Here is a 57,671-nt window from a genome sequence, read left to right on the forward strand (position 1 = left end):
GTGCCGGCACGGGCCGCACGCTGGCGCTGCATGGCGCTGATGTGCTGAACGTCTGGCCACCCGGCGATTTCGAGAGCGATCTGCTCTATGCCACCGCCAACGTTGGCGTGCGCTCCGCGCTGCTCGACGTAGCCGACCGTGCCAATGGCGGCTTCGCGCGCATGCAGGCGTTGCTGGCCGGCGCCGACGTGTTCTATGCCAACCGGCGCCAGGGCTACCTGGAGCGCCGTGGCCTTTCAGCGCAGCAGGCGGCCGCCGCGCGGCCTGGCATCGTCCACGCGAGCATCAGCCTGCATGGCGAAACCGGGGCGTGGGCCGACCGGCCGGGTTTCGACCAGACGGCGGGCTGCGTGACTGGCGTGATGACGCTGGAAGGCTCACCCAGCGCGCCGAAGCTGCCCGTCATCCTGGTCGTCAATGACTACCTGGGCGCCTGGTTGCTGACGACGGGCATCGTGGCCGCGTTGATGCGCCGCGCGCGCGAGGGCGGCAGCTACCGGGTGCATGTGTCACTCACGCGGCTATCGCTGTGGCTCTACACGCTGGGCCTGTTCGACAAACGCTTCGCGCATGCCACCGCGAACAGCGGCGATGTCCATCGCTATCTGGACCCAGAGGTCTTTCAGGCCGAGACTTCCATGGGCCTTTATCAGGGCGTGACCGATCAGGTGCGCATGTCGCTTACTCCGGGCCAGTACCGCCAAGTGCTGGTGCCGCGTGGATCGTCACGCGCGGAGTGGCTGTCGAAGGGTTGAATCCGCGTGATGCGAGGGCGCCTCTTGCGCGCGGCGGTTATTCTTGCAGCACACCTCCGAGCCCGCAGCGCCAACGACCAGTCGCCCGCCCATGAACGACCGCATCCGAGAGCTCGACGTATTCCTGCGCGTGACCGAGGAAACCAGCTTTTCCGCGGCGGCGCGCAGCCTGGACTGCGACCCGTCGACCGTGAGCAAGCTGATCCAGCGGCTGGAAAACCGCCTGCGCGTGCGGCTGTTCCATCGCACGTCGCGTGTGCTCAAGCTCACGCGCGAGGGCGAGCAATTCCTGGAGGGCGCACACCGCGTGCTCGATGCGCTGGAGGAGGCCGAGAACGGTTTGCAGAACACAAAGACACAGGCCAGCGGCGTGCTGCGCTTCAATTCGACGCTGCTGCTGGCACAGCATCAACTCTCGCCCGTGATTCCGGAGTTCCTCGAGCGCCACCCCGCCATGCGCGTGGAGTTCATCCTCACGGCCAGCCCCATCGACCTGTTCGAGAACCATATCGACGTGTCCATCCGCAGCGGCGAGATTCCCGATTCCTCGCTCGTGGCCCGGCGCATTTCGACCACGCGCTGGACCTTGTGCGCGTCACCCAAGTACCTCGCCAAGGCCGGCATTCCCCTGACCCTCGAAGACCTTCAGCATCACAACTGCATGAATTTCCTGCCCGGCTCGGTGCGCAGCACCTGGACGCTGCACGACGGCAGCGAACCGGTGGCGCTGAGCGTGACGGGCAACATCGGCAGCAACTCGTCCGAACTGCTGCGGGCCTATGCCATCGCGGGCGTGGGCATCGTCAGCCTGTCGCAGGTGCATGTGGCGGCCGACCTTGCGGCGGGCCGTCTGGTTCCCGTGCTGGAAAAGTTCCAGGTGGCTTCGGAAGAACCCATCTACGTGGTCTATCCGAGCAAGCGCAACCTGAGCCCGCGCGTACGGGCGTTTCTCGATTTCCTGAACGAAAAGTTCGAGGCCGGCTGGGCCAGCCTCTGATCGTGCAGGGCGCGCAATGGCGCCGTGCCCCGGCCGGAGACTCAGCGGCCCTGGAACACCGCCGCGCGTTTCTCGAGAAAGGCCGCGACGCCCTCTGCCGCGTCTTCGGTTTCCATGCACACATTGAACGCCGCCGCTTCGCGCGCGAGCGCATCGCGCAGGCTGCCTTGCTGGCCGCGATAGAGCGAGCGCTTGGCCAGCTGGATCGCGATGGGCGGCCCGGCGGCGATGCGCGCAGCCAGCGCCATCACCGTGCTCATCAACGCTTCGGGGTCGACCACGCGCGAGACGATGCCCAGGCGCAGGGCCTCCTGGGCGTCAATCGTGTCACCCGTGAAGGCAAGCTCGCAGGCCCTGGCCATGCCGACCACGCGCGGCAACAGGTACGTGGCGCCGGTGTCGGGTGGCAACCCCCGCCTGACGAAGGCCTGCGCGAAGATCGCGTTGCTCGCGGCGATACGGATGTCTGCCGCCAGCGCCATGTTCATGCCCGCGCCTACCGCCGCGCCTTGGACGGCCGCGATCACCGGCTTGTCCGCCTCGTGGATGGCCAGCAGCATCTCGTCGCGCGCGGGGTTGATCTTCTCCTGCAAGGGGCGTGCGGCGCCGGGGCCGGCGTTCATTTCCTTCACGTCGCCGCCGGCGCAAAGGCGGCACCCGCGCCGGTCAACACGATGGCGCGCACCGCGTCGTCGCGGCCGGCCTCGCGCATGGCCGCGGCGATGTCCTGCTTGAGCGTGCCGCCGATGGCATTCATGCGGTGCGGGCGATTGAAGGTGAGGACAGCGACCTGGCCGTCGCGGGCGTAGAGCAAGCTCTCGTAGCCGGGATGGGTCATGCGGACCTCCTGCGATCGAAGCGTGAAATCCATGGTGTGTTCCGGCCTACTCGGGCTGGATGTTCTGCTCGCGGATGATCACGCTCCAGCGTGCGACGTCCTGCTTGACGTAGTCCATCACCTTGGCGGGATCGCTGCTCTCGGCGTCGACGCCGAGCAGATCGAAGTGCTTTCTCACCTCTTCGGATGCCACCGCCTTGACGACGGCCGCATGCAGTTGCTGCACCACGGCCGGCGGCGTGCCGGCCCGGGCGAGCAGCGCGAACCAGGAGTAAAGCGAATAGCCCGGCACGTACTTGCCGACCACGTCGGTCTTCGGGTCGTGCGGTGACGTGGTTTCGGAGGTCACGCCCACGAGCTTGATCCTGCCGGTGGCGATCTGGCCGCGCATGGCCTCGGTCGGTGTGGTCAGCAGCACCTGCACCTCGCCGGCGATCAAGGCGTTGAGCGTGGGCGCCTGTCCCTTGTAAGGCACGTGCGTCATCTTGATGCCGGCCTGCTCGATGAGCAGTTCGGTGCCGAGGTGCCCGAGCGAGCCCACGCCCGCACTGGCGTAGTTGGCCTTGCCCTGGGACTTGCGTGCCCAATCCAGGAAAGTGCTCATGTTGGTCGCGGGAACGGCGCCGGACACGGCCAGCACCATGGTCGACCTCGCCACCATGGAGATCGGCACGAAGTCCTTCACCGGATCGAAGCCCGCGTTCTTCTGCAGCAGCGGCGTGACGGCGCTGGGACCGTTGTTGCCGAGGAAGAGCGTGTAGCCGTCGGCGGGCGCGCGCAGCACCTGCTGGGCGCCCAAGGCACCGCCCACGCCGGGCACGTTGTCCACGATGATCGTGGCGCCGCCCAGGGCCTGCTGCAACGGGCCCTGCAGGATGCGGGCCATGGCGTCGGTGGGGCCGCCCGCAGCGTAGGGGATGACCAGGCGGATCGGCCTTTCGGGGAAGGCTGCCGAGGCTGCGAGGGGCAAGGCGAACGCAACGGCAAGGCTGCACTTGCGGATGATCGAGGGCATTTCTTGTCTCCGGTTCTCTGTGCGATGCGCGTTCATTCGGTGCCCAGTTCCTTGATGACGGGCGCGAAAACGCCGATCTCGCGCGCGATGCGCCCGCCATAGGCCTTGCCGTCCAGCGGCGAGGCTTCCATGCCCATCGTGTTCAGCTGAGCTCGTATCGCGGGATCGGCCAGGGCGGTGGTGAAGGCGCGGCCGATCTTCTCGGCAATGGCAGGTGGCGTGCGCGCCGGTGCGACGATGCCGGTGTAGACCACGGCATCGAAGCCGGGCAGTTGCGCGGCGATGGGCGCAACACCAGGCACGAGGGGGCTCGCTGTCGCCGTGGCAACGCCGAGTGCCTTGATGCGACCGGTCTTCACGTAGTCGTTCATCGGGCCCGAAAGGATGGTGAGGTGCACCTTCACTTCACCGGTCAGCAGCGCCGTCGTCGTCTGCGCGTTGCCCTGGTAGGGCACAGGCAGCATCTGGATGCCCGCCTGGCGCTGGAACAGCGACGTCGCCACGTCGCCGTAGGCGCCCTTGCCGACCACCGCATATTCGAGCTTGCCAGGATTGGCCTTGGCATAGTCGAGGAATTGACGCAGGTCATTGGCAGGGACCGATGGATGTACCAGCAGCACCGATGGCGCGCTCGAGAGGCCGGCCACGGGCACGAAACGCTTCTGCGGATCGATACCTGCGCTTTTCTGCACGAAGGGTGTGATCGAGATCACCCCGGTGTTCACCACCATCACGGTGTATCCGTCGGCGGGTGCGTCGGCAACGAGCCGGGCGCCGATCATGCCGGCGGCGCCGGGGCGGTTGTCGATGATCAGCGGCTGTCCGAGGCTGCGCGCCACGGGCTCCTGCAACAGGCGCAGCATCGCATCGGTCACGCCGCCGGCCGCAAAGGGCAGGACGACACGGATCGGCTTGTCGGGGAAGGGGGCCTGCGCGGTCGCGGAGGACGCCAGCGCCATCGCGCAGGCGCCGACGAGCAGCGCCGTCATCGAGGTGTTCATGGCAATTTGTCTCCAAGGTTCGTGGACCTGCTGTTCTTGTGTCTATCCGCCGAGCACGCCTGCGGCACGCAGCCGCGCGATGCCGGCCGCATCCTTTCCGAGCAGGTCGCCGAGAATTGCGGGTCCATCCTCGCCGAGTGCCGGCAGGTGTGCGCGCGGACCGGCGTTGCCCTGCTTCATCCGGAACGGTGTGCCCGCGACCAGGAAGGGCCCGGCACCGTCATCCATCTCGCACATCGTTCCGCGCTCCTTCACCACGGGCAACTGCATCGTCTCGCCGATGTTGAGATAGCGCGAGCACGGCACCTGGTGCGCGTCGAGGATGCGTTCGCATTCCTCTGCGGTGTGCAGCATCGCCCATTTGGCGAGCTCGGCCAGGAAGGCGTCCCAGTGCACCTGGCGACCGCGACCGGTCGCAAAGCGCACGTCCTCCAGCCATTCAGGGTGACCGGTGGCCTCGCACAACGCGATGAAGTTGTCCTGCGTGGTCGGCGCGACCACGAGGTGGCCGTCGCGCGCAGGGGTGGGCTTGTAGACGAAGTGCAATGGCTGCTCCGGGAACTGCGCCTCGCCGACTTCGCACACCAGCAGGCTCACCATCGAATCAAGCAGCGACAGGTCGACCAAGTCGCCCCGGCCGGTGCGCTGGCGTTGCACCAGCGCGGCCTGGATGCCGCCGAAGGCGAGTGAGCCTCCCAGCACGTCGGCCACGAAGATCCCGGTGTTGGGAGGGCGGCTCGCGTCGTCCTGGTAGCCACGCATGGCGTCATCGAAGCCCGAGAGCGCGTGCAGGGTGGGTGCATACGCGCCCTTGCCGTCGCCCGACTTGCCCTGGCCGAAGCCGGAGATCGAGCAATACACCAGGCGAGGGTTGATCTCGCTGAGGGTCTCATAGCCGAGGCCCAAACGCTTCATCACGCCGGGGCGGAAGTTCTCCACCACGACGTCGGCCTGCTTGACCAGTTCGTGCACGATCTCGCGCGCCTCGTCCGTCTTCAAATCGAGCACGATGCTGCGCTTGCCACAGTTGAGCGATGCGTAGTAGCTGCTGCGGCCGTCCCGAAATGGCGGGCGGCTGCGCGTGAGGTCGCCGTTCTTCGATTCGATCTTGATGACTTCGGCGCCGAGGTCGGCCATCAGTCGCGTGCAGTAGGGGCCCGACATCACGAAAGTGAAGTCGAGCACCCGGATGCCCGTGAGCGCACCGGGTGCGCCGGCTGGAACGGTTGCCATTGCGCGGCTCAGCGGAAGCCGAGGGCGCGGCGCGCGATGACCATGCGCTGGATCTGGTTGGTGCCTTCGTAGATCTGAAGCACCTTGGCGTCGCGCATCATGCGCTCCACGTGATTGCCGCGGATGTAGCCATGCCCGCCCAGGATCTGGACCGCGTCCGTCGTCACCTTCATGGCCGTGTCGGTGCAGAAGCATTTCACCATCGACGCCATCTCCGTCAGGCGTGTGTGCTGCCCTGCGTCGATGGCGCGGGTGCACTTGTAGAGCAGGGCTCGCGCCGCCTCGATCTGGATGTGCATGTCGGCAAGCATGAACTGCAGGCCCTGGAACTCGCCGATGGCGCGACCGAAGGCCTTGCGTTCCTTGGCATAGGCCACCGCGATGTCGAACGCGCCCTGTGCCACGCCGACCGCACTGGCCGCCACCGTAGGGCGATTCAGATCGAGGATGTGCATGCACGAAATGAAGCCGCGCCCTTCCTCGCCCATGCGGTTTTCCACTGGCACGCGGACGTTGTCGAAGAAGATGTCCGCATGCGGCGTGCCGCGCTGGCCCATCATCTTCTCGCTGCCGCCGAGCGTGATACCGGCCGATTTCATGTCGACGATGAAACAGCTGATGTTGTCCACGCCGCGCTTGCCCACGTCGCCGGTCTTCGCGAACAGCGTGATGTAGTCCGCCAGCGGCGCCATGGTGATGAAGCACTTCTGGCCGTTGACGACATAGTGATCGCCATCGCGCACGGCCGAGGTCTTCATCGCGCCGACATCGGAGCCCGCGTGCGGCTCGGTGATGGCCACCGAGCTCACCACGCCGCCGTTGGCCACCAGCGGCAGCCACTTCTTGCGCTGTTCATCGGTGCCGAAGTGCAGCAGCGGGAGCACGAAGGAGATGGTGTTCTGGTTGATGAGCTGTGCGCCAGTCATCGACACGCGGGCCACGAGTTCCTTGGCCATGCAGGTGGTGGTGAGGTCGAGGCCGGGGCCGCCGTATTCCTCGGGCACTCGGGCCTGCATGAGGCCCATTTCGCCGAACACCTTGATGAGATGGACGGGAAACTTTTCCTCTTCATCCATCTGCTGCGCGATGGGCGCGATTTCCTTGTCGACCACGCGTTGCAAACTGTCGAGCAGGGCTTCCTGCAATTCGGTGCGCTCTTCCATGATGTCTCCGTATCGTCGGTGGGGAAAGACAGGCAGCGAATGCGCCTGTCCGTTAGCCCCCATCGTGCGAGTCGGGCGGACCTTTGAAAAGAATCGCGACAGCACATCATCTGTGAACGAACGTCACGATTTAACTGGCGAGGGGCATCCTCGTCATGTCACTCGTCGTCGAGCATCCGACTGGCCTTGCTGTTGAGTGAACTCTCCGCGCGGAAGTACCCCATCACCGTGGCCACGCTGTGATGTCCCGTCATCGCCATCGTCTCCGGCAATGACATGGATTGCTTGCCTGCTTCCGTCACAAACCCAGCTCTCAACGAGTGCGCAGAAAACTTCCCCTCGACCCCCGCGAGCGCACAGCGCTGCTTCACGATGTCGCGCACCGCGGCGGGTGCGAGCGGCTCGCCCAGGTGCCCGCCTTTGCGGATGCGACGGAAGAGGGCGCCCTCCTTGACCCCTCTTTCCTTCAGTTCAGCAAGCCAGGCCTGCATGGCCACGGCGGCGCTCCCGACGAGGGGTTTCACGTCCTCCGGGCGCTCGATGCCCGACTGGTTGGTCTTCGAATGCGTGAGCGTGTAGATATAGGATTTCGCATCGACGCGGCGCAGGTTCTCCAGCGTCGCTGCGGCCACTTCGGAGCGGCGCCGCCCGCCGGTGGCCCACGCGAAGAGCAGCAGGGCGCGGTCGCGTTTTCCGCGCAGCGTCTCGTCGCAGGTGGCGAGCAATGCTTGCAGCGGGTCCTTGGTCAGTGCGCGCTGCTTGCGGGGACGGGCACCTCGTTGCGCATAGGCGCGCCTTGTGCGCCCCAGCAACTCGCGCACCAGCGCATCGCCACAGGGATTACCTTCCTTGGCCAGTTGGTGCGCCTTCGAAAGCACCGCCACGCGATGCACCAGCGTATTGAGCGCCGGCACCCCAAGCTTCCCCTTGTACCCGTTGTCCACCAGCGCCTGGTCGATCTCCGGCGGCAGTTCATGCACGAGTTTGGCTTTCGCGGTGGCAGTGGATTTCGGGCTCGCCGCCGTTGTCGCGTCCGTCGCGTTGCCGTTTGCGTCGAAAGGGTCGTTGGCATCCACATCGGGCTTGCGCGCGGCGTGGTCGACGATGAACTGGATCACGACGGGCACCGGCACCGGCAATTGAAGTGCCTGGCCGTAGCGAGCGGCGAACCAGGCGCACCAGTAGCGCATGGCCGAGGCGTATGAGGCGCGAGTGTTGGCCGATTCGCCTTCACGCAAGAGCGCGCGCGCCGCAGCCTCGGCCGTTTGCGTGAGACGCGCGGGTTCCAGGACTGGCGTCCATTCGGCGGCGTTCACGAGCGGGTGCGGATTCTGTGGGTCTCTAGAAATACCCATACATATGACATATGATTTGCTACATCATACACCAATAGGTCACGATAACTATCCCTTATCGTGGGTAAATATTCAAGGGAAGAGGGCGGTCGTCGCCAACCGGTTCAAGGGTCAAAAATGGCTGAGATTCAACAGTTTCGACGCGGGATTCAGGAAGAAGACGTGTTCAGGGCCGCGGATGCGCTCTTGGCCGAGGGGCTGCGGCCCACCATCGAGCGCGTGCGGCTCAAGATAGGGCGAGGGTCTCCGAATACTGTGAGCCCGATGCTGGAGCGATGGTTCGGGACTCTGGCGCAACGGATCGCCGGGGGAACAAATCCGGCAGCCAATCTGGCGGCCGGCAATGACGCGGACGGCGTGCCGGTCAGCGTTCGGAACGCGACACGACTCTTGTGGGAGACGGCGCGGCGCGAGGCAGACGATGTACAGCGCCAGGAAATGGAAAGCGCCCGGGCCGCCCTCGATGAAGCCGGCAATGTGCTGGCTGTTGGCCACGCCGACCTGGCGCAGAGAGAAGCTGCCTTTGAACAGGCCCGCGCAAGGTTGGATGCCGCACTGGCCTCCGCGCAGCAGGCGCGCGAGACGCTGGAGCGGCAACTGGCCGAACAGACGGCCGAGATCGCACGGCTGCGGGCCGCGTCTGAGCAGGAGATCGCGCGGCTCAACGCCCTCCTCCAGCAGTCTCATGCCAGCAAGGAACTGCTGCGGCAGGAGCACACGGAAGCGTTGGCCGAGCGGGACAAGGATGCCAAGGCGGAGCGGGAACGCCACGCCGCCCTGGAACGCCACTCACATGAGGAGGTCGATCGGGCGCGCCAGTCCGCGAAGCGGCTGGAAGCCGGGCTGGCCAGGGAACAGCAACAGCGCTTGCGCAGTGAGGAGGCCGCGGCGCAGACGCTGGAGGCCGGGCGCCGGATGCTGCGAGAGACGCAGCAGGCCGCCCAGCAAGTCGAGCGTGAGCTTCGCGAACAACTCACCTCCCAAGCGAGTCTGCTGGCGCAGGCCCAATCAGAAGGCTCGGCGCTTCAGCAGCGACTCGACGATGCTCTGCGGCAGGTCAGCGAAGAGAGGACATCGCATGAGGGCACCCGGGCGCTCTTGGCGGGCGCTTTAGCGGGCAGCGCCGGGCGCAAAACTGCTCCGCGTGGGGCCGGCGCTCGATTGAAAGCCAAGCGACTTCGGGGTTAGATCCTATCAATCGTTGCGCAATGGCTTTATCATTTCGCATCAAAAAAAACAGACATGGCAATGGCAACTCTTTCTATCGCTCAAATCGATGCCCAGATCAAAGGGCTTGAGGAGCAAATCGCGCAGTTGCGAGCGACCGCCGCGAAACAACGCGAGGAAGAAATCGGTGGTGTCGTTCAGGAGTTGCGGCGGAGGATCGCAGAATACGGCATATCCGCGAAGGAACTTGGTTTGACCGGCAAATCGTCGGTGCCGGGTCGTCGTATCGCTCCGGCGGGAGCGACTCCCAAGGGTCCCACTTATACGGGGCCGAAAGGCGAAAAATGGGTTGGTGGCTCGCGCGGGCGCAAGCCGCTTTGGCTCGCTGAGCAGTTGGCAAAAGTAGAGGTGCCATCCGAGTCCACGTAGACGCTTGACGCGGACCCCTGGATTTGCAGCGGTGGGTTCCGTCGGCGGCCCTCTTTCGCCTCGAAAGTCGCATCGCCAAGAGTGAAGCCACGCCAAGTGCAAAGCCGGGGCTGCCCGCGAACCATTAATCGTCAAGGTTGTCGATCCCCTACCGACCTCTCGCCGTATTTCAATGGATCAGAATTCGGCCCTCCGAAGGCCGAGATCCAGGTTCGAATCCTGGCGGCGGGACCATGTGGCAGTAGGTGTTGCCGGGCCGTTTTGTAGCCCCCGTTTAGGCAAAATGAGCTCGTTACCACCTTATTCAGCGAGTGCTGAAACAAAGTCCCTTCGGAATGGCAATTTTGAGTGCCTCAAATGTCAGCTGAAAGACGTAGCGATTGTATTCGAGGTATTCCGGATTGAACGAGACGCCCGTGATCGTGGCGATCGCCCGTGCGACAGCAGCCGAGCGGGATACTCCATGCCGGCAATGGATGACCATGCGTTTGCACTGCAACACCTGGCAGCTGACAAACTCCGCAATTTGTTCAGCCTGCTCTTTGGTGAACAGGCTCAACTCCGGGTTGGCACCGAGGAAGGTAATTGGATCTACGTCGTCGAACGTTAGCCGCAAGATTGCGTGCCAGTTGCTACTTATATTTGCTGGCTGACGCGTCGAGTCTGTGATGGAAATCAGCGAACACATCGCCGGGACACGCATGCTTTCTGCTTGGCGCTGGCTGACGAATAGAACTCGCTGAAGCTGGGTTCGCATAGCGGGCGAATATATTGAGACAAGGCGCGGATGAGAGTCTTACCGGATTTTCCCTCGTGACAATCGTCATTTTCGTGAGATTGATACACGGGCCCAGCTGCCGAGCGTACTTTATAATTTATTTTACTGAATTGCGTCCGCTCGCCGTTGAAGGGAACGGAGCAAGAGCGCATGACCGCCAGCCTCGAAGAGGTCGACGCTGTGAAACAACGCGAGACGCTTTGGTGTCTCGCACATCTCTAGCCTGACTGGAATGATGAACGCGGTGCCTTCAGGTCGATAATCGGCAGCGTCAAGAGCAATTTTTATCTCTTTGTGCACGAAACCTGCTCGATCGATGGCGTGTTTGGACAAACAAACGATCACCGCGTGAGATCCTTCGACGGCACGCTCAATCTCGAACGCCCAATTCTGGCCGCCCAGCAAATCCTCCTTGTCCAACCAAGGCTGGATACCTTGTTCACCCTTGAGTCTCCCGTAGAGCTCCCTGACTTTTTCCTCATCTTTCCGGCTGTAACAGAGGAATACCTTCAAACTGCGCCTTGCTATGGGCAAAGGCGGCGGCGCAGTAGGTCTTTTGGCATTCCTTCCAGCAGCGACCAGCGCGGCTTCCAGTCGAGCCCCCGACAAACAGTCTTCAAGGGATACAAAAAAGTCGGCTCTGGCGATCAAAGTTGTGCTGGTCACCAATCTGGGCGCGACCAAGATCAATACTGCTCCTTTTCGACCGATGGCTTCCGCAAGTACACTGATGTCAGAGTCGCCCGAGGCAAGGATGTAAACCCCTACGCTTGGACTTGTAAAGAGCAGCTCCTGGGTGTCTAAAGATATCTTAAGGTCGATACTGCTCTTGCCGCCCGTGTTTGCAACGGTTATCGCTTCAAAACTCTCGGAGGCGAAACTTTGCATAACCTTGTTGGGTTTTTTATGATATGTCGTTCCGTACGCCCTTGCAACGTTGACAGTGCCAATACCTTTCGCGAAGTCCTGCAAAGTCCGAGCCATCTGGACGGGCGATGCGCGCTGGGATACTGTGCCGCTTGCACCAATCCATATATTGTCTACATCGACAATTAGTGCGACATTTAGAGGCTCTGCATTTTTGTTAGCAGTAGTCATCGAATTCTCGCCGAGTTGAAAATATGAGGTTCATCGAAGACGTGTCCTGCGCAGCCGTTTATTGAGCGCACCCGCAACGTCACCATTTTGATCGATCGAGATTAATCCGGCAACAGAGCGGGACGGAAATCGAAATGCGAATGGCGTTCGGCTATAGCGCTGAGATCTGCATCATAATCTCAGCCGGTTAGGCGCGGGAAGGCGCCCGTACGGCGGGTGGTTTGCGCCCTGCTATTCGCCAGGTTTTCGTCTTGTGCTTCAACAGGCAAAAAGCGAGGTCGCTTGCGCGGCCCCTGGCGCATCGCAGGGCCTGCCCGCACTTCGGCAGCACGCAAATCAGTAAGGGATACTATCCGCGTGCAATTCGGGCGACCAATGGGCCCCACCCCCCTCGCTTGCTCTGGCGAGGGCTTGCCGCCGCCGCATTGTGGAGGCGTTCGCGGCGACGTGCGAACTCGACTTGCAGATGCCTGACGGTCGGGAGTGGCTGCTGATGCCGAAACTGAAGCAGCAGATGGTGGGCCGCCTCGCGGCACTGACCAGCATCAGTACGCAAGGCATCAACGAGATCCAGGTTCCTCTGCACTGGGAAGGACCAAGGACACACTTCTGCTACTGCGCGCGGTGCGTGTTCGTGAATCCCTTGGATGTCACCGCACCGATCTGGCGAAGAGAGTGGCTCGATTGGTTGGCGACAATTAGCTTGGCCGGCGTGTTGCCTCACGAAGGAATGTTACCCGGCCGCTTGTTGTCGTTAGGTCTTCTTTTCAATGTTTAGTTGAAGGCTGTGGGCATGTGGGCGAAGGCTGCGGCGGTGGGCAACGCAGCCGCGTAGCGCTGCGTTGTCCACGGTCGCAGCCGGTGCGCCGCAGGCGCATCGTCCACATGTCCATGGCCTGCCGGGCGCGAAGCGCCCGGCCCCCCTTGGCATCGCGTAAGGTGGTCGACTGCGTTCAGACTTCTGCCGCCACTGCATCGGCCTTGCGCAGACCGCCCAGGACCATTTCCGTGACGCGTGCGCTGCGCCAGGCCTTCACCCGGCGCTGCAGTGTCCGCAGTTGCGCCTTGCCGTCGTAGATCTCCGGAACCATCGCCACCAGTCGCGCCATCAAGGCCTTGGCCGCTATCGAGGGCTCCGCGATCAGCCAGCCTTCAATGACTGGCCACGCGTCGGCGAACGGGTCCGTGCGGGTGCGCCACCAGTGTTTGGCCTGTGGCTGCTTGCGATGCGTCGGACGCACTTCGCCCTGGGTCCACGCTGACGACAAGCCCTGAAGGAAGGTCGCAACATCGGACGTACTTCTCTGCTCCACTTCGCTCGGCACGCCATGCGCCGCGATCTCGCTCAATGTCTGCTGTGCGCTGCGGATTTCCTGCAGCAGGCGCACTGGGTCGAGTCGCTTGAATTGCGCCATCAGCTTCTTCTTGATCGCTGGATCGACACCGGCGTGGGCAAGTAGCCGGTCACACGGCGTCGCCGGCGCGAAGTAGACCTTGTGCACGCGAGCGCCGTCGCGCGTCTTGGACTTCAGCTTGAATGAAGGTTGGAAGAAGTTGATGTACAGCCGCGATGACTCGTACAGCCGCGCCAGGGCCTTCGTGGCTTCCCGACCGCTCAGGCGGCCATAGCCGACCAGCCGTCGAACGATGGCACCGTTCTTTTGCTCCACCCAGGCCTGGTCGTTCTTCTTGTAGGGACGCGATCGCGTCTGCTCAAGACCTCGGCCCTTGCAATAGTCGAACACGGCCTGGCTCATGAACGTGCTGTCGTTGTCCGAGTCGATGCCGAGCATCGCGAACGGCAGATCGGCCGTCACCTTCTCGAAGGCTTCGATCACCAGCATCTGATCGCGCATCCTCATCGCCACGCATTCCGTCCACCCACTGGCGATGTCGGTCAGCGTCAGGGTGTGAACGTAGTCACCGTCGGTCTTCGGGCCGCCGCAGTGTTCGACCATATCGATCTCGAGGAAGCCTGGCGCCGGGTCGCGCCAGTCTGCGAACGTGCGCACCGGAATGCTGCGCCTGATGGCCGCGCCCACCCCAGTGCGGCGCCTGCGCTTCCCGTCGATATGCAAACGCGCATCGGCCAGGACGCGATCAATGGTCGCGGCGCTGACCTGCAAGACCTTGGTCTTGACTACCGGGTCCAGGTCGAGGTGGCCATGGCGTTCCATCGCATCGACCAACATCGGGATCAGCGCCTTCAGCCGCTTGCCGCAGACGCGATCGCCGGCCTCCCAGAGCACCGTCAGCGCTTGCCGGACTGCCTCGTCATACAGACGGTTGCGTGCCCGCGCTTCCTTCACGCTGGCGTCTTCTCGCAGCACCCGGATGGCGTGTTTGCGGTGGTAGCCGGTCAAGGCCACAAACTCATCCAGGATCTTCGCCTTCTCCACCGGTGGCGCGCTGCCGTAGCGCGCTCGCACTGCCTCAACCAACTCCTTGCGTGTTGCCATGCTGATTCGCCTCGTCACGTAGTGATGCTCCCGTCGGACCATCCGACGGGTAGCAACTTACGTGAGGCAACAGGCCAGCTCGGGTAACAATTCCGGCGAGTCAATGCGGCGCTAATTGTCGCCAACCAATCGTGACGACGAACAGACGATTCGCCGACTGGGGCGAGGTCTTCCTCAACGCCGCCTGCGTGGTCTCTCTGGTCGACCGACTGATGCACCGCGCCGAGGTCGTGCGCATCGAGGGCGACTCATACCGCCAGAAGGAGGCCGAGGAACACGCCGCGCAACGCGCGGCTGCTCGACGCACCGCGGCTGGCACGAGAGCCGCTTCAACACGCACGCCGCGTGCGTGAGGTCATGCCCAGGCCCGCGCCGACGAAACCGTCATCGCGGCGCAGTCGCACCAAGCGACCGAGCGCCGCGTTCGCGCTGCCGTCGCACTGGTCACCCAATCAGGCGCTCGCCGTCTTTGAGTGCCTTGAGTTGCTGCGCGAGCAACTCTGGAGGGCCTACGGCTCCGAAATCCAGCGAGCGTGGCGCCATCAACTCGTCCACGATCGGGTCCCACCCCACTTCGACCTCGACGCACCGTTCTAAACACGTCGCACGCCGACCCACGAACAGATGGCCCCTCGCGGGGCCATCTGCCATTCATCCACCCAAGACCATCAGGGCCGATACAAAACCGCGTCCTCGCCAGCGAATAGACGCGGATCTATACCGGCGCCAACAAAAGGCGCTCTCGACCGATCACCGGCGCGTCAGGGCGTTGCTGGGCGGTCTGCAATCGTTGGAGTTCGGTGGGCTCGCCACGGACCCGGCCTTCGAGCAGTTGGCCGCGTGGCGCCAGCTGCGGGCGACGAACGCAACCGAACTGCCTGGCGACCTTGCACTGCCTGATGTCGGCGCCGCCTGGCACGATCTGGTGCACGATGTCGATCCGCGAGCGGGCCTGGACGCGTTCGCTGCGTGCACCATGATGTCGTTGCGCAAGAGCCTGAGGAATGGCCGCGTCTGGATTGATCATTCGATGAGCTTCCGCTCGCAAGACCAGATGCTCATCTCCCCAGCGGAATGGGCGCAGGACCGGTGCATGCGGGCTACTGCGCCACCGGGACCGGGTTGCCCACCCCCTTGCCCACCGGCTCGGTCGCCAGGCTTAAGCAGAGAGCGGAGTCGGTGTCGAACTCGGGTGAACAGGCACATCGCTGCCACCTGGGCACGCGCACGACAACCCCGCCAAACAGGCTGCGGTAGTGCACATCGTGGTAGTCCTTGAGGTCGCGATTCAGGCCGCACAATTCGCACCGGCGCTGGCTGGCAGACATCAGCTCGACTTGCCGCGTGACGATACGGGCCTGCAATTGCGCGAGGGCAGCTTTGCCGTTCGCCAAGCTCAGGCCCAGCGTCTCGATGCCCGGTTGTGAATCGAGCTCCAGCATAAGCAAAGCAGCGCCTGCGGTTCCGACTCGACCGCTCCCTCACAGACCGCCATACTGAGTTTGATCCTTCTGCGCACGGTCAGCGATGCTCTGGGCGCCTCCACTGACTATCAAGCGGGCGGCCGCTCGCGCGAAGGTGCAGCAGCAAGATCGCCGCTGCCGCTCGCCGGCCCGCGCGCGCGCGGACCCCACCAGTTGAATCGCTCTCTCACCCCAACTAACCAAACAGATGACGGATCCACGGCGGTATCGGATCTGGAACCCATGGCGGTGGCGGTGGTGGGAGGGGAACCTGCTGCGGGATCGGAATGGGCACATCCACATCGCCTACTCGAATCGTGGCCGGCGGCGGAATTCCGAGCGAATCTGCGGTCTTTTTTGCGTCAGCGACGGCCGCAACTAAAAACTTCTTTGCGAGTTCAGTATGGTGTGTAGGGTCAATGTTTTGCAATTCCTTACCCCAGTCAAGCCCTGCGATTTCAGCAATTGTGTTTGCGGGGAAAATCAATGGAATTTTGGGTCGACCTTGATATCTCAATAGTTCCATTTCTACCGTTGCAACGAATGCGCTAGCAATTTGGGGTTGGCCACGCCATGGTTGGACTGACCAGTATTTGTTGATCACCTCTTTGTAATTTGGATTGACTTGCACGTACAGATCCAAACGGCCACCTAAAATTGCTTCACAGAGAAGATTATTTTGCTCAACCGCAGGATCGGCTGTTTCAATCGCAGCTTGAAGCGCGAACTGCCCATGTAAATCTAAATAGGCATCGTTCTTTCCGCAAGCGATTGCAAATACCATCAAGTCGTGTGGCATCAGAATATCGCCAACAGGTGGAGCTTTTGTGCTCCCGGGAACGTCGTTTTCGGTGTTCTGGCAGGTAAATGGCGGTACACGGGTGGCATGGGCTGTAAAAAGTCTGCTACTTATTTCAAAAAGACGCCCCCGCCAGCACCCCGCCAAGAACGCCATCAGTTGATCGCGGGAGGAATTTTTCCAATTGTTGTGCGGAAAATCGGAGGGGTGACGGACCATGAGGCCATCTGTCTCGAAGACATGTAATAGCGCTCTATCTTGTTTGCCACCCGAAAACGCTGCTATGCCTGTTTTCTGAGCAGAATCGCCGCCGTCATAAAATTTCCAGTCCTGAGGTACAGGATTCGGTGGTGGTTGATATTGCATTAAGATACCGTTGGCGTCTCTTGGCAATCCTGTGAGATTTGGATCAGAGTCTTCCAGACCAGTAGGATCAGGTGGTGGCAAAGGAAAAAAACCAGCGCCTAGTTGATTTACAAATTGCTCTAAACCATCAAAAAACGCGCTCATACAATCTCCTTTTTAGGATCGAAGTCTCAACACCGGCCCCACGGGTTACCATTTGATCAATAGACTCAACTGCGTATCGAAATGAAAGGCGCATATTGTTATTGGAAGTTTCGCTCCAAGTTGGAAAAGAAAATTCCCGAAATTTATTGGCTGCTGTTGCTCAGCTGGGTGCCCGTTCCGCCCCGCAGACTCGCTGCCCGACCTGTAGCCTTCCGGACCGTCTAGGTCGCTTCGGGTTTCCGCTACTATCAAGTTCAGGCTCGGGCACCATGTCTTGTCCTCCTAGATGGCTTTGCACCTAACCAGTTTGCTGCTCAGCTTCAACACTTGGCCCAGTGCCGCCATCGCTCATGCGTTTACTTGTGACGCGCTGGCGCTTTTAAGTCGCCAACGGGGCCGAAAATCGCCGCTCAGTAAATTGACTCTACGATAGCTTTGGCGATGCGTGTATCGCTGAGGTACCCGGCGATGGAGTGAGGGTCTTCATGGCCGTTTTCGAGATCGGAATAGTTTTCAATCCCTGAACCGAAATTGCTACTAGTAAGTTCGGGTCGCAGTGCTATAAAGTCTTCTGGGTCGGCGCCATTGACCCAGCGTTGTACGTTTTCAGGTTTAACACGAGGCTTCATGAAGCCTTTGCGGACGCTATCGATGCCAAGGGGAGAGCCCAAAGTCACGAAGAGCGGACATTGCCGCGGGTTGCCACTGTTGGCAAATTCCCGCAGCAGTGAAAAGGCCACGATGGTCCCAAGCGAATGCGAAACAACTATCGACGGCTCATCGTCTAGGAGGAGCGGCCGCACCAGCTTGTTGACCTCATCATGCACGTGTTGATTACGAATATAGGCATGGGCCTGTCCCAGCACGCGTAAGGCGAGCGTGCCACGGGCGGGAGAAATGGTTTCTATTACGCGGGCAATCGCCTTGAGCCATTTCTTGTGTAAACCTGCGCCCAGAGCAACAGCTGTCTGCGAAAGTTCACTGTCAATTTGCGATTCAGTTGCGCCCATGCGCAGCGCCATTTCCTTGAGCGCATCGACTGAGAATTCATCAAAGTCGTCTGGCGTGTCTTCCGTGCCCAGCGCGATCGCTTGGCCTTTCACTTTTGCCGAGCTCAATTGCTCAAGCGTGTCTCCGTACCAAGCTGCTTCAATGCGAGAAAGCTTGTCAAGCGGATCGGCGCCGTGCATGGCACAACTCGCGCGCAGGGTAGGCATCCACTCATCGAGAATCACTTGGGCGCTTTTGCCCTGTTGGTTGATGCCATGAACAAGAATCATACGCATGGTGTTTTTCTCCGCATTGGTTCATGAATGTGTAAGGAAAGGCTCGGACTCGCCGCTATTGGCATGAATGCGGGCCAACTTATAAAAAGAATCGCGGCCGTCGGGCGGAGCTACCGTAAACATACCGGGCGCGAGGTAGTCCATGGCTAATGTGGCCTGCTTTCGCCAGACCTCTCCACTTACATCGCAGTTGGCAGTTGCGACGGCTCCCCATGCTTGGCGCATCCACGGTATTCGGCCAGCAATCGGATGTCCTAGGAATTGGGGTGTCTCTTCATTTGGAAACCGCTGCATCCCTTCTTCGTGCGTTCGCGGCTGGCGTGCGGCGACCGCCGGAATGTCGGCGTAGAGACGGCCTCCGCGTTCGCTGATCTTGCCGCCTCCGTAGAGGATAATGTCGAGTGGCACAGGTTGGTCGTGAATCGCATAGAAGGCTGCCATCGAGCGTAGGCTGTCCACATCACGAATTGCGTCATAGAACTGTGCTGCGATGCAGCCAAGGGTAATAATGCGGTGCTTCTCCCATCGAAGCATGACTGCTGTATTGATAATGGCATCGCGATTCAACAGGCCAGCGTGCGCCTGCGCTAGGAGGTCGATGGCATGATCTGAGCCTTGATATCCGGGTTCACCGAGCGGGCGGTGGAATAGGTTGACCGAAGCCGCGTCAATGATGTGTACCGCGGTGACAAATCCGTTTATCACGCAGACCGAGACGGTACGTCCGTCAGCCAGCGTTACCAATACATCACTCCACCCTAAGCTGTCAGCATCGCCGGATTGCAATCTGATTCGAAACCAATTGGGCTGTTCGTCTACAGGTGACACTGTCCCAAAAGAGGCCTCCACCTCGGCGACCTCTGCGCCGCTGACACAGATGCCGCAGCCCGTCTCGAAATGATCACGGACATGGACACTGCCGATCTCAGCAACAAGCGCTTCGCGGCTAGCTTCACGAGCCTTTTCGAGCGACTCGGCTCGGAAGTCAAGCGCACCGTTTGGTTCAGCGGACTTTATTAACTTTGCCTTTCCGACCGAGCGAGGATGGGGCTTAGCTTTCCTTCTTGGTTCGGCCGGTTGGCTCAACTCGTCTGTACTTGGTCGGAAGGCACTCAAGCCGGACGAACCCTTTTCAACCGGTAAATTGAAGGTTGACGAAAAAGGCACCTCTCCGGAGGAGGGAGGTATTGTGAGATATATCCGGTCGGTATAAAATCCTGGCTTTGGACGAGGAGTCATTCGCACCCCGTACTTGCCAGCTTCCCGCGAGACATTTTCGTCAAGATAGCGAGCAAGCGATTGGCTGGTGACAACTTTTTCTCCAGCAATTTCTTCGAAACAGGATTCCCGGGCATCTCCTTCCAGTGCGTTGAGGAGGACTTCAGTGAATAGGCAGAAATCCCTCTTGTCGCCGTTGGCCTTAATCATAAAAGCCTGCTTTCCCACGTCGACTGCGAAGAATTGGTCGAGTTCGTAGGGATGTTGATCCTCGTCAGGCTTGTCGAGCACCGGACTGCCTTGCAGGGCGATGAATTTCGACGAAAACTCCTGGCACGCGTCACCAATGACAGAAACCTGCTTCGGCCCGTAATATTCCAGCATTCTCTGAAGTGAAGAAACCCTTATTGCCTCAGTCGGACGCTTCTGCCAGTGGGTTAATATCCAGTACTGATCCCCAATCGCCAGCGCTGCGCCGTGGCCGGCAAAAAATATTACGAGTCGTTTGAGTCCGAATTCATCAGTAACCTCGCTTATGAGCGAAGTAATTTTATTGCGTAAGAGTTTGATAGTGATTTCCGGGAAGGCCGCATCGTGGAGCAGTAACGTTTCATAGCCTTGTGCAGTCGCCCATGCAGCCATTCGTTCTGCAGCAGTGATAGCGCCAGGCAACTCCTCGAGACCGCCTTGTGGCTTCGAAACGCCGATAGACACAAAGATTCGACCTTTCTGTTTTCGCATTGCCTGATCTCCGATTCAAAGCTAAGAACACACCGACCGGAAATTCCCGGTCCGATTCGGCTATTTCAATTGCCGTTCCGCCTATGTCGCGGCGGGCCACTGGCTCTTTCTACCGCTACCGCGTTCCTCGGCGCGCCGCGGAGGGGTGTTTGATTCGGCTTAACTCGAATCTCACAATTTCCTCGGTGCCGCGAATTAAATTGAAGAAGGTACCTTTTTTATTTTTTGACAGAATACCTCTATTCCAATAGTCGCTCGTGCTTCGCACGCCCCCAGTACTGTACTGATGTCAGGCTGGGGATGTGATTAGAGAGCAGAATCGTCGCCGACACCATGGCCACGATCGTGGCAACACGGCGGTATTCACGGTCAAGAGACGTGGCGCGACTGCGTGAACAGGCTTGGCGCTACATCGGCGGCAGTTGTCGCTATGTCGTGCGGGATTGTGTGGCGTCGCTCGTTATGTGCCCAGCCCGCGCAGAAGTCGCGTCGGCCAGGGCGACGCAATCGCGTGTCGCGCACTGAAGGGAACATAACGGTCAGAGCGACTGCAGCCCTTTCATCAAGTCCGGATCGTCACGCCATCGGACACGCGCGGGAGATGCCGCCGAAATTGTCGGATGCATGCATGCCGCGATAGCCGCCATCTATATCGCCGTAAAGGCCGGCGCGTTGGAGGCCGGTTGCGTCTCGGCGCTTTCATACGCATGGATGACCCTTCTCAGCCGCTCGCACTGGCGCTCCAGCGAGGCAACCCGGGCGCGGGCGTGCTGAGCCTCGTTGAAGGCCTGCGTGTGCAATGCTGCCATGCCCCATCGGCTCTCGAACCACAGCGCCAAATAGGCGGCGCGCGGCGCGTTGCCGCTGGCGCGCCAGCGCTGCAGGCTCACGCCCAAGTGCCGGGCGATGCGCTTCGGCGGTTCGATCTGGTCGGCCAACAGGAAATCTAGAGGCGGCATGCGCGCCGCCGAGGGTGCAACAAAAGGCATGGCAGTCCCCTACTTGCAGGCGCGAAGAGGCCGCAGCGGCGACATTGTCATCGCTAGCACTCGGCGCCGAAGTGGAAGTGAGCCACCGGGCCGGTTGAAGATTGGCTCGTGGACCCAGAGGCGGACCGCGACGCTGTGATGGCCGTATGATTACGGCCTTGACATCATTCGCAACGGTCGCAAGATCGAACTGGGCATCAAGGACCTGTTCGAGTGGCGAGAGGGCGAAAGCTCGGAAATTGAGTACCCGACCGATGACCAGCGTAAACGAGGTCGGTTCGTCGGCGAGATCCATCTTGATCATTGCCGGGTGAGCTATACGAAGGATCGATTTGAGCGCGACGATCCAGCGTGGGCCGAGATGGTGCGCTTGGTGCGCGGGGACGGTCCACTGCAACCGCTCAAAGCGAGGACACTGGGTTACGGCGCCAACAACAGCCCGCTATTCCGGCTATTTCAAGCGTTCCGACGAACTTCGCCTCAAGGGAAGAATGGCTTGTGGTCACGTATTCTCGTGGTGAAGGACAACGAGCGTGCGCTCGAAATGGCGGGCCTGTTCGAAAACAACGAGCCGGACTATCTGAGTGACGAACGTTGGTGGCAGCTTGTCGAGGAACAGGATGCGACTGCGCTCGGCGTTCCACCCACCGGCACGCCGGGCGGCGGCACACCCGCACCGGGGCTTGATATCCCTCCGGGCTTCCTTGATGAGGATACCGGCGGCGGCCCCGCAGCCCCCGCTCCGCCGCCCTCGTCTGGCGCGACGGTTTCTCCCCCGTCTGCTCCGGCGCCTCTGCCGGAACGCAGGCCGATCTTCGAGTTGACGCGAAAGTACGTTCACCCCACCTATCGGGTCGAGTACGACGTACAGGGGTTCGCGGTCGATCGCCGCGATCCCGGTCTTGGGGCTGGTCATCCCTGGGCATTGCCGCTTGTCGATGTCGCGACACGCACCTACGCGTTCTTGACGGACACCACACACGACCTGTACCGCTCGACCACGATGACGCCACTTGATGCGTTGCTGATTGAGCTGTCGCATCGCACGATGGAATTTCTCCGCCAGACGGCCCCGGACGCAACTTTTGCCTCGATTCTGGCCGACTTCCGCAGGGACTATTGCGCCGATTCGCGCCTTGACGCAGGGGAAATCATCGTCGAGGCAACCAGCACACTGGCACACATCGCGGCGTCACTGCAAGGCCAGCTCGCAAATGGCGAGGGTGCACGGCTCTACGAGGAATTGAGCCCGGCAGCCCGTGAGGCCATTGGCCGCAGAATGGTCGCGCGCGGGGTGGCAGCGCCACGCGACGCCATTGCCGCAGGGTCGTTTCTCAACTACGCGGAGCCGCAAACAATTCGGGATTTCGTCGCTGCGCATCCGGAGTTGTTCCTCGATGGCAGATTCTGGGATGACCCTTATGTTGAACTCGACTATGGCTCTCCGGAAGTGACCGAGGAAGCGCGACGCGTCGTGCGCGCGCGGTATGACGGGTATTTTGCGGACGCAGTATGGCTCGCCAGCCAATCCCCGTTGGACCTCGAACGAGCCGGTCGGGACGCCTTGATCCGGGCCAGCCTGTCCTTGAAACTGCTCCGTCCCGACGCTGCGGATTGAGATGGAGTCATTTCTCGATACGCGCCGGCTACTGAACGGACCGTGGCAAGCGTTCGAGCGTGATGTTGCGCGGCTGCTGGTGGCCAACGGGTTCGGGGATGTGCGCGTGGTCGGCGGCAGCGGCGACAAGGGCGCCGATGTGCTCGGAGTGAAGGGGGGGCAGCTCTGGGTCGTTCAATGCAAATTCGTATCGAACCAGTACCCGACCCCTGACGCCGTTGATCAGGTGGTCGAGGCGGCGCGTTTCTACGAGGCGGACCGCATGGTTGTCGCCGCTTCCCGTGCGTTCGGGCCAGCGACATTTGCCGCAGTTAAGAAATGGGACGCGCTGGGCATCAAAGTCGAATTGCTACCCGCTGCGACGTTGATCGAGATGGCGCGTCGTTCCCCGGAATATTCGCATTCGCGTCGCCAGCTTCGGCCCTATCAGGCTGAAGCCACAGCGCAATTCATGGACGCGCTACGTGAGACTGGAAAGGGACAGGTCGTTCTCGCGACCGGTCTCGGCAAGACGGTCGTCATGGCGGAGGTGGTTTCTCAGCTCTACAGCGACGACGCGATCCCCGAAGGCAAGGTTCTCGTGATGGCCGGCACGCGCGAGTTGGTGGATCAGCTTCAGCGGTCCTTTTGGGACCAGTTGCCAAAATCAATCTCGACTCACCGTCTGATGGGGGGAGAGGAGCCCTCCTACTGGGATGGCATAACGTTCGCCACGGTGCAGAGCGTCATGTCACGCATTGACGACTTGCCGCGCTTCGGGCTGATTCTGGTTGATGAGGCCCACCACGTCGGTTCGGAGAGCTTTCGCACGGTCGTCAAAGCGCTGAAGGCGCCGATGCTTGGGGGCGTGACCGCGACCCCATGGCGCGGAGATGGCTTTGATATCGACCAGCTTCTCGGCCAGCCCGTCGTTCGCGTGGGCATCGCGGAAGGTCTTCGCAACGGATTCCTTTGCGAAGCGGACTACCGCTTGCTGGCGGACAACGTGGATTGGGAGTTCGTGCGCGATCGCTCGGTCCACAACTATTCATTGCAGCAACTCAACCGAAAGCTATTAATCCCGACGCGAGACGAGGAAGCGGCGAAGATTATTCGCGAGTCGTTCACGGTCGATCGACGCCGCTCAGGCGTCGTCTTTTGTTCGACCGTGGTTCATGCGCGCGCCTTCGCCGCCATGCTGCGGCTCTTTGGTTTCCGCGCGGAGGCGATCACCGGCGACATGGACCCGCGCACCCGCGACAAGACCATGGCGGCGTTCTGGCGCGGCAATCTCGACATCGTGACCACCCGCGATCTGTTCAACGAGGGCGTGGATGTTCCGGACGTTGACATGATCGTTTTCATGCGCGTGACCCATAGCCGCCGCATCTTTGTTCAACGGCTAACGAGGCTCCGCCTCAGACCGACGAGTGATACGGGGGTCGTTTCGCTTGCGGTTGCTTCGGAGTAAGGTGGCTCCGGTCGAGCCGTCTGGGTCAGGCCCAGAAATATTTGGAGCTCGAAGCTCAATGATGCGTGGCCACCTGGGTCAGCGCTTCGCATCGACCGCGGGGGTGGCACCGAAGACCGACGCGTTCGTGGCCAACATCGAGCGCTTTGTCGCCGAGCAGCGCGTGGAGATGGTGAGCTTCTCCAAGCACCAACGCAAGGACGACCTCACGCAGCAGTACCTGCAGCAGTTCGACGCCGATGAAGGCGTGCTTTACGTCGGTCGCGCACAGGAGAAGGCGCGGGTTGTGCGCACCGAGCGTCGCCGCAATGCTGCCACCGGCATGACCTACCCGTGGGTGGTGGACGGCTCGGCGATGGTCAACCACTTCTACTTCTATTGCGTGGACCAGGACTTCGGCCCGTTCTTCCTGAAGTTCTGTTCCTATTTCCCCTACAACGCCAAGCTGTGCATCAACGGCAACGAGTATGCCAAGTGCCAGTTGCGCAAGCGCGGCATTGCCTTCGAGGCGTTGGACAACGGCGTGCTGTCCTGCGCCGACCCCAACGCCCTGCAGCGCATCTGCGATGGCCTGGACGACAAGAAGATCGACCGGCTGCTGCGCAAATGGCTGGCGCGGCTGCCCCATCCGTTTGACCGGTTCGACCGTGCCGCCGGCTACCGCTACGGCTTGTCGATCCTGCAGGCCGAATTCGCGCTGACCCAGGTGCTCGATCGGCCAGTGGCCGGGCGCATCTTCTTCGAGCAGGTCATCCGCGAGAACCTGGACATCGGGCGGCCCGGCCAAGTCCAACTCATCTTCGATCGCCGGATCAACCGGCGCACCCCGGGGCGGTTCCGCACCCGGGTGATCACCGAGGGCGTCACGCCCTCGCTGCATGTGGACTACAAGCGTTCACGCATCAAGCAGTACCACAAGGAGGGCCAGGCCTTGAGGACCGAGACCACCATCAACGACACGCGCGACTTCGGCGTGGGGCGACTGCTGAAGAACCTGCCCGAGTTGCGCCGCATCGGCTTTGCCGCCAACCGGCGCCTGTTGGAGATCGAGCAGATCAGCCACGACTGTGCGCTGGGGGACGAAGAGTTCCAGCATCTGCAGCGACCACGTCAGATCGACGGACAGCGTGCGCCCGCACTGCGCTTCGGCGACGCCAACGCACAAGCCGTTCTCAATGCGGTGTTGATGTTCGTGTTCGTGGCGCGCGGATTCACCAACAAGGACCTGCGCCAGCAGTTCGCCGTCCTGCTCGGCAAACGTGCCGACGAGATCTCGCCCGGGCGAATGAGCTACGAACTGCGGCGGCTGCGCCTGCACGGCCTGATCGAGCGACTGCCGAAGACCCACCGCTATCGACTGACCAATGAAGGACTGAGGACGGCGCTGCTTTACACACGCGTGTATTCGCGCATCCTGCGCCCCGCAATGGCCCCGCCGGTACCCGCTGCCCCGGCAGGTTCGCCGCAAGCCCTGGGGCAGTTCCATTCTGCCGAAGACGCCGTCAATTCATGGTGCGACCAAGCCCACATCGCTGCGTAGAAAAACTTGACTCAATCAATGCAGATTCAACTTTGTCAAGGAATCTAGACTAGGGGAGCTTCACCCTCAGTCCGTTGGCGGCTGCACTGCGTAAGCGCGTCACGTCGTGAGGGCTAAAACGCCTTGTCTAGCTGACCGAGATTACGTGCCCGAATGGTCGCGATCAGTTTTTTCGCGTAATTCGGATCGGTTGCATATCCGGCCCCTGCCACAGCGTTTGTAAAGCCCTCTCCATCCTTGAACTGAAAACAGCCGCTGTAACGCGGGTTGTCGCGGAAGAACTTGGCATGATCATCGAGGCAGGCTTGTAGGCCCGGGTACTTGCGCCACACAGCTTCGACCATCACGGGAGCGCCATTGGCAAATTCTCGTGTGTACATCGTGATCTTGTCGCCCGTCCAGGAGACGTCGGCCTTGACGCCGAACAGGTTCCTGCCATTGGTTGCGAGTTTGGACTTTCCCCATCCGGACTCTAGCGCCCCCTGTGCGATTGTGAAGCTCGCGGGAACACCGAAATTTCGCATGGTGGCTATCGCAGACGGTGTGAGGAGTCTGATGAACTCCTCCGGTGATGCCGGCTCAAACACCACATCAGTCAGCGCGTTTTTGGCATCCTGAGCTTGTGCGCCGAGGGCACCGGCCATTGCCATCCCGTTGACCGCAGCAATCGTGCCTTCTCTGTCCGCGACCCCATCCGCGGCCCCACCGACCATGCTGTCGGAGGGCGCCAAGACGGGGAGTAATGGTGCTGAGGGGATGTCCTTTAACAGCGCCATCCTCATGCCGCCCCATGCAGGATTGGCAAAGATCGCTGTGATGGGCGTGATTACCGTCCCTGTTTCCAAGCTACCGGCGACCACCATGCCGACAGCCTGACCCTGCCAGTCCAGCACCAGCGCGCCGCTATCGCCGGCATCGCTGATGAGGTCGTCCGTGAAGATCTGCCCTTGGTAGGTGATGGTCGGTGCCTCAGGCCACCCTGGACCACCTACCATCAGGTCGACTGCTTGGTCGATGGCCCTGATCTTGGCTTGACGCGGCACTCCCCCGACCTGAGCTGGCATGATTCGCACTACGTCGCCCTCTGCGGGCCGCGTGTTGACCAGCGTAGGTGCCGTCAGTCCGCGAATCCGCGCCGCCACCTTGGCAGGATCGACCCAGATCAGCGCGGCATCGGCAGTCGGATTGCCGTCGATGTTCGTCCAGCAAAACAGCGATCCGATCGCTTCGCCGGTTGCGACACTGGAAATCACATTGCCTTGTTCCGCAACGCTTGACACCACGGCGTGCCCTGCCGTCAGCATCAGTACCTGCCTCGGAAGGTCATCAGGAAACGTCACTAGGCAGGTGGCGGTCCCCGGGGGGTACTTGTTCAGACGAAGCTGATCACCGCAGACGAATGTTGGCATCACTATCTCCGCTCCGACCTATCGAAGATTGTTAAAGTTTTGAGACACCGATCACTGCACGGGACGAATGTTCGGTGGTGCGGGACGGGGCAAGACCGTGCTGGGCGGCGTGGCAGCCACTGGCATGCCGCTCAATGCGCCAGCGTTGGTGGTCGTGGTAGTTGGGGCGGGCGTCGCCTTCAGGGCAAGGTAGCCGGCGTGACTGATCCCCAGCAAGTAGACAACGGCAGAGGACAATGGCGGTAGCTCGGTCGTTCCCGCAACCTTGGGTGTCGCCTGAGCATCGCCTGTGGCGAACAAGTTGATCAAGATGCATAGGTAGCCGACGATCAGCACCAGAGACACGATTGCTTGCTGGACCTTACCTATGTCGACGAGACCGGCCTTGCCGATCTCATCACCCTGGAATAGGTCTATGAACAACGGCGGGAAATTTGCGTCGCGCACCATGACACTGCCAAGCGCCTGGATCGGTGCGCCGATGCGATCTGCCGCGGCGTCCAGCTGCGCTGTCGACACCGCATCCGGCTGCGCAGTAATTGAAGGGCTCGGCTGCGATTTCGCGGAAAGAATTAAAGGCGTCAAAGTTGCAGAAGCAATGCTGATGCCCATGACCTGCAGCAGTTCCGCTGGGATCACCACGTTCATGGCACCAGCGAAGCCCCCCGTGCCCCTGGGCAGCAACAGGTAGTACATGCGGCAAATCACCGTCGTCATCAGCGCGGACAGGACAATCCAGGTCCACAGCGTCAGCTGCAGTCGGGACAGGCTGTACGTATTGCGTGACGTCCACAGGATGCCGGCGCGCTGGCCGGTGACACCGACACCGACAGACATGAACCAAAAAAAGAGAGCAGCAGAGCAGCTGAAAAAAATGGCCAACCGGGCGAATTGCGCTAGATGGGCGCTCTGCTTGATCTGGTCAGGCGTTGGAGGGACCGGAGGCGCTATACCGCTGACATCCACATACTCTGGCACGATGCCAACAACGAGGATCAGCAGTGCGACACCAAATAACGCCAGCAGCCCAGCCCCGCCCCACGCATATCGCTTGGGTCCTCGTTGCGTTAGGAAATGGCGAGCGGCTCGCGTAGACGAAACGGTACGATTGGCAACCGTCAGCATGGTAGGTCCTTTGGGTTGTGGCGTTCGAGCGGCGCAACTGTCACTTACTGGCAGGCGATCCACTGGCTGCAGGGACAACAGCAGCCACGGCAGCGCCGCCGGTTCCTACGCCCACTAAGCCCACTGTCAACTTGTCGAAGGAATCCAGGGAACTCTGACCATCCAGCATGTTGGTCCGAGCCAACTCCAGGGAGTCGTAAGCATCATTCCAGATGAGACCGCTTTTCCGCGGCGCGATGTTAGGCCGCGTGGGTTCTGCAACGAGCATCGTGCACGCGCTCATCATGAAGCAGGCGGCAATGACGCCGAGGTGTGAACGTCTGAAAGCGGAGACTAAATGGCGCTCACGAACTTCGCACATCATAGGTACCTCTTATTGTGCGTGGTGCGTCCGTTTTAACGACCGGAGGTGGGAACCTGACACTGTCCCGGATAGCAGTCGTAACTGTACATTCCGGGGCCCCCGTCCGCATCATCAAGAATGGGGAGTGCGTCCATTTATCGGGGTGCGTGCGGGACGAGAGGGAAGCGTGCGAAAAATGTGTGAGCCCGCCAGGCCCGGCGGCCTCGCTTCGAGTAGTTGATAAGGCGGCCGTCTTCGTGGCGGTCATTGAACGCGATCTGCGTTTGCCGACCGTGCCCCGTGTGTGTACGCGTACGTGCCCGACCAAGTGCTCCTCGGAACGAGGAAACTGGGCATCCGAGCCGAGCAACGGCTTCGCCATATCGCTTTCTTGGCTTGGGAATTTCGCGGGGATCGCACGACGGCGAGCCATAGGCGAGCAACTCACGAATTCGGAGAAGGCGCGGCTCGCTTTGGTCGACGCGCGCGCCACTCGGCGTAGCTTGGCCCCCCATCACCGCGGTCGTGCTCGAATTTGGGGATTTCCTCGTCCACCTCTTGGCACATTTCTTGAACGGTCGCTGACGTGCCTTGGATCGCGACGGCTTGCGCTGGCGAAGTCCCCCCAGACTGCTATGCGATCGCGCGCCAGATACCGCATGCTCGCACTTTTCCCATCAGCGATCGTGCAGTAGCATCTGGCGCTCGACGGTCCTTGCTTTTGGGCAACTATTCGCGAGTTGCTTGTGGGTCTAGGCGCGAGATTGCGACGCCCGTGCGTCGCGGGGAATTTGACCGCAACGGAAGAAGATCCCATGAGAAAGATCGATGTCGGCGCCGGGGACGCACGTCGCGCGCCTAGCTTGCCTTCGGGCGCTGTCGTAATGCCCGCGGAGCGGGACGTGCGCAATGACGACGGGACGCTGGTGCTGGCTATCCTGTCCGAGGTTCGCTTTGTTCGCGACAGCTTGCACGAGATCCTCAGCCGTCAGGAAGGTCTCCGTATTGCAGGCGTTTTCGCGAACTGCGCCGGTCTGCTGGCGGCGCTGCCGTGCGAGCGGCCCGACATGGTATTGATGGACGCGACCCTGCCCGATTGGCTCTCGGTTGTCTCCAGCCTGCGCGACTCCATGCCGCGCCTGCTGCTTGTCGTGTTCGCGATCAGCGAATCCGTCGAAGCCGTGCTGGCGTGGGCCGAAGCCGGTGTGGACGGCTACATCCCGAGCACGGCCGCCGCGGGCGACTTGCATCTATTGATCGAGGACATCCGCGCCGGCCGCCAGGCATGTTCGGCGCAGGTCGCCGCCGGCTTGCTACATCGCGTCGCGATCGTGGCGCGCCAGCGTCAGTCACAGCCGTCACCTGTCGACTCTCGCGCGCTGACGTCGCGCGAATTCGAGATCGTCCGCCTGATCGGCCAGGGCCTCAGCAACAAGGACATCGCGCGACGGCTGGACATCGGCGTTTCCACCGCCAAGTCCCATGTCCACAACGCCCTGCTCAAGCTCCAGCTGGAGCGGCGTACCCAGCTCGCCTCACTGATGCGGACGCAGCCACCGCGCTAGCGACGGCTTCGATCGGGTCGTCCATCGTTTTTCCACCTTCCGGTGGATGGCGACGGATGGTCACGAGCGTCAACATGGTTACCCCCGGGCTCGTCGGGTGGCGCACATGCGCACGGTGGTTGTGACCCTTCCCACATTGCTTGCAGACTTTGTCGTCGACGCGCTCGATGCTGTCGTTTCGCTGGACGTCGTCGCGGTCCTGCCGAGCCGCGATGACCTGTCCGCGAGCCTGTCACGCCTTGCGCCCTGGCTCGTCCTCGCGGGAGGGACGGACCGCGAGCACGACGAACTCGCCGCATCGATTCGTGCGACCTCGCCTTCGAGCCACGTTCTCGTCCTCGACCCGGACGCCCGCCGTGCGACTCTTTACTGGACGACCGCAGCGGGGGCGCCGGTGCTGCGGGCGATGGAGGACTTCTCGGCCGTAGAACTGGCGGACGCCTTCCGCGCCGCCTGCGCCCGGCTGTGAGCAGCGCCGCCATGAGGCACCGGATCTAGACCTCCAGCCGGAACGGATCTAGATCCTTCGTCCATCCCAATCGGCACGGGCGGTGGATGCGCGAGGCGCCTCGCTCGCCAATAGTAGGCAGCACGCAATGAGGGGCGCACCGGCTGGCCAGGGCTTCCGCCCGCACGGGGCATTTGCGCGCCCACGCTCGACACTGAAGGGAACGAACGTGCCACCAACCCTTTCCTATCCGGGCGTCTATGTCCAGGAACTCCCCAGCAACCAGCACACCATCACGGGCGTGGCGACTTCCATCGCGGCGTTCATCGGCTGGGCGCCGCAGGGGCCGGCCGACGAGGCCGTGATGGTCCATAGCATGTCGGAATACCAGGCGACGTACGGCGGATTCGTCACGGGTGTCTACCTCGCCTACGCGGTCAGTCATTTCTTCCAGAACGGGGGACAGCAGGCATATATCGTCAGGGTGCTCGATGCCGCTACCGCCAAGAACTCCTCCACCATTTGGCCGGACGGCACCGGCAACGTGACCCTGTGGGCGAGCAGTCCCGGCCAATGGGGCGACTCGCTAAAGTTGACGATCACCCTCGCTTCGGCGAATCGGTTCAGCCTGCTTGTGCAACTCGCGGGGCCGAACAACCAGATGACGACGCTCGAGAGCTATAGCGACTTGTCGGTGACGACCACCGATCCGCGCTACTTCGTCAACGTCATCGACAGCGATTCGGACTATCTGACCTTTATCCCTCCCGGCGGAACGCAGGTACCGATCGCACCGCTCGCGCCCGCCGCCAACGCGCCGCCCAACTATTTGACCTTTGCCAACGGCAACGCCGGCACGCAGTTATACCCAGGCGATCCTGGCATGGCGTTTGAGGCACTGGTGACGGTGATGCCCCCCAGCCCGGCCATCAGCGCACTAAGCACGGTGACGTTCGACCTGTTGTGCGTGCCGGGCGAGACGGACAAAGCGACGTTGGGCGGCCTGCAGAATTTCTGCTTCAGCAACCGCGCGTTCCTGATCGTCGATGCGCCGCAATTTGCCACCCAAAAGCTATTGCTTCAGAACGGGCCCTACGGCACCAACGGAGCCGCCACGACTCCGCTGGCCGGGGCGTCCTCACATGCCAGCTACTCCGCCTACTACTTTCCGTGGGTGCTTGCCCCCGATCCGGCCGCGGGCGGGCGCACCGCCGCCTTCCCGCCCAGCGGCGCCGTCGCGGGGCTGTACGCGTCGACCGACACGAACCGCGGCGTCTGGAAGGCACCCGCGGGAATCGCGACCAGCCTGAGCCAGGTCCTCGGGCCGACAGTTTCCCTAAATGATGCGCTGCAGGGCGACCTCAACCCCCTCGCGGTCAATTGCCTGCGGACGTTCCGCACCAGTGGGACCGTGATCTGGGGTGCGCGCACGCTGGATGGCGCCGACGCCCTCGGCTCGCAGTGGAAGTACGTCCCGGTACGCCGGCTGGCGCTGTACATCGAGTCCAGCCTCTACGTAGGCACGCAATGGATCGTCTTCGAGCCCAACGACGAGCCGCTGTGGGGACAGATCCGCATGAGCGTCGGCACGTTCATGCAGGGCCTGTTCCTGCAGGGCGCGTTCGCGGGCACGACGCGGCAGGCGGCGTACTTCGTCAAGTGCGACGGCGAGAACAACCCGGCCTCGAGCGTCGCGCTTGGCGTCGTGAACATTCTCGTCGGCTTCGCGCCGCTGGATCCCGCGGAATTCGTGGTGATCCAGATCCAGCAGATCGCAGGTCAGACGTCCTGACCGGGAGTGCAACGATGGCCATATATCCTGCGAACCCGCAGCGGCTCGATCCGTACAAGAACTTCAAGTTCCGCCTGAAATGGGACGGACAGTTCGTGGCTGCCATCAGCAAGATGAGCAGCCTCAAGCGGACCACCGAGGTCGTGGAATTTCGCTCCGGCGGCGATCAGTCGACCTCCTACAAATCGCCCGGGCGCCAGAAATACGAGGCGATCACGCTGGAGCGCGGCCTCACCCAGGACATGAGCTTCCACGATTGGGCCGGCCGCGTCTGGAGCATCGGCAGCGGGCTCGGCTCCGAAGTGTCGCTCGCCAACATGCGCAAGGATATCTACCTCGAGTTCTACAACGAGGCGGGGCAGTTGGTGATGGCGTACAAGATCTATCGCTGCTGGGTGTCGGAGTATCACGCGATGCCCGACCTCGACGCCAATGCCAACGCGGTGGCCATCGAGATGATTAAGCTCGAGAACGAAGGCTGGGAGCGCGACACCGCCGTGGTCGAGCCGAAGGACACGACGCTCACCTCCGTCGCGACTTGAGTCATGGCCGCGGCAAGCGCTCGCCTGGCGACTCCGGAGTCCGACATGGTACGGATGGATGCGACCGCTTGTCTCGAGCTGTGGGAAGCGGGGCGCGGCCTGCATCCGCTCGATCGCGGGTTGCTGGCGATCCATCGTACGTTCCCGGCGACGCGCGGCGAGGACGTCGCGGACTGGCCGATCGGCGATCGAAACCGGCTGCTCGCGCGCTTGCAGTGCGTGTCCTTCGGGCCGCGGCTCGAAGGAATGACGACGTGTCCCGAGTGCCGGGAGCAACTGGAGTTCACGTTCGACGCCGCGCAGCTCGCGGCGCAGCCGCCGACGTCCGAGGCGACGGTGACCGTCGCGCACGAGAGGTTCCGCCTGCCGACCAGTCGCGATCTCGCCAGCGTCGTCGACGCGGAGGACGCCGCGATGCGCCTCGCGCTGCGTTGCCGCCTGGCCCTCCCGAGCGAGCCCGAGTCCGAGGACCGAACCTGGAGCGAGACGGACCTTGAGCGCATCGGCGAGCAACTCGCGCTGGCCGACCCCTGCGCCGAGATCCTGCTTGACTTCGATTGTCCTCAGTGCCACTCCGGGTTCAGGGAGAACCTCGATCTCGCCGCCTTCCTGTGGAGCGAGCTCGACGCGCGCGCGCGCCGACTGCTGCGCGAGGTGCATGCACTCGCCGGTGCCTACGGCTGGAACGAGGGTGAGATCCTGGCCTTGGCGCCTGCGCGTCGCGCGGCCTACCTCGAGATGGTGTGGGCATGACGGGCTACCTCCAGCGCCTCGTCAGTGGCGCTGGGACGCAGCGTCCGCGCCTGCGGCCGCTGGCGGGGCCGCCGGACGGTGTCGTCGTGCGGGATCCCGAGGAGCACCTCGAGGAACGCGCGACGGTGGGGTCGATCGTGGCAACCTCGGCGCGAACGGCAGCGAGCGATTCCAGGCGCCCGCCACGGGACGAGGTGCGGTCCACGCGGGGCGAATTCAACGAAGCTATGTCCGGATCGCGGTCCCGCGATCGCTTGGGGCCGACCGCATCGCCCGCACACGCGACAGCCGAACTGCCCCCCTTGCCGTTCATGCCCGTGCTGCCGGCCAATCGATTGCCCGAAGCGGACCGCGAACCGGCGCGGCGCGGGCGGGCGCGCACGCAGCTCGGCGGGGAGGACGACGTACCGCGCACCCGCGCGGACGCCGCGGATCCCGCCCGGCCGCCGAGCCTCGTCGTCGCGCCCGCATCGATGGCCGGCGCGCATTCCGCAGCTGCGGCCACGCGCGCGCCCGAGGTCGCGGCGCGCGCGGCGAGCGTGAATGTCGCGAGCATCGCCGCGCGGGGCGTGGCGCACGAGGAGCGCGACATCGAGATCCGCATCGGCCGCATCGAGGTCGTCGCGGTGCCCGAGGTTCGCCAGCCACAGGTGGCGGCACCCGCGCCGCGACGTGCCCAGAGCCTGGACGACTACCTGACGTCGCGTGCGCGAGGCAGCCGATGACGACTGGGCTGGCCATCGCCGGCGTGACGGCGGTTCTGCAGTACCAGTTGCAGAACCTCTATGCCGGCCTGAATGGCCCATTCCCGAACTCCGTCGGCGTGTCCTGCCTCGCCCCGGACCAGGTGCAGCAGACGCTCGGCCACCTCGACGGACCGCAGAACCAGGTCAACTTGTTCATGCACCAGGTCACGCACAACACCGCGTGGCGCAATGTCGACCTGCCCTCCGCGGGGGCGGACGGCAGTACCCGCCTGTCCAGCCCGCCGCTCGGACTGGACCTGCACTACCTGCTCACGGTCTACGCCTCGGAATACTGGGAGGCCGAGGCGCTGCTGGGCTACGCGGTCCAGATGCTGTCCGACGCGCCAGTGCTCGCCCGCGCAACCGTCGCAACAGCGCTAGCGAATCTCGCGACGCCGCTGGCGGCCACCGCGCTGATCCCCTACTTGCAGCAGTCCGGGCTCGAGAACCAGATCGAGATGATCAAGATCACGCCGGCGCCGCTTGGACGAGAAGAGATGGCCTGGCTATGGACGGCGCTCAAGGCCGATTACCGCCCCACGTATCCCTTCACGGTGACGGTGGTGCTGATCCAGGCGCGGCGCCCCGCGACGCTCGCGCTGCCCGTGCTCAATCGTGACCTCCAGGTGCTGCCGGGCGCACCGGCGCAACTTCTCACGCTGCGGGCACTCAACGGCCAGCCGGCCGCGGCATCGACGGACGTCGTCGGCGTCACCGGTGAGTTCTTGGCCGGTCTGAGTCAGGTGCTTCTCGCCAATGATCGACTGGGCATCCAGTTCACCGCGAACCTTGCCGCGCAGACCGGGACGTCGTTCACGTTCGTCCCCGATCCAGCGAGCCTGCAACCGGCCGGCTTCTACACGGTGGAAGGCCAGTTCCTAGGCTCGAGCGGTGACGTCGTGCGCTCGACCAACACCCTGTCGCTGGCCATCGCGCCCACGCTGCCGGCCCAGGTCGCACCCGCCGTGGCGACGGCCGCCGGCAAGCAGGTCACCGTCAATTTCTCGCCCAGCGTGCGAGCGGGCCAGGACGTCTCGCTCGCGCTCAGCGCGCTCGCCGCGCCGTTCTTCGGCGCCACCGCCGCGGCCGAACCGTTCACCGGCAGCGTGGGCACGCTGTCCTTCGTGTTCCCGGCGACGCTGCCGCCCGGGCCGCTGGTCGCGCGCCTCATCGTGGACGGCGTGCCGAGCGCGGTGAGCGTCAACCCGGGGCCGCCGCCGACCTTCTCAGGCCCGCTGGTGACCGTATGAATGCGCGCGAGACCGTCGATTGGGCAGCGCGCAATCAGTCGCGACTCGTGCGCGCCTTCGCCGACCTGCGATGCCGGATCGCTGGCGAGACCCCGGCCGATCCGTTGCCCGCGGCGGACGACACGGGCGCGCCCACCGCCGTCGACGCGCTGGCATCCGCGTTCGAGCTCGATGCGTTCGAACTCCAGGTGCTGTTGCTGTGCGCCGGCGTCGAGATGGACCCGGCGCTCGCGGCCTGCGTGGCCCGCGCAGGCGGTGACTCGGATCGAGGCCATGTGACCTTCTCGCTGGCGTTGTCCGTCCTCGACGCACCCGACTGGAGAGCCCTGGCCCCGTCCGCGCCGCTGCGTCGCTTCCGCCTGGTCGAGATGAAGCCCGGCGCCGGTGTGACCCAGGCCGAATTGCGCATCGACGAGCGCGTCCTGCATTACCTAGCCGGCGTGAATCGTCTCGACGGGCGGCTCGAGGGCCTTCTGTCACCCAGGCAGGAATCGCCTTGCATGGCCGAGGAGCATTGGCGGCTGGCAGTCGAGAGCCTCGAGCTTCCGACTGCGCCGCCGTGGCCCGCGGCCGTGTTGAACCTGTGCGGCGACGACTTGTTGGGGCAGGAAGCCGTGGCCGCGATGGTCGCCCGTCGTGCGGGCCGCGAGCTCTTCGTGCTGAGGCAGGCCGATCATCCGCCGGTGGGCGCGGAACTCGATCTGTTCATCCAGCTCTGGTCACGCGAATCCCGGCTGCTACCGGCCTTCCTGCTGCTCCAGTGGAACAAAGAGCAACCGACACCGGCCGCGCGCCGGCTCGCCGAGCGCCTGCCCGGGGTCGTGATGGTGGCCAGCCGGGCGCCCTTGCATCTCGATCGCGCCGTCGAGCAGGTCGATGTCGACAAGCCGAGCCCGCGCAGCCAGCGCCGGCTGTGGGAGGCGTTGCTGGGGCCGCTGGCCGGACACGTGCCGGAGGCGATCGACAACGTCTGCGCGCAATTCCGGCTCTCGGCCGACGCGGTCGCCGACGTCGCGGCGCAGGTGCTCGCGCAGACCGAAGCGGACGGCGGCGTCGAGACGCAGCTTGAGGGCGGGGCACCGGCTGGCAGCGACGCCGAAGCCGAAGCCGAAGTGGCGCGGGCCAGACTGTCGCAGCGCTTGTGGCGCGCGTGCCGATCGGCCGCCCGGCCGGCGCTCGAAGGGCTGGCCGAGCGCATCGTCCCCGTCGCGGGCTGGGACGATCTGGTGTTGCCGGCGCAACAGCTCGATGCCGTCAGGCAGCTCGCCTCGCAGGCCCGCCTCCGGATGACGGTGCACGAACGCTGGGACTTCGCCGGCAAGGGGCGGCGCGGGCTCGGGCTCAGCGCGCTCTTCTGCGGCCAGAGCGGCACTGGCAAGACACTCGCGGCGGAAGTGCTGGCCACGGCGCTCGGACTCGACCTCTACCGCGTCGACCTGTCGATGGTCGTCAGTAAGTACATCGGTGAAACCGAGAAGAACCTGGCCCGGATCTTCGATGCGGCCGACGGCGGCGGCCTTGTCCTGTTGTTCGACGAGGCGGACGCGCTCTTCGGCCGGCGCTCCGAGGTCAAGGACAGCCACGACCGTTTCGCGAACATCGAGGTCGGCTACCTGCTGCAGCGCATGGAGGCGTTCCAGGGTCTGGCGATCCTGACCACCAACCTGCGGTCGTCGCTCGACCGCTCGTTCCAGCGTCGGCTGCGCTTCTGCATCGAGTTCCCGTTCCCGGACGTCGGCCAGCGTGAGCTCATCTGGTCGCGCGTGTTTCCCCGCGCCACGCCGACCCGGGGTCTGGTGAACCAGCAGCTCGCGCAGCTGAACATGGCGGGCGGCAACATCCGCAACATCGCGCTCAACGCGGCGTTCATCGCCGCCCAGGCAGGCGGGCCCGTGGACATGGGACACCTGCTGGCCGCCACGCGCATGGAAGCGACGAAGACCGAGCGCGCGCTGTCGGAAGTCGAGATACGGGGATGGGTATGAGCCGCGTCACCGTCACGATCGACCGCATCGTCGTGTCCGGGCTGGAACCGACGCAGCGCGACGCGCTCGTCGCGGCGCTCGAGTCCGAGCTCGTCCGCGTGCTGGCCGGGCCAGGCGACAGGGCTGCCGTGTCGCGCCGCACGCCGGTGCTGCGCTTGGGACGGGTGCCGCTCGGGTCCGGGACATCCGGCGCGCGCGCGGTCGGCCAGGGCATCGCCCACGCGATTGGCACCGCGGCCGGGGCACCCTCCGGAAAGGCCAGGCGATGACCGCGGCGATTTCCCGGGTTGCCGAGGCCGCATCGGCCTCGCGCGCGTCGTCCGTGCTGCAGGTGAGCCGGGCGAGCGACAGCTTCGAAGTCGAGGCGGACCGCGTCGCGGACGCAGTGGTCGGCGGCGGACATGTGCCGGGCTGGTCGTTCTCGTCCACGGGTGCCGGCATCGTCCGGCGCCAAGTGGATGCCGGCGCGAGCGATCACGCGGCGAGTTCGGTCGTTGCGCCCGGCCACCGTGGCGCGGCCAGCCGGCCAGGCACAGCGGCGCTCAAACCCCTGCGCTTGTCCGGTGCCGCCTGTCACCCGAAGCCGCACGGCGCGAAAGGCCGTGACGATGCGCTTCATCAAGCGGGCATCGGCGCGCAGGCCGGGGCGGCCCGTCCGGTGACCACCCATTCGGCCACCGGTTCCACGGCAGCCTCGGCTGGCAGCACCAAGGCACCCGCGGCGCCGAGCCACGCGCCGCGGCCGGCGCGCGAACGACGGAGATCGCCCCACGCGCGGCCATCGGAACTCTGGTCCGGCACCGTCATCGGCGCGTACCTGCGCGAGCGCGAGGTGTCCGCGGAAGCGCGTTCCCCGACCCGCGAGGCCGCACCCGAGACGGCAACCGGCATGGCGGGCACGACTGGAACCGCGCACGCGCCAGCGGCCACGCCCGCCCCCGTGACGGGGCACGGGATGCCGCGTCCGCACTCGACGACGCCAGGCCTGATGCTGCGCAAGATCGATCCGGGACACACGACGTCGGCGGCCCACCCCGAGGTTGATCACGCGCTGCAGTCGCCGGGACGACCGCTCGATGCCGAGACGCGCGCCTTCATGGAGTCACGCCTCGGCTTCGACCTGTCGCCCGTGCGCGTGCACACGGATGGTCGCGCGGCTGAATCCGCGCGTGCGCTGGGTGCCAAGGCCTACACGGTCGGCGCGGATGTCGTGTTCGCCGAGGGGCGTTATGCGCCGCATGCGAGCGAGGGGCGGCACCTGCTCGCGCACGAACTCGCTCATGTGGTGCAGCAGTCCGGCGCGCCGACGGCGGATCACGCGGGTGCAGGGCGCGCGGCGCGCGGCGTGCAGCGCGCGTTCGACACGGGGCCGTTCTCGGCGATCGTGGGCGAGGTCGTCGCTAAATTGCAGAAGCTGCCTGGCTACACGCTGATGACGCTCATCCTCGGCAAGGATCCGTTGACGGGCAAGCAGACTCCGAGCGATGCAACCACGCTGGTCGGCGCCGTACTGGAGTTGATGCCGGGCGGGAAGGATGCGTTCGAGAAGTTGAAGCAGAACAATGCGATCGAGCAGGCCGTCGCCTGGATCCGCGGCAAGATCGCCGATCTCCATTTCACGGAAGCGCACTTCGAGGAGTTGCTGCAGCAGGTGGCCGCGGGGGCCTCGGCATGGCATCCTTTCAAGACCATCGATCTCATCAAGGAGATCCTTCGGCCCCATCTGGAGAAGTTGATGAGTTTCGCGGGCGACGTGCTCCGCAAGGTGGCGGAGTTTGTGGTCGACTCCGCGCTCGATGCAATCGGCGGCCAGGAGGTTAAGAAAACGCTGCACAATGCGGGCGCCTCGCTGAGTCTCATCGCGAGCGACCCGGTGGCCTTTCTTCGGCACCTGGTGGATGCGCTGAAGCTGGGCTTCAACCAGTTCAGCGGCAACATCGTCAATCACCTGCAGGAGGGCCTCGTCGAATGGCTGTTCGGCGCGGTCAAGGTGCCGGGCCTGGCCATCCCGAAACAATTCGATCTCGCGTCGATCGGCGGCATGGTGCTCTCGATCCTCGGGATCACTTGGGCGAGGTTCCGCGAGAGCCTGGTCGGCGCGCTCGGCGAGCAGGCGATCGCGTTTCTCGAGAAGTCGCTGGACGTGGTCAAGGCGCTCGCCGGGCCGGGAGGCTTGCGGGCCGCCTGGAAGTTGATCGTCGATTCCGCGAGCGACCTGCTCGACACGATGCTCGGCAAGGTGCGCGATTGGGTGATGAGCCAGGTCGTCAAGATCGCGGTGCCGAAGATCGTCGCGCTGTTCAATCCGGTCGCCGGGTTGATCGAATCGATCCGTGCAATCTACGAGACGATCAAGTTCTTCATCGAGAAGGCCAAGCAGCTTTCGGCGCTGATCCAGACCATCGTCGATTCGCTGTCCGAGATCGCCCACGGCAACATCGAGAAGGCGGCGAACTGGATCGAGCAGACCATGACGCGCACCATCCCGCTGCTCCTGGGTTTCCTGGCCGGATTCCTGCATCTCGATGGCATCGGGGCCGCCATCCGCGGCGTCATCGAGGGCGTTCGCGCGAAGGTCAAGGCGGCGTTCGACAAGGTCGTGGGCATGCTGGTGAGCAAGGGGCGCGCGGCTTGGGATGCCACCAAGGGCGTCGCCTCGAGTGCGGTCGCCAGTGTGAGTGAGTGGTGGAAGGAGCACAAGCCTTTCAAGTTGGGCGATGAAAAGCACGAGATGTTCCTGGAGGGAAGCGAAGACCATCCAGAGGTGATGGTGCAGAGCGCGAAATCGACGCTGCAGAAATTCCTGGAGGAACACGTCGTCGCGACGCCGACGCAGAAGAAGGAATTGATCGAACTTGCAAAGGAGATCCACTGGCACAAGAAGGAGGAGAGCAAGGACGACAAGCCGGAACCCTCGAAGAAGGGGAAAGCCGCCGATAGCCCGGACAAATTCGACCTCCTGCTGACTCGTATTGCAGCGCTGCCGTCGATGGGAGGAAAGGGAATTCCCGACTCGAAGATCGTCTCCAGTGAAGTTCACGAATTTGGTGCCGGAAAAAAGACCGATGCGTTCCTGACGTTGAAGCACCCGGTCGGCACCGAACCCGACAAGAGCAACGATCCCCCGATCTGGACCGACTTGGGTGACGACCTCGTCAAGGCGCGTCGGTACGTACGCGGCCACATGCTCAGCCAACGACTTGGTGGGCAGGGTGTGTGGAAGAACATGATGCCGATCACCAACAAGGCCAACCAGCAGATGTACAACGGAACCGAGACTGGCGTCGAGCAGAAGATCATCGAGGTGATCAGCACAGGCAAAGCTGCGGTGCACTTCGTGATCAAGGCGAGTTACGCGGATAGCCCGAAGAAGCCAGGCAATCCGGTCACCGCGGAATCCAGGCTGAAGACACTCAGCTGGACGGTGACGCCTGCCGAATGGAGTGGCGGCTGGAAGAACGGGAAGGGCGATCTGAAGACGCCCAAGGGCGAGGTGATCGATCCCAGGGGCAGCGTCGAGGCGACCGCCTGAGCTTGAGAGCCGTCCATGCACAAACGCCACCCAACACACGAACCACCCCGCCCCGACCCGGGAGCCCACCCATGACCTCGCCCATCTCCCCGCGCCTGGTCAAGGGCGGCATCATCACGCTCGATCCCGATACCAGCGTCGTGCTCGGCGTCATCGCGCTGCAGTACAACCCGGACTCGCTCTCGAGGACGCTGCAGGTGCAGGCGACGCCGGGATCGGCCGACGGCAACCGGGTGGATGCGCTGCGCCTGCGCGGCCCGGCCATCGAGACGATCAAGCTCGAGGCCGACTTCGACGCGACCGACCAGCTCGAGTTCCCGCAGCGGTTCCCGGACGCGGTCGAATACGGCCTGCACCCGGCGCTGGCGCAGCTCGAGATGCTGGTGAACCCGAGCGTCGAGAGCCTGCTCGCCGACGATGCGCTCGCCAATGCCGGCACGCTGGAGATCCTGCCGCTGGAACAGCCCGTCACGCTGTTCGTCTGGAGCGCGACGCGCGTGGTGCCGGTGCGCCTGACGGACTTCTCGATCACCGAGCAGGCGTTCGATCCGCAGCTGAACCCGATCCGGGCCAAGGTGAGTCTCGGCATGCGCGTGCTGACGATCGACGACCTCGGCTTCTCGCATCCCGGCGGGCGTCTCTTCATGGCCTACCTCACGAAGAAGCAGACGCTGGCCGCCAGGGCCGTTTCACCGGCGCTCACCGTGCTCGGTCTTGGAGGCCTGCCATGAACTACCCGCTGTTGGCGATGATGCAGCTTGGCGTCGTGCCGCCGGTCACCTTTCCGATGGACAGCCGCTACTACGGGTCCGCCGTCCTGCAGTACACGGCGCCGGACGGCCACGCGGTCGCGTACCTGCAGCGTCGCCTGGTGCCGCAACCGGGGGCGCCGAACTACGCCGTCGTCAACCGGCACACGGTGGTCGAGGGCGACCGCCCCGACCTGATCGCGGCGCGCTACCTGGGCGATCCGCTGATGGCGTGGCTGGTGTGCGACGCCAACGGCGTCATGCAACCGTCCGAACTCACGACGCCGCTCGGCAAGGTGGTCGTCATCACGACACCGCAGGGCGTGCCGGGAGGAACCGGTGATTAAGAGCGTCCAGCTCTCGCTGCTGATCGGCCCGATCGTCCCGGCCACGGCGCCGCGGCCCGTGATGGACGCGCTCGCCCGGGTCGAGGTGAAGACCGACGACACCGGCCCGAGCGGCTTCCAGATCGAATTCAGCATCGACAAGCAGTCGCCGCTGCAGATCCTGTTCCTGCTGACCGGCGGACAGCCGCTGCTGTTCATGCGCTGCATCCTGGTCGCCACCGTCAACGGCGTCGCGAGCGTGCTGATCGACGGCGTGATCACCAACAACCACATCGCGCCGGGCGACAAGGGATCGAACTCGACGCTGACCATCACCGGGCGCGACCTCACCGCGTTGATGGATCAGTCGAATCTGAGCGGCTTTCCGTTCCCTGCGTGTCCGCGGGAGGCGCGCGTGGCGTTGCTGCTGGCCAAGTACGCGTTCTTCGGCATCGTGCCGGTGATCATCCCGAGCGTCATGGTCGACGTGTCGCTGCCCATCGACGAGACCCCGGGGCAGCAAGGGACGGACTTCGCCTACCTGCGCAGCATGGCCGACGAGGTCGGCTACGTCTTCTACCTCCAGGCCGGCCCGGCGGTGGGCGCCAGCACGGCCTACTGGGGCCCGCAGATCAAGGTTGGCCCCGTGCAGCCGGCGCTGAACCTGGATATGGACGCCTACACGAACGTCGAGAACCTGCACTTCGCGTACGACCAGGAGCGCTTCAAGATCCCGCTGCTCTATGTCTACAACCAGGACACCGGCGCTTCGATACCGATCCCGATCCCGTCGGTGACGCCGCTGAACCCGCCCCTGGGCGCGATCATGCCGCTGCCGACCAACCTGGTGCCGCCCGACCTGAAGCCGTTCCGCGAGGACGCTGCCAAGCTGCCGGTGTCGCGAGCCATCATGCTGGGGCTGGCGGCGGCGGCGCAGAGCGCGGAAGTCGTCACCTGCGAGGGCAGCCTCGATGTCTCGCGCTACGGCCGCGTTCTCGGCGCGCGCCAGCTCGTCGGAGTGCGCGGCGCAGGGCCTGCCTTCGACGGGCTGTACTACGTCAAGAGCGTCACGCACAAGATCAAGCGCGGCGAATACAAGCAGAGCTTCACGCTGACGCGCAACGGCTTGACTTCGACGGTGCCGACGGTGGCCGCATGAGCACGAACGCCCTCGATCCGTCCGCGGGGCAGCAGCGCTACTACGGCAAGTTCCGCGGCCTGGTGACGGACAACGTCGATCCGAAGCAGATGGGCCGCATCATCGCGCAGGTGAGCGCGGTGCTCGGAGAATCGGTGAGCAGCTGGTGCATGCCCTGCGTGCCGGCGGCGGGCATGCAGGCGGGCTGCCTGATCGTGCCGCCCATCGGCTCGCAGGTCTGGATCGAGTTCGAGCAGGGCGACACGAACAGCCCCATCTGGAGCGGCGGTTTCTGGGGCGACGGCAGCGACGTGCCGACGCTCGGCACCGCGCCGCCGGCGATCCCGCCGGGCCAGAACATCGTGTTGCAGACTACCGGGCAGAGCGTGCTGGTCGTCTCGGACGCTGCGCCCACGCCCACGGGCGGTGGCATCCTGCTTCGCGCGGGCGGGGCCAGCATCGTGGTCAATGCGACGGGCATCTACATCGACAACGGGCACGGCGCATCGATCACGCTGGTGGGCAACACCGTCGCGGTCAACGAAACGGCGCTCACCGTGGTCGGTGGCGGCTGAGGCGATGCGATGAAATCCGGCGCGATACCCCTTGCCGTGGACGGGAGCCGCTGATGCCCGGTCCCATTCTTCATCTCGGCGCGGTCGTCACGTGCGCGCACGGCGGCAAAGCCGTGCCGACCGAGGTGAGCTCGTGCGTCTTCGTCTCGGGCATGGCGGTCGCGACGATTGCCGCGCCCTACTCGATCGCGGGCTGCGCTTTCGCTCCGCCGCCGGGCAACGGGCCGTGCGTGATGGGCCAGTGGCTGGTCGGCGCGACGTCGGTCTTCTCGCAGGGCCAGCCCGTGGCGATCCAGTCCGGCAAGTCGACCTGCACGCCGACCGGCACGCCATTGCTGCCGATGTCGGCGCAGACGCTGGTGCAGGCGACCTGAGGAAAGGACGAGACATGAACATCCATTTCCCCACCCTGTTCGATGCGAGCGGACGCACGCTGTCGGCGGGCGACGACTATCTGTACGAGCTTGTCGAGCAGGTGCTGTTCACCTCGCCTGGCGAGCGTGTCAACCTGCCCGACTTCGGCAGCGGCCTGCTGCAGCTGCCCTTCGTCCCGAACAGCCCCGAACTCGCCGCCGCGACGCAGCTGACGGTGCAAGGCGCGCTGCAGAAATGGCTGTCCGGCTACCTCAAGGTGATCGCGGTCGAGACGACTTCGGTGGAGGCGACGCTGAAGGTCACGGTCACCTACGCGCCTTTGGACACGGGCATCCCGCAGGTCAAGACGTTCCAGCACGGAGGCAATTCGTGAGAGCGCCCTCGACTCTTCCCGAAGGGGATCGCGCGGCGGCGAACGGCGGAGCGGTCGCGTCATGAACGGCTGTACCGTCCACGCCTGCTGCGACGAGCAGCGCCGCGCGGCGGTGCTCGGCAACCCGACGCTCAACGGCATCGACTTCCTGGAGGTGCTGGACCACGACGCGCCCCTTGGCAGCCCGCGTCAGCGGACGCTGCTGGTGCATTGCCTGAAGCCCGTGCCCGCGACGCTCGCGTCGAGCAACGTGCTTGTCACCGGCGGCGAGAGCATCACGTCGATCGCCGTGACCTGGGTCGCGCCGGCTGCGCCCTCCCCGCCGCTGGCGACCGCGGCGGAGAAAGCCTACCTTGCGGGCATCGCGAACCCCGCACGCGTCCTGGTCGTGCGCACCGATGCCTACGGCGACTTCGCTCCTTACGTTCTACGGCTCGTCAACGACGCGACTGTCGCCGCCACCGCCGACTTCGACGTGACCGAGCCGCTCGACGGCTTCGACCCGCAACTCGCCTGCGTGGCGTTCTCGTTCAAGGTGGAATGTGGGCCGGACTTCGATTGCAAGCCCGTGGCCACCGACTGTCCTCCCGGGCTGCCGCCGCCACCGCCGATCAACTACCTCGCGAAGGACTACGGCTCGCTTCGCACGATCGTCCTCGACCGGTTGAGCCAGCTCGTGCCGACCTGGGAAGGCGCCAGCGAGGCGGATGTCGGCGTCATGCTGGCCGAATTGCTCGCCTACGCCGGCGACGAGCTCAGCTACCGGCAGGACGCCGTCGCGACCGAGGCCTACCTCGGCACGGCGCGCAGCCGCGTCTCGCTGCGACGCCACGCGAAGCTGGTCGACTACACGATCCACGACGGCTGCAACGCCCGCGCGTGGGTCGCGTTGAACGTCAACGCGTCGTTCGTGCTGCAGCGCGGGGCCGCGCGCTTCCACACCAGCTCGCCGAGCGGCCCGACGGTGTCGCTGGCATTCGGCGCGGGCAACGAGCACGCGGCCTTGCTGGCCGGCATCGTCGCGTTCGAGCCGATGCAGGACGCCGCGCTCTGGCTCGAGCACAACCAGTTGCGCTTCCACACCTGGGGCAATCACAATTGCTGCCTGCCGCGCGGCGCGACCGAGGCGACGCTGCTCGGCACGCTGGCGCACCTGCAACCCGGCGAGGTGCTCGTGTTCCAGGAGGTGCTCGGGCCGCAGACCGGCTTCGCCGCCGATGCCGACCTGCGCCATCGCTGCGTCGTGCGCCTGACGCGTGTCGCAACGCTGGACGCGTCCGGCCAGACGCTCGTCGACCCGCTGTTCGAGGCGGGGACGGGGCAGCCGATCACCGCCGCGGGACAGAAGCCGACGCCCGTCACCGAGATCGCCTGGAACGACGAGGACGCCTTGCCGTTCGCGCTGTGCCTGTCCTCGTCGTTTCTCGACGCCAACGGCACGGTGCAATCGCTCGTCGACGTCAGCGTCGCGTTCGGCAACGTCGTGCTCGCCGACCAGGGACTGTCGATGCCGGCCAGCCAGCTGGAGCCGGCCATCCCATCGCCGACGCTCGTGCGCGCGCCGGTGCAGGTCGATCGGTGCAACCCGACGGCGCCTGCGCGGTTTCCCGTTCGCTACCGGCCGACGCTGCCGGAAGCCCCGGTGACACAGGCGCAGCCCCTGCCGTTGATCGGCGCGCCGGTCACGCCGAGCCCGGTCGCGCTGTCGGCGACCGGCAGCGTCGCGCTCGTGGACGGCCAGGGCAACGCGGGCCTGCTGGTGAAGGCGAAGGCGCCGGTCGCCTGGCCTCCCCTGTTCGGCATCCTTGCCGCGGCGAACGCGGACGTCCCGACGAATCTCGACCTGTCTGTCGTCTTCGATCCGCCGGGCGGCCCGGCCGGCGTCGCGGGCCCCGTGGTCCTCGAAGTCTTGCCGGACCTGACGTTGGCGGCGAACCAGCCGGACTCGGCGCCGCTCGCGATCGACGCGCAGTCGCGCTTCGTGCGCGTGTCGCCCACGTCGCTGCTTCCGGCGGCCAACCCGGCCAACTTCCCGGCCGCGCCCACCATGCTTCCGGTCGCGGGAGCCTTCAGCCTGGTCGATGGCGGGAACGTGCCCTACCTCGATCTGCAGGTGCAACCCGCGCTCGGCTGGCCGGCGCGATTCCAGGTGCTCGTCGAAGGTCATCTCGACGCCCCCGACACCTTCGACCTGTTGGTGCTCTACAACCCCGGATCCGGCGGGGTCGGCGTAGCGTTGCCGCGCGTCGTCGAGCGCTTCGCGGGCCTGACGCTGGCCACGATCGCCGCGGCGGGCGGCGTGCCGTCCGCGTTGATCGAGGTGCGGTCCTTCGAAGGCCAGCCGCCGCTGGCACAGTCCGCGATGGCCTTGACGCGCACCGATGCCCGTGCGGCGCTGCCCGAAATCACGCTGTCGACCGCGGCCGCCGGTCCCACCTGGACACCCGTGTCCGACCTGCTGGAATCGGGTCCCGACGACGCCGGGTTCGTCGTCGAGGTCGAGTCCGACGGCACTGCGAAGCTGCGCTTCGGGGACGGCGTCAACGGACGCGCGCCCGACGCCGGGACGCAGTTCAACGCGCTTTGTCGCGTCGGTAACGGCAGTGGTGGCAACGTGGGCGCGGACAGCCTAGTGAACGTGGTCGCGGATCCGCGCATCGTGTCCGCGACGAATCCGCTGGCGGCCGTGGGCGGTGTCGACGCGGAGACGGCGGACCAGATCCGGCGCCGCGCGCCGCAGGCCTTCCTGACCCAGGAACGCGCCGTCAGCATGGCCGACTACGCGCAGGTCGCCGAGTCCGTCGCTGGCATCGTGGACGCCGAGGCGACGCTGCGCTGGACCGGCAGCTGGTATACGGCCTTCGTCGTGGCCGAGCCCGCCAGCGGCGGCGCGCTCGCCACGGCGACGCGCAGGGCGCTCGCCCGCCGCATCGACCGCGCGCGGCTTGCCGGCGAGGACTTCGAGCTCGAGGGACCGGACTACGTGCCGCTCGAGATCGAGCTGACCGTCTGCGTCGCCCCCGACGCGTTCCAGGCCCAGGTGCGGACCGCGCTCGCCGCCGCCCTCGGCAGCGGGCGGATGCCGGACGGCACGCCCGGCTACTTCGCGCCGGGACGCTTCCGGCTCGGGCAGACGGTGTACCTCAGTCCGCTGTATGCCGTCGCGCGCGGCGTGGCGGGGGTCGCGAGCGTGCGCGCGACGGTGTTCCAGCCGCAGGGCGTCGCGACGTTGGTCCCGCTGCGGCGCGGCGAGATCCCGCTGCGCCCGTCCCAGATCGCCCGCATGGACAACGACCGGAGCCTGCCGAATCACGGTCGGCTGCGGCTGGTCATGGTCGGCGGAAAGTGAGGCCTCGATGAGCTGCACCGGCACCCCCGACTGCGCCTGCGGCTGCTGCGCGGGCGTGAGCGTCCAGACGCCGCGCGGGGAAGACAATCCGCCCGGGCTGTCAGCGATCGCGTACCGCACCGGCACGTGGGCGACCTTCCGCGAGACGATGCTTGCCCGCCTGTCGTCGGCCGACTATCCGGCGTTGGCGCGCCTCAAGACGCGTTCGACCGACGACTTCAGCATCGCGCTGCTCGACGCGGGCGCGGTCGTGCTGGACATCCTCACGTTCTACCAGGAGCGCCTCGCCAACGAGAGCTACCTGCGCACCGCGACCCAGCGCGACTCGCTGGCTTACCTGGGCCGGTTGATCGGCTACCAGCCTGCGCCGGGCGTGTCGGCGTCGACCTGGCTCGCGTTCACCGTCCGGGCCGCCATCGGCCTGCCGACCGATCCGAGCACCACGGCGATCACGATCCCGGCCGGCAGTCGCGCGCAGAGCGTGCCGGCGCAAGGAGCAACGCCGCAGACCTTCGAGACCTCGCGCGACATCCTGGCCAAGCCGGACTGGAACGCGCTCCCGGTGCGCGCGGGCGTCGCGTGGCTTCCCTCCACTGGACAGACGCAGGCCTGGCTCGCCGGCACCGCGACGCAACTGCACCCGGGCGACGCCATCCTGGTGGTGGGCGACGAGCACCTGCAGGTGTCGACGAGCACGCACTGGGACCTGCGCATTGTGACCGCGGTGACGACGGATACCGTGAACCAGCGCACTCTGGTCACCTGGGCGGGGGGCCTCGGCGGCGGGACCAGCGCACCGGCACACCGTCATTCGATGTTCCTCGCGCTGCGCCAGCGCGCGTCGCTGTTCGGCTACAACGCACTCGACCCGCGGATGCTGGCCCCGCTCACGCTGGGCGCGCTGCAGACAAGCCAGGTCGTGAGCTCCGGCGACTTGCCCGAGTGGAACTTCGGGCGCGACAACGCCACCGGCGACGACCTGTGGGCGCTGAACCTGCTCGACCTCGACGCAGCGTATTCGAAGATCGTGCCTGACAGCTGGCTGGTCGTCGCGACGCCCGACGGCAACGTCACGCGGTCGCCGGCGGGCGCGCTCACGCTGTACCAGGCGAAAGCGGTGAGCAACGTCTCGCGCTCGGACTACGCTGGCTCGGCCAAGATCAGCCGCATCACGGTGGACCTCGGGCAGGACCTGCAGGCGGCCTACCAGGCGACGCGACGCGTCACCGTCTACGCGCAGAGCGAAGAGCTCGCGACGACGGACAAGCCGCTTGCCTGTCCGCTGTACGGCGCGTTCGTCGACCTCGACGTGATCCGCGACGATCTCGCGGGCGTCGTCGCCATCGCCGTCCAGGGCAAGAGCCAGAAGCTGACAGCCAACCACCTGGCGAACGGCCTGCGCTTCGTGCCCGACGACGGCTCTGATCCCGTGCTCGTGGCGATGGGCGACATGTTCGCCGTCGCGCGACCGCCGGCCTTCTTCACGGCGGGCGGCGAGATCCCCGACTGGACCGGCGCGACGGCGTCGTTCACGCTCGCCGTCATCGACGCCAATGGCCGCAGCGGTACGCTGGCCGCCAGGCTGGTGCAGTTCGACCTGACGCCGAGCGACAAGAACGATCCGGTCGTCCAGGAATTCGCCGAAATCGCGCAGGTGCTAGTCGCGGCGACCGGCGGACCCCATACCCGGCTCGTTCTCAAGAATCCGCTGGTGTCCTGCTACGAGCGCGCCGTCACGACGATCAACGCGAATGTGGGCCCGGCCACCGCCGGCAGCTCGGTGACCGAGCTCCTGGGCAGCGGGTCGGCGGTGACGCCGAACCAGGTCTTCGTCCTGAAGCAGGCACCGCTCACCTACGTCGGCGCCGCCACGCCGACGGGGCGGCAATCGAGCCTGGCGGTTCGCGTCGGTGGCGTGACCTGGGACGCCGTCGCCTCGCTCTATGGAGCGGCGCCCACGGCCAGCGTTTACACGAGCACCGACCTTGGCGGCGGCGCGACACGCGTGACCTTTGGCGACGGCGTCGAGGGCGCGACGTTGCCGACGGGCCAGAACAACATAAGTGCGACCTATCGCGTCGGACTGGGTGCGGCTAGCAACGTGGGCGTCGGCGCCATCACGACGCTCGTCGACCGGCCCGTCGGGGTCTCCGACGTCACCAACCCGATGGCGGCGACCGGCGGCCAGGACGCGCAGAGCGTGGAGGACATCCGCGCGAACGCGCCGCTGTCCGTCATGACCTTGGGGCGCGCCGTCTCGCTCGAGGATTTCGAACGCTTCGCGGCGGCCTTCGCCGGCATCTCGAAGGCGCAGGCCGACTGGATTCCGGCCGGACCGTACCGCGGCGTCCTGCTCACGCTGGCGGGCGCTTGCGGCGCGGCGATGCCTCTCGGCGATCCGACGCGCGCGCGGCTCGTGGCGGCGCTGGCGGCTGCAAGCAGCGGCAACGTCGTGGTCTGGCCGCAATCCTTCCTGGAGACCTGGTTCCGCGTCGGCGCACAGGTTTGCTACGACTCGCGCTACGACGCCGCCGTCGTCGAGGCCGCCGTCCGCGCGCTGTTGCAGCGCACCTACTGCTTTGCCGCACGGGGCTTCGGCCAAGGCGTGTCGCGCGACGAGATCGCAGCGTTGATCCAGGGTGTCGCTGGCGTGGTCGCCGTCGATGTCACGCAGCTCGACGTCGTGGCGACGAGCACCGCGGGCGACCTCGGCAGCGCGGCCTGGTCGGTTTCCGCGTTCAACGCGTGGATGTCCGGGGCCCTGGCGACGGCGCTGCCGCGGCCCTGCAGCGACGGGATGCAGTCGATCTGTCCGTATCGCCCGCGCGTCACTCCGGGCACGTTGCCGCTGCCGGCAGAGATCCTCGTGCTCGCCCCTGATCCAAAGAAGCTTGTGCTCGGAGTTCTGACATGACCTCGTCCCTCTACGACCTGCTTCCCGCCGTTCACCGGATGCGCGATGCGCGCATCGCCCTGTCGGCCGATCTGTTGACGGCCGCAGAGAAGGCGACCCTCGGCGCGCTTCAGTTGCTCAATCCCGCGCCGGGCACACCCCAGCAGTTCCAACTCGACGGCTTGCTCGCCAAGGCCGCGCGCGGGCCGCTCAAGTCGTTGCTGATGGTCATCGACGAGCAGCTCGCCGCGATGGCCGAGGACCTCGACCAGCTGTACGACGACCAGTTCATCGAGACCTGTGCCGAATGGGTCATCCCCTACATCGGCGACCTCGTGGGCTACATCCCGATCCACGGCATCGCGGCCGCGGTCGACAACACGCGTGCCGCGGTGGCCAGCACCATCGCGCTGCGGCGGCGCAAGGGCACGCTGCGCGTGATCGAGGAACTGGCGCACGACCTCACGGGCTGGGGCTCCCACGCGCGTGAGATGTTCGAGCTGCTGGGTGCCACCCAGTACGTCAGGCACCTGCGCCGGCATTGCCGCTACGCACCCGACGTGCGCGACTGGCGCACATGCCTGTACGTCGACACCGGCTTCGACCGCTGCATGCATCGGGTCGACGTGCGCTCCGTCGCCCGGGGCCGCGCGCGGTTCAACGTGCCTAACATCGCCATCTTCCTGTGGACGCAGGCGGCCTATCGCGTCACCGCCGCTCCGGCCGCGGCCTCGGCCAAGAACCTGGCGGGCGCGCCGCGTTGCTTCCGGTTCTCCTCGCTCGGCATCGACACGCCGCTGTTCCACCGCGCGCGCGCATTGCCGCCAGGCGGCCTCGATCCGGTGCAAGCCGCCAACGTCGCCGACCGGCTGCGCAGGCGCGTGCTCTGCGAGGATCTCAAGGCGGGCGTAGGCGCCGGCTACTACCGTCCGACGGGCAGCCTGTCGGTGTGGCTCGACGGCCGGTTGGTCGACCCCTTCGAGATCCGCGTCGCCAACCTCTCGGGGCCGGACGGCGCCTGGAGCAACCTGCCCGGCCCCGCCAGCGCGGCCCAGCCCTACGCGCTGGTGATCGACCCCGAGCTCGGGCGTCTCGCCTTGCCCGACCCGGGCGCGGCGCCCGTGCCGGTGGTCACGGCGACGTGGCACTATGGATTCGCGGCGGACCTGGGCGGTGGCGAATACGAGCGCGCGTCCAGCTTCATCCAGACCGACCCCGTGTGGGTGCTGCCGTACCCGGACACGGCGCAGCCCGCCCGCTACGCCACGCTCGCCCAAGCGCTCGCGTTCGCCGTCGTGCAACTCGCACTGAACGGTACGGTGGCGCTCGAGATCACCGGCAGCGCGACGCTAGCCTCGCCCGCGCTGGCCGTCGACCTGCCTGCCGGCACGACACTCGAACTGCGTGCCGCCGACGGGGCGCGGCCGACCCTGTTGCTCGCGGGCCAGATCGACGTCTCGGGAGACGTGTCGAGTACCTTGGCGATCAACGGGCTGCTGATCGCCGCCGACACGGGCATGGCGCCTGGCGCGCCGGCGCCCGCCGCGATGTTGCACGTTCCGGCGCTTCGGCCCGGCGGCGGCGTCAACGCGCTGGCGCGATTGCAGCTGACGCACACGACGCTCGTGCCGGGCTGGGCCGTCGATACCACCCCCAGCAGTTGCGCCCAGCCGCGCTTTCCCGGAGCGCCGGCGCTCCTCGTCGAAGCGCCCGGATGCCAGGTGGAGGGCCATGGCGCGATCCTCGGCGCGATCCTGGCGGTGCCGCTGGCGGATGTGACGCTCGTCGACTGCATCGTCGACGCCTGCGACCGCAGCGGCGTGGCTCACGCGGCCCCCGACGGCCAGTCCGCGGGTGCGAGCCTGGCGATGAACGGCTGCACCGTCGTTGGCAAGGTGCATGCGTCGGCGCTTTGCCTGGTCAGCGACAGCATCTTCTGGTCGGCGCTGGCATCCATCGACAGCTGGTCCAGCGGTCTCGTCGCCGACCGGAAGCAGGAAGGCTGCGTGCGCTTCAGCTTCGTGCCGGTCGGCGCGCGCCTGCCGCGGCACTACGAATGCGTCCAGCAGGTGCTCGCCGGACCCGAGCCGCTGTTCGCGAGCCGCCGCTACGGCACCCCGGACTACCTGAAGCTGCTCGTCTCGACCGACGACGTCATCCGGCGCGGGGCGTCGGATGGCGGCGAGATGGGCGCCTTCCACGCGTTGCTCGCGCCGCTGAGGGAAAGCGACCTCGCGATCCGGATGCGCGAGTACCTGCCCGTCGGCCTGCAATCCGGCGCGATCGTCGAGAACTGACACGCCCAGCGTGCGAAAGAGGAGCCTGCCGTGACCTTCGATCTCAGTCGCAATACCTTCGATCCCTGGAAGGACTACCAGGGCGTCGTCGTCGAGCAGGGCCGGGTGCAGACCGACGCGGACTGGAACGAATGGCTGGCGAGTTCGCTGCGCCGGGTCCAGGCCGGGACGCTGGACATCCTGGGCGGCACGGTCGTGCCGCAGACCACGCCGGCCGCGTTCCAGGTCACCGCGATCGTCGCCGGAGGCGTCAACAGCCTCACGATCGGTTGCGGACGCATGTACGTGGACGGGCTCCTTGTCGAGAACCACGGTCTGCGCAAGAACGCTGTCTGGGATCCGGCGCTGGCCGAACTCTCCGGCTCGCCGCAGCCTGCGCCCCAGGTGGCCGCGACGATCGACTACAAGGACCAGCTGTACGCGGACGTATCGCTGCTGTCCGGCAACGGACCGCTGCTCGCCTACCTCGACGTCTGGACGCGCCCGGTCAATTTCCTGCAGGACGCGGATCTCGTCGACCCGGCGATCGCCGTCGATACCGCGGGCCGGTTGCAGACAGTCTGGCAGGTGCGGCTGATGGACGCGTCCGGTGCGAACGGCGGCTCGGCGATCGTCTGCGGCACGTCCGACGCGAAGGTGTTCCCGAAGCCGAGCGCCGGCCGGCTCACGACGGGAACGGTGCCGAACGCCGCATCCGGCCCCTGCTGCCTCGGCGATTCGAACGGCTATTCGGGCGTCGAGAACCAGCTCTATCGCGTCGAGATCTGGGGCGCGGGCGTCGGCAATGCCGTTGCGACGCCGGCGGGCGCGACCTTCAAGTGGTCGCGCGAGAACGGATCGGTGCAGACCGCGGTCACCGCGATCACCCAGGGCTCGAGCACGCTCGGTACGCCGACTGCCGTGCTGACCGTCACCAGCGTCGGTCGCGACCAGGTGCTCGGCTTCCTGCCGGGCAACTGGATCGAGCTGACCAACGAGGCGCTCCAGCGCAATGGCTTGCCCGGTGAAATGTGCCAGATCGACCAGGTCGACGCGTCGAGCCGCACGATCACGCTGACTCTCCCGACGGCGGCGCCATTCGCCGCCGGGACGCCGTTGGTGCCGCAGGACTGCACGCGCATCATCCGTTGGGATCAATCAGGCAAGGTCTACCTGTCCGACCTCGCGACCGTCTGGTGGGATCTCGACGCGCCGACGAGCCGAGGGGTGATTCCGGTGCCGGCGCCGGGCACGACGCTGGTGCTCGAGTCGGGCGTCACGGTGGCGTTCGACCTCGATACGTCGGCAACCGCGAGCGGCCAGTTCGGCTCGGGCGACTTCTGGTCCTTCGCGGCGCGCACGGCGACGGGGCAGGTCGATACGCTGGCCAAGGCGCCGCCACTCGGGCCGCATCACCATTACGCCAAGCTCGGCATCGTCAGCTTCAATCCCCCGAGCAATCCCGACTGCCGGACGCCCTGGCCGCACGCTGGCAGCGGCGGGTGCGGTTGCTGCGCCGTGACGGTGGGCGACGGCACGAACAGCGTCGGCGAGTACACGTCGATCAACGCCGCGCTCAAGACGCTGCAGGCTTCGGGCGGGGAGGTGCGCATCCTCGCCGGGCAGTACTTCGAGGACGTCGTGGTGAAGGGCATGCACGACATCGTCATCACCGGCTGTGGCCATCAGACGCGCCTCGCATCGGCCGCCGCCAAGACGGGTGCCGTCGCGGCGGCCGGCGCGGGCCTGTCCCAGCTCGCGGCGGTGCTCACCGTGATCGATTCGCAGCACATCGAACTGCGCGACTTCTGCGTGCTGGCTGCGCGCGACGAGGTGGGCGTGCTGCTTGACACTGCTGCGCCGCCGGCTGCGCCGACGGTCTCGGTGAAGGCGCCAGTCGCCGCCTCGCTCGCCGAGTCTCGCGCTCGCGGCAACATCGACGTCGCCGTGCTCGACCTCGACATGGTCGCCTCCACGCTGCCGGCTGTCGCGGTGTTCCAGGTGGAAGTTCTGCGTATCGAGCAATGCCGCGTGGCGATGGCGGACATCCGGAGCCAGTGGCCCGCCGTCTACGTGGCGGGCCGCGAGATGGGCGTCGAGCGCAACTGGGTGGGCATCGTCGGCACGCCCGGGGCGATCCGATGGATGCCGGACTTTCTCGTCGGAGATCAGTCCGCCGCGGTGAAACTCGCCCGGGCCGAGGCCGCAACCGACACACACGCCGCGCCGGCCGCCGCGGCCCGTAGCCTCCCGGGCGCGGATGTCGCCATGACCCAGGGCGGCATCCAGGTCGCCGGCGGTTCGGTCGGCGTGCTCGTCGCCGACAACCTGGTGGAGGACGGTCGAGGCAACGCGATCACGCTGGGCAGTGCGCGCCTCATCGACGTGAAGGGCAATGGTCCGCGTCGGCCGCCGGGTATCGTCGTCACGACGATCGATCCGTGCGACGACCACGTCACGCTGGAGTGGCCGCCGAGCGTCGGGTCGGACCGTGACCGCTTCTCGGTCGTCGCAGGGCCTCCGCTGCGCGACATCCGCATCATGCGCAATCGGCTGCGTGGGGTGGGCCTGTGCGGCATCGGGCCGGCGGGGTTCGGCGCCAGCGAGGTCGTCACGGTTGAGCGTCTGTCCATCGTCGGCAACTTCATCACGTCGACGATGCGCGCGACACCTCGTCCGACCACCAAGATCGTGACCGACATCGGTTACGGTGCGATCGCGCTGCCCGATGTCCAGGGCGTGCACATCCTCGACAACGTCATCACCGATTTCGGGCCGACGCCCGGCGCCGCGCTGGTGTGCGGGATCTACGTGCTGCACGCCGAGCAGGCGATCATCGGCCGCAACCAGATGCAGGAGACACGCGACTGGAACCACGCCTATGTGCAGGACGCGAGTACCGGCAACCCGTTGCGGGGAGGGATCGTCATCAATATCGCGACGCCATCCAGCTTCGCGGCGGATCCGTCAAAGGGGGCATTCAACCCGACGACATTCTCTGGCGCGAACAGGGCGCAGCCAGTGCCGGTGTTCAAGCCGACGCTGCCGTCGTTGATGGTGCAGGGCAACCTGGTGCGAACGGCACTCGGGCCAGCCTTCCAGGTGACGGGTTCGGGATCGTTCGAGATCACGGGCAACCACTTCGCCTCGGGCGGCACCGTCGGGACGCCGGACGCGGAACTCGCGCTTACGGTGAGCATTGTGAACCTGGCGTTGTCGCTCGAACAGGCAGAGCTCGAGCAGTTCAGCGGCGTCTGGGAAACGACGGCCGCCGGCGCGTCGAAGCGGGGCGACGGCTCGGACGCGGCCTCGTCGGACGGCAATGTGCTGTTCACCGACAACGTCTGCGAGCTGGAGACGCGTGCGAACGGGCGCAACGGCTTGGTCTCGGTACTCATCTTCACGCTGGACCACGTCACCGTCGCCAACAATCGCTGCTGGGTCGACGGCCTGCCGGGAGGCGTCGACCTGGACCTGTTCGCCTTCGGCGTGACGACGCAAGTGTGCGGCAACCGGCTTCAGGAAGTCCTGGGGACAGGGGCCGTGTCAGGCATGACCTTCGGCCTGTTGAATGTCACGACGAACAACGTCTCCACCGCCTGCCTGCTTGCGAAGGGCCCGGTCCACCTCATACGCGCTCAGAACCTTGACTGGGCAACGGGCAAGTTCTGCGAGGCGCTGCAGGAACAGTACATCAGGCAGGGCTGATCACATACCGTCAACTTCTTTCTTCGAAGGATCTCGCCATGAACGCCACTTCGTCTTCGCGCGCCGCGGGGGCCTTGCCGCGATCAACCGCCGGCGGCAGGTCCGCTGCAAGCGACGATCCCCTGGGATTCGCTTCGTCCGTCGTTGGCGTGGTCGATGCTGCCGCGCTGGACCGCATCGACAGCCTGGTCCGGGTCCAGCAGGCGCGGCTCGCCCATCAGCAGCGCAGTGCTACCGATGCCGTGGCGCGGCTCGGCGCGCAGTCAGCGCCAGCGAGTGCGTCGCAGGCCCTGGTGGCGGCGACGGCGACGGCCGTCGGCCGTTTACAGATGGTGCAGCAGCAGATAGCCACGCCCGCGCCGTCGGTGCCCGCCAACGGCTGGGTGTTGCACGGTCGCGTCTACGACGCCTCGTTCTCGCCGCGGATCCGGCAGACTGTTTACCTTGTCGACGATCAGAACCGCTACGTCGGCGCACATGGCTATGCCTACACAGACCAAAGCGGGTATTTCCTGCT

47 protein-coding genes, 1 tRNA gene and 1 pseudogene (2 of these 49 running past the window's edge) are annotated in these 57,671 nt (G+C 65.1%); 31 read left to right on the forward strand and 18 right to left on the reverse strand.

What is annotated here, in order from left to right; all coding sequences use genetic code 11:
* Both HB681_RS21535 and HB681_RS21540 read left to right on the forward strand, forming a co-directional pair.
* Positions 1-755 carry the 3' portion of a CoA transferase gene (locus tag HB681_RS21535; RefSeq protein ID WP_213956912.1) on the forward strand. 748 nt of this gene lie to the left of the window's left edge, so the window shows 755 of its 1,503 coding nt (coding positions 749-1,503); the start codon falls outside the window, past its left edge; the stop codon is at positions 753-755.
* Positions 756-846: 91 nt separating this feature from the next.
* Positions 847-1,752, forward strand: coding sequence for a LysR family transcriptional regulator (locus HB681_RS21540; protein WP_213956913.1), 906 nt, complete (start codon positions 847-849; stop codon positions 1,750-1,752).
* 41 nt (positions 1,753-1,793) lie between these two features.
* On the opposite strand, the gene HB681_RS21545 is transcribed toward HB681_RS21540, so the two are convergent.
* The 7 genes from HB681_RS21545 to HB681_RS21570 all read right to left on the reverse strand — a co-directional run bounded on the left by HB681_RS21545 (position 1,794) and on the right by HB681_RS21570 (position 8,357).
* A complete protein-coding gene (locus HB681_RS21545; RefSeq protein WP_256735034.1) occupies positions 1,794-2,375 on the reverse strand; it encodes an enoyl-CoA hydratase-related protein in 582 nt (193 codons plus the stop codon).
* 5 nt (positions 2,376-2,380) lie between these two features.
* Positions 2,381-2,623, reverse strand: a complete 243-nt coding sequence (locus tag HB681_RS38230) for an enoyl-CoA hydratase-related protein (RefSeq protein WP_256735035.1) — start codon at positions 2,621-2,623, stop codon at positions 2,381-2,383.
* Between the two features lie 13 nt (positions 2,624-2,636).
* A complete protein-coding gene (locus tag HB681_RS21550; protein ID WP_213956914.1) occupies positions 2,637-3,605 on the reverse strand; it encodes a tripartite tricarboxylate transporter substrate-binding protein in 969 nt (322 codons plus the stop codon).
* Positions 3,606-3,637: 32 nt separating this feature from the next.
* A complete protein-coding gene (locus HB681_RS21555) occupies positions 3,638-4,606 on the reverse strand; it encodes a tripartite tricarboxylate transporter substrate binding protein (RefSeq protein ID WP_213956915.1) in 969 nt (322 codons plus the stop codon).
* Between the two features lie 42 nt (positions 4,607-4,648).
* Positions 4,649-5,839: a CoA transferase gene (locus HB681_RS21560; protein WP_213956916.1), complete on the reverse strand. Its 1,191-nt coding sequence runs from the start codon at positions 5,837-5,839 to the stop codon at positions 4,649-4,651.
* An 8-nt stretch (positions 5,840-5,847) separates the two neighbouring features.
* Positions 5,848-7,002, reverse strand: a complete 1,155-nt coding sequence (locus HB681_RS21565; RefSeq protein ID WP_213956917.1) for an acyl-CoA dehydrogenase family protein — start codon at positions 7,000-7,002, stop codon at positions 5,848-5,850.
* Between the two features lie 158 nt (positions 7,003-7,160).
* Positions 7,161-8,357, reverse strand: a complete 1,197-nt coding sequence (locus tag HB681_RS21570) for a site-specific integrase (protein WP_213956918.1) — start codon at positions 8,355-8,357, stop codon at positions 7,161-7,163.
* Positions 8,358-8,474: 117 nt separating this feature from the next.
* Here HB681_RS21570 and HB681_RS21575 point away from each other — a divergent pair, with 117 nt between their 5' ends.
* The 3 genes from HB681_RS21575 to HB681_RS21585 all read left to right on the forward strand — a co-directional run bounded on the left by HB681_RS21575 (position 8,475) and on the right by HB681_RS21585 (position 10,187).
* Positions 8,475-9,545 (forward strand): DNA-binding protein, encoded by a 1,071-nt coding sequence (locus HB681_RS21575; RefSeq protein ID WP_213956919.1) that lies wholly within the window; start codon positions 8,475-8,477, stop codon positions 9,543-9,545.
* 54 nt (positions 9,546-9,599) lie between these two features.
* Positions 9,600-9,953 (forward strand): H-NS histone family protein, encoded by a 354-nt coding sequence (locus HB681_RS21580; protein ID WP_256735036.1) that lies wholly within the window; start codon positions 9,600-9,602, stop codon positions 9,951-9,953.
* A 158-nt stretch (positions 9,954-10,111) separates the two neighbouring features.
* Positions 10,112-10,187 (forward strand) — tRNA-Arg (locus tag HB681_RS21585).
* Positions 10,188-10,257: 70 nt separating this feature from the next.
* Here the strand turns inward: HB681_RS21585 and HB681_RS21590 are convergent.
* Together HB681_RS21590 and HB681_RS21595 are read right to left on the reverse strand one after the other, a co-directional pair.
* On the reverse strand, positions 10,258-10,710 hold the full coding sequence (locus HB681_RS21590) for a dual specificity protein phosphatase family protein (protein ID WP_213956920.1): 453 nt from the start codon (positions 10,708-10,710) through the stop codon (positions 10,258-10,260).
* Positions 10,711-10,833: 123 nt separating this feature from the next.
* Positions 10,834-11,829, reverse strand: coding sequence for a TIR domain-containing protein (locus HB681_RS21595; protein WP_213956921.1), 996 nt, complete (start codon positions 11,827-11,829; stop codon positions 10,834-10,836).
* 493 nt (positions 11,830-12,322) lie between these two features.
* Here HB681_RS21595 and HB681_RS21600 point away from each other — a divergent pair, with 493 nt between their 5' ends.
* The gene (locus tag HB681_RS21600) at positions 12,323-12,607 is read left to right on the forward strand and encodes a hypothetical protein (protein WP_213956922.1); all 285 of its coding nucleotides are present in this window, start codon (positions 12,323-12,325) and stop codon (positions 12,605-12,607) included.
* A gap of 175 nt (positions 12,608-12,782) precedes the next feature.
* On the opposite strand, the gene HB681_RS21605 is transcribed toward HB681_RS21600, so the two are convergent.
* Positions 12,783-14,288 carry a DDE-type integrase/transposase/recombinase gene (locus HB681_RS21605; protein ID WP_213956923.1) on the reverse strand — a complete coding sequence of 502 codons (1,506 nt, stop codon included), beginning with the start codon at positions 14,286-14,288 and terminating at the stop codon, positions 12,783-12,785.
* A 128-nt stretch (positions 14,289-14,416) separates the two neighbouring features.
* On the opposite strand from HB681_RS21605, the pseudogene HB681_RS21610 reads away from it, so the two are divergent.
* Positions 14,417-14,641, forward strand: a pseudogene (locus HB681_RS21610) (ATP-binding protein); the annotation flags it as partial.
* 362 nt (positions 14,642-15,003) lie between these two features.
* Here HB681_RS21610 and HB681_RS21615 read toward each other — a convergent pair.
* The 6 genes from HB681_RS21615 to HB681_RS21640 all read right to left on the reverse strand — a co-directional run bounded on the left by HB681_RS21615 (position 15,004) and on the right by HB681_RS21640 (position 21,294).
* Positions 15,004-15,315, reverse strand: coding sequence for a hypothetical protein (locus tag HB681_RS21615; protein ID WP_213956924.1), 312 nt, complete (start codon positions 15,313-15,315; stop codon positions 15,004-15,006).
* A gap of 73 nt (positions 15,316-15,388) precedes the next feature.
* Positions 15,389-15,730, reverse strand: a complete 342-nt coding sequence (locus HB681_RS21620) for a hypothetical protein (RefSeq protein WP_213956925.1) — start codon at positions 15,728-15,730, stop codon at positions 15,389-15,391.
* A 217-nt stretch (positions 15,731-15,947) separates the two neighbouring features.
* Complete coding sequence (locus HB681_RS21625) at positions 15,948-17,060, reverse strand: hypothetical protein (protein WP_213956926.1); 1,113 nt, start codon at positions 17,058-17,060, stop codon at positions 15,948-15,950.
* A 410-nt stretch (positions 17,061-17,470) separates the two neighbouring features.
* Positions 17,471-18,346: a hypothetical protein gene (locus HB681_RS21630; protein WP_213956927.1), complete on the reverse strand. Its 876-nt coding sequence runs from the start codon at positions 18,344-18,346 to the stop codon at positions 17,471-17,473.
* Positions 18,347-18,367: 21 nt separating this feature from the next.
* Positions 18,368-20,305, reverse strand: a complete 1,938-nt coding sequence (locus tag HB681_RS21635) for a hypothetical protein (protein WP_213956928.1) — start codon at positions 20,303-20,305, stop codon at positions 18,368-18,370.
* A 647-nt stretch (positions 20,306-20,952) separates the two neighbouring features.
* On the reverse strand, positions 20,953-21,294 hold the full coding sequence (locus HB681_RS21640) for a hypothetical protein (RefSeq protein ID WP_213956929.1): 342 nt from the start codon (positions 21,292-21,294) through the stop codon (positions 20,953-20,955).
* Positions 21,295-21,604: 310 nt separating this feature from the next.
* Between HB681_RS21640 and HB681_RS21645 the strand changes: the two genes are divergently transcribed.
* From HB681_RS21645 to HB681_RS21655, 3 genes are read left to right on the forward strand one after another with little or no spacing between them, the layout of a single operon-like run.
* Complete coding sequence (locus tag HB681_RS21645) at positions 21,605-22,912, forward strand: hypothetical protein (RefSeq protein WP_213956930.1); 1,308 nt, start codon at positions 21,605-21,607, stop codon at positions 22,910-22,912.
* 1 nt (position 22,913) lies between these two features.
* Positions 22,914-24,362 carry a DEAD/DEAH box helicase family protein gene (locus tag HB681_RS21650; protein WP_218628274.1) on the forward strand — a complete coding sequence of 483 codons (1,449 nt, stop codon included), beginning with the start codon at positions 22,914-22,916 and terminating at the stop codon, positions 24,360-24,362.
* A 58-nt stretch (positions 24,363-24,420) separates the two neighbouring features.
* Entirely contained in the window at positions 24,421-25,902 is a 1,482-nt protein-coding gene (locus HB681_RS21655; RefSeq protein WP_213956931.1) for a hypothetical protein, read from the forward strand.
* Positions 25,903-26,015: 113 nt separating this feature from the next.
* Here HB681_RS21655 and HB681_RS38235 read toward each other — a convergent pair whose 3' ends face one another.
* Both HB681_RS38235 and HB681_RS21665 read right to left on the reverse strand, forming a co-directional pair.
* Positions 26,016-27,311 carry a glucosaminidase domain-containing protein gene (locus HB681_RS38235; RefSeq protein ID WP_256735037.1) on the reverse strand — a complete coding sequence of 432 codons (1,296 nt, stop codon included), beginning with the start codon at positions 27,309-27,311 and terminating at the stop codon, positions 26,016-26,018.
* A 51-nt stretch (positions 27,312-27,362) separates the two neighbouring features.
* Positions 27,363-28,436, reverse strand: coding sequence for a hypothetical protein (locus HB681_RS21665; RefSeq protein WP_213956932.1), 1,074 nt, complete (start codon positions 28,434-28,436; stop codon positions 27,363-27,365).
* A 1,158-nt stretch (positions 28,437-29,594) separates the two neighbouring features.
* On the opposite strand from HB681_RS21665, the gene HB681_RS21670 reads away from it, so the two are divergent.
* The 21 genes from HB681_RS21670 to HB681_RS21770 all read left to right on the forward strand — a co-directional run.
* On the forward strand, positions 29,595-30,344 hold the full coding sequence (locus HB681_RS21670) for a response regulator transcription factor (RefSeq protein WP_213956933.1): 750 nt from the start codon (positions 29,595-29,597) through the stop codon (positions 30,342-30,344).
* 106 nt (positions 30,345-30,450) lie between these two features.
* Entirely contained in the window at positions 30,451-30,813 is a 363-nt protein-coding gene (locus HB681_RS21675) for a hypothetical protein (protein WP_213956934.1), read from the forward strand.
* A 208-nt stretch (positions 30,814-31,021) separates the two neighbouring features.
* Positions 31,022-32,584: a phage tail sheath subtilisin-like domain-containing protein gene (locus HB681_RS38795; protein ID WP_213956935.1), complete on the forward strand. Its 1,563-nt coding sequence runs from the start codon at positions 31,022-31,024 to the stop codon at positions 32,582-32,584.
* A 14-nt stretch (positions 32,585-32,598) separates the two neighbouring features.
* Positions 32,599-33,126: a phage tail protein gene (locus tag HB681_RS21685; RefSeq protein ID WP_213956936.1), complete on the forward strand. Its 528-nt coding sequence runs from the start codon at positions 32,599-32,601 to the stop codon at positions 33,124-33,126.
* 45 nt (positions 33,127-33,171) lie between these two features.
* On the forward strand, positions 33,172-33,879 hold the full coding sequence (locus HB681_RS21690; protein WP_213956937.1) for a hypothetical protein: 708 nt from the start codon (positions 33,172-33,174) through the stop codon (positions 33,877-33,879).
* Positions 33,876-34,604, forward strand: a complete 729-nt coding sequence (locus tag HB681_RS21695; protein ID WP_213956938.1) for a hypothetical protein — start codon at positions 33,876-33,878, stop codon at positions 34,602-34,604. The genes HB681_RS21690 and HB681_RS21695 overlap by 4 nt, the downstream gene beginning before the upstream one ends.
* On the forward strand, positions 34,601-35,875 hold the full coding sequence (locus HB681_RS21700; RefSeq protein ID WP_213956939.1) for a DUF4255 domain-containing protein: 1,275 nt from the start codon (positions 34,601-34,603) through the stop codon (positions 35,873-35,875). The genes HB681_RS21695 and HB681_RS21700 overlap by 4 nt, the downstream gene beginning before the upstream one ends.
* On the forward strand, positions 35,872-37,860 hold the full coding sequence (locus HB681_RS21705) for an ATP-binding protein (RefSeq protein WP_213956940.1): 1,989 nt from the start codon (positions 35,872-35,874) through the stop codon (positions 37,858-37,860). Before HB681_RS21700 ends, HB681_RS21705 begins: the two co-directional genes overlap by 4 nt.
* A complete protein-coding gene (locus HB681_RS21710) occupies positions 37,857-38,129 on the forward strand; it encodes a hypothetical protein (RefSeq protein WP_213956941.1) in 273 nt (90 codons plus the stop codon). Before HB681_RS21705 ends, HB681_RS21710 begins: the two co-directional genes overlap by 4 nt.
* A complete protein-coding gene (locus HB681_RS21715; RefSeq protein WP_213956942.1) occupies positions 38,126-41,392 on the forward strand; it encodes a DUF4157 domain-containing protein in 3,267 nt (1,088 codons plus the stop codon). Before HB681_RS21710 ends, HB681_RS21715 begins: the two co-directional genes overlap by 4 nt.
* Before the next feature lie 71 nt (positions 41,393-41,463).
* Positions 41,464-42,123, forward strand: a complete 660-nt coding sequence (locus HB681_RS21720; protein WP_213956943.1) for a hypothetical protein — start codon at positions 41,464-41,466, stop codon at positions 42,121-42,123.
* Positions 42,120-42,488, forward strand: coding sequence for a LysM domain-containing protein (locus tag HB681_RS21725; protein ID WP_256735038.1), 369 nt, complete (start codon positions 42,120-42,122; stop codon positions 42,486-42,488). The genes HB681_RS21720 and HB681_RS21725 overlap by 4 nt, the downstream gene beginning before the upstream one ends.
* Positions 42,481-43,626, forward strand: coding sequence for a hypothetical protein (locus tag HB681_RS21730; protein WP_213956944.1), 1,146 nt, complete (start codon positions 42,481-42,483; stop codon positions 43,624-43,626). Before HB681_RS21725 ends, HB681_RS21730 begins: the two co-directional genes overlap by 8 nt.
* A complete protein-coding gene (locus tag HB681_RS21735; protein WP_213956945.1) occupies positions 43,623-44,180 on the forward strand; it encodes a phage baseplate assembly protein V in 558 nt (185 codons plus the stop codon). The genes HB681_RS21730 and HB681_RS21735 overlap by 4 nt, the downstream gene beginning before the upstream one ends.
* Positions 44,181-44,233: 53 nt before the next feature.
* Entirely contained in the window at positions 44,234-44,554 is a 321-nt protein-coding gene (locus HB681_RS21740) for a hypothetical protein (protein ID WP_213956946.1), read from the forward strand.
* A gap of 14 nt (positions 44,555-44,568) precedes the next feature.
* Positions 44,569-44,928, forward strand: coding sequence for a GPW/gp25 family protein (locus HB681_RS21745; protein WP_213956947.1), 360 nt, complete (start codon positions 44,569-44,571; stop codon positions 44,926-44,928).
* A 61-nt stretch (positions 44,929-44,989) separates the two neighbouring features.
* Entirely contained in the window at positions 44,990-48,277 is a 3,288-nt protein-coding gene (locus tag HB681_RS21750) for a putative baseplate assembly protein (RefSeq protein ID WP_213956948.1), read from the forward strand.
* 7 nt (positions 48,278-48,284) lie between these two features.
* Positions 48,285-51,191: a hypothetical protein gene (locus HB681_RS21755; protein ID WP_213956949.1), complete on the forward strand. Its 2,907-nt coding sequence runs from the start codon at positions 48,285-48,287 to the stop codon at positions 51,189-51,191.
* Positions 51,188-53,467 carry a hypothetical protein gene (locus HB681_RS21760; protein ID WP_213956950.1) on the forward strand — a complete coding sequence of 760 codons (2,280 nt, stop codon included), beginning with the start codon at positions 51,188-51,190 and terminating at the stop codon, positions 53,465-53,467. The genes HB681_RS21755 and HB681_RS21760 overlap by 4 nt, the downstream gene beginning before the upstream one ends.
* 30 nt (positions 53,468-53,497) lie before the next feature.
* Positions 53,498-57,154: a DUF6519 domain-containing protein gene (locus HB681_RS21765; protein WP_345944719.1), complete on the forward strand. Its 3,657-nt coding sequence runs from the start codon at positions 53,498-53,500 to the stop codon at positions 57,152-57,154.
* Positions 57,155-57,192: 38 nt separating this feature from the next.
* Positions 57,193-57,671, forward strand: the 5' portion of a protein-coding gene (locus HB681_RS21770) for a hypothetical protein (RefSeq protein ID WP_213956952.1). 310 nt of this gene lie beyond the right edge of the window; the window shows 479 of its 789 coding nt (coding positions 1-479); its start codon is at positions 57,193-57,195; its stop codon lies off the right edge, out of view.

The sequence above is a fragment of the Variovorax sp. dw_954 genome (genome assembly GCF_018449755.1).
Taxonomy (GTDB): domain Bacteria; phylum Pseudomonadota; class Gammaproteobacteria; order Burkholderiales; family Burkholderiaceae_C; genus Variovorax.

What these genes read in the sequence shown, in the direction of transcription:
- HB681_RS21540 (WP_213956913.1), top strand. Translation starts at nt 847, where the DNA reads ATGAACGACCGCATCCGAGAGCTCGACGTATTCCTGCGCGTGACCGAG.
- HB681_RS21545 (WP_256735034.1), bottom strand. Translation starts at nt 2,375, where the DNA reads ATGAACGCCGGCCCCGGCGCCGCACGCCCCTTGCAGGAGAAGATCAAC.
- HB681_RS38230 (WP_256735035.1), bottom strand. Translation starts at nt 2,623, where the DNA reads ATGGATTTCACGCTTCGATCGCAGGAGGTCCGCATGACCCATCCCGGC.
- HB681_RS21550 (WP_213956914.1), bottom strand. Translation starts at nt 3,605, where the DNA reads ATGCCCTCGATCATCCGCAAGTGCAGCCTTGCCGTTGCGTTCGCCTTG.
- HB681_RS21555 (WP_213956915.1), bottom strand. Translation starts at nt 4,606, where the DNA reads ATGAACACCTCGATGACGGCGCTGCTCGTCGGCGCCTGCGCGATGGCG.
- HB681_RS21560 (WP_213956916.1), bottom strand. Translation starts at nt 5,839, where the DNA reads ATGGCAACCGTTCCAGCCGGCGCACCCGGTGCGCTCACGGGCATCCGG.
- HB681_RS21565 (WP_213956917.1), bottom strand. Translation starts at nt 7,002, where the DNA reads ATGGAAGAGCGCACCGAATTGCAGGAAGCCCTGCTCGACAGTTTGCAA.
- HB681_RS21570 (WP_213956918.1), bottom strand. Translation starts at nt 8,357, where the DNA reads ATGGGTATTTCTAGAGACCCACAGAATCCGCACCCGCTCGTGAACGCC.
- HB681_RS21575 (WP_213956919.1), top strand. Translation starts at nt 8,475, where the DNA reads ATGGCTGAGATTCAACAGTTTCGACGCGGGATTCAGGAAGAAGACGTG.
- HB681_RS21580 (WP_256735036.1), top strand. Translation starts at nt 9,600, where the DNA reads ATGGCAATGGCAACTCTTTCTATCGCTCAAATCGATGCCCAGATCAAA.
- HB681_RS21590 (WP_213956920.1), bottom strand. Translation starts at nt 10,710, where the DNA reads ATGCGAACCCAGCTTCAGCGAGTTCTATTCGTCAGCCAGCGCCAAGCA.
- HB681_RS21595 (WP_213956921.1), bottom strand. Translation starts at nt 11,829, where the DNA reads ATGACTACTGCTAACAAAAATGCAGAGCCTCTAAATGTCGCACTAATT.
- HB681_RS21600 (WP_213956922.1), top strand. Translation starts at nt 12,323, where the DNA reads ATGCCGAAACTGAAGCAGCAGATGGTGGGCCGCCTCGCGGCACTGACC.
- HB681_RS21605 (WP_213956923.1), bottom strand. Translation starts at nt 14,288, where the DNA reads ATGGCAACACGCAAGGAGTTGGTTGAGGCAGTGCGAGCGCGCTACGGC.
- HB681_RS21615 (WP_213956924.1), bottom strand. Translation starts at nt 15,315, where the DNA reads ATGATCAATCCAGACGCGGCCATTCCTCAGGCTCTTGCGCAACGACAT.
- HB681_RS21620 (WP_213956925.1), bottom strand. Translation starts at nt 15,730, where the DNA reads ATGCTGGAGCTCGATTCACAACCGGGCATCGAGACGCTGGGCCTGAGC.
- HB681_RS21625 (WP_213956926.1), bottom strand. Translation starts at nt 17,060, where the DNA reads ATGAGCGCGTTTTTTGATGGTTTAGAGCAATTTGTAAATCAACTAGGC.
- HB681_RS21630 (WP_213956927.1), bottom strand. Translation starts at nt 18,346, where the DNA reads ATGCGTATGATTCTTGTTCATGGCATCAACCAACAGGGCAAAAGCGCC.
- HB681_RS21635 (WP_213956928.1), bottom strand. Translation starts at nt 20,305, where the DNA reads ATGCGAAAACAGAAAGGTCGAATCTTTGTGTCTATCGGCGTTTCGAAG.
- HB681_RS21640 (WP_213956929.1), bottom strand. Translation starts at nt 21,294, where the DNA reads ATGCCTTTTGTTGCACCCTCGGCGGCGCGCATGCCGCCTCTAGATTTC.
- HB681_RS21650 (WP_218628274.1), top strand. Translation starts at nt 22,914, where the DNA reads ATGGAGTCATTTCTCGATACGCGCCGGCTACTGAACGGACCGTGGCAA.
- HB681_RS21655 (WP_213956931.1), top strand. Translation starts at nt 24,421, where the DNA reads ATGATGCGTGGCCACCTGGGTCAGCGCTTCGCATCGACCGCGGGGGTG.
- HB681_RS38235 (WP_256735037.1), bottom strand. Translation starts at nt 27,311, where the DNA reads ATGCCAACATTCGTCTGCGGTGATCAGCTTCGTCTGAACAAGTACCCC.
- HB681_RS21665 (WP_213956932.1), bottom strand. Translation starts at nt 28,436, where the DNA reads ATGCTGACGGTTGCCAATCGTACCGTTTCGTCTACGCGAGCCGCTCGC.
- HB681_RS21670 (WP_213956933.1), top strand. Translation starts at nt 29,595, where the DNA reads ATGAGAAAGATCGATGTCGGCGCCGGGGACGCACGTCGCGCGCCTAGC.
- HB681_RS21675 (WP_213956934.1), top strand. Translation starts at nt 30,451, where the DNA reads ATGCGCACGGTGGTTGTGACCCTTCCCACATTGCTTGCAGACTTTGTC.
- HB681_RS21685 (WP_213956936.1), top strand. Translation starts at nt 32,599, where the DNA reads ATGGCCATATATCCTGCGAACCCGCAGCGGCTCGATCCGTACAAGAAC.
- HB681_RS21690 (WP_213956937.1), top strand. Translation starts at nt 33,172, where the DNA reads ATGGTACGGATGGATGCGACCGCTTGTCTCGAGCTGTGGGAAGCGGGG.
- HB681_RS21695 (WP_213956938.1), top strand. Translation starts at nt 33,876, where the DNA reads ATGACGGGCTACCTCCAGCGCCTCGTCAGTGGCGCTGGGACGCAGCGT.
- HB681_RS21700 (WP_213956939.1), top strand. Translation starts at nt 34,601, where the DNA reads ATGACGACTGGGCTGGCCATCGCCGGCGTGACGGCGGTTCTGCAGTAC.
- HB681_RS21705 (WP_213956940.1), top strand. Translation starts at nt 35,872, where the DNA reads ATGAATGCGCGCGAGACCGTCGATTGGGCAGCGCGCAATCAGTCGCGA.
- HB681_RS21710 (WP_213956941.1), top strand. Translation starts at nt 37,857, where the DNA reads ATGAGCCGCGTCACCGTCACGATCGACCGCATCGTCGTGTCCGGGCTG.
- HB681_RS21715 (WP_213956942.1), top strand. Translation starts at nt 38,126, where the DNA reads ATGACCGCGGCGATTTCCCGGGTTGCCGAGGCCGCATCGGCCTCGCGC.
- HB681_RS21720 (WP_213956943.1), top strand. Translation starts at nt 41,464, where the DNA reads ATGACCTCGCCCATCTCCCCGCGCCTGGTCAAGGGCGGCATCATCACG.
- HB681_RS21725 (WP_256735038.1), top strand. Translation starts at nt 42,120, where the DNA reads ATGAACTACCCGCTGTTGGCGATGATGCAGCTTGGCGTCGTGCCGCCG.
- HB681_RS21735 (WP_213956945.1), top strand. Translation starts at nt 43,623, where the DNA reads ATGAGCACGAACGCCCTCGATCCGTCCGCGGGGCAGCAGCGCTACTAC.
- HB681_RS21740 (WP_213956946.1), top strand. Translation starts at nt 44,234, where the DNA reads ATGCCCGGTCCCATTCTTCATCTCGGCGCGGTCGTCACGTGCGCGCAC.
- HB681_RS21745 (WP_213956947.1), top strand. Translation starts at nt 44,569, where the DNA reads ATGAACATCCATTTCCCCACCCTGTTCGATGCGAGCGGACGCACGCTG.
- HB681_RS21750 (WP_213956948.1), top strand. Translation starts at nt 44,990, where the DNA reads ATGAACGGCTGTACCGTCCACGCCTGCTGCGACGAGCAGCGCCGCGCG.
- HB681_RS21755 (WP_213956949.1), top strand. Translation starts at nt 48,285, where the DNA reads ATGAGCTGCACCGGCACCCCCGACTGCGCCTGCGGCTGCTGCGCGGGC.
- HB681_RS21760 (WP_213956950.1), top strand. Translation starts at nt 51,188, where the DNA reads ATGACCTCGTCCCTCTACGACCTGCTTCCCGCCGTTCACCGGATGCGC.